Source organism: Rhizobium herbae (genome assembly GCF_019511375.1).
Lineage (GTDB): Bacteria > Pseudomonadota > Alphaproteobacteria > Rhizobiales > Rhizobiaceae > Pararhizobium > Pararhizobium herbae_A.
On record NZ_JAEUAO010000006.1, the window covers coordinates 57,672 to 115,342 of the forward strand.

General features: G+C 59.6%; 46 protein-coding genes (2 of these 46 cut by a window edge). 20 read left to right on the plus strand and 26 right to left on the minus strand.

Translation table 11 applies throughout. The features are described from left to right. A protein-coding gene (locus tag JNB71_RS21060) for a glycosyltransferase (protein ID WP_223215941.1) crosses the window boundary here: on the minus strand, positions 1 to 239 show its start. The gene continues 733 nt to the left of window position 1, outside the view; only the first 239 of its 972 coding nucleotides appear in the window; the start codon lies at positions 237 to 239; the stop codon falls past the left edge of the window. A gap of 342 nt (positions 240 to 581) precedes the next feature. On the opposite strand from JNB71_RS21060, the gene JNB71_RS21065 reads away from it, so the two are divergent. The 9 genes from JNB71_RS21065 (at position 582) to JNB71_RS21105 (ending at position 12,191) form a co-directional block, all read left to right on the plus strand. Next, a complete protein-coding gene (locus JNB71_RS21065; RefSeq protein ID WP_223215942.1) occupies positions 582 to 1,865 on the plus strand; it encodes a hypothetical protein in 1,284 nt (427 codons plus the stop codon). Positions 1,866 to 1,917: 52 nt separating this feature from the next. Continuing rightward, positions 1,918 to 2,697, plus strand: coding sequence for a WecB/TagA/CpsF family glycosyltransferase (locus tag JNB71_RS21070; protein WP_223215943.1), 780 nt, complete (start codon positions 1,918 to 1,920; stop codon positions 2,695 to 2,697). Continuing rightward, positions 2,690 to 3,946, plus strand: a complete 1,257-nt coding sequence (gene wecC, locus JNB71_RS21075) for a UDP-N-acetyl-D-mannosamine dehydrogenase (protein WP_220373745.1) — start codon at positions 2,690 to 2,692, stop codon at positions 3,944 to 3,946. The genes JNB71_RS21070 and wecC overlap by 8 nt, the downstream gene beginning before the upstream one ends. Positions 3,947 to 3,996: 50 nt before the next feature. Beyond that, positions 3,997 to 5,205 (plus strand): L-2-hydroxyglutarate oxidase, encoded by a 1,209-nt coding sequence (gene lhgO / locus JNB71_RS21080; RefSeq protein WP_220373946.1) that lies wholly within the window; start codon positions 3,997 to 3,999, stop codon positions 5,203 to 5,205. A gap of 736 nt (positions 5,206 to 5,941) precedes the next feature. Continuing rightward, on the plus strand, positions 5,942 to 7,156 hold the full coding sequence (locus JNB71_RS21085; protein ID WP_220373746.1) for a GTP-binding protein: 1,215 nt from the start codon (positions 5,942 to 5,944) through the stop codon (positions 7,154 to 7,156). 33 nt (positions 7,157 to 7,189) lie between these two features. Then, complete coding sequence (locus JNB71_RS21090) at positions 7,190 to 7,498, plus strand: hypothetical protein (RefSeq protein ID WP_220373747.1); 309 nt, start codon at positions 7,190 to 7,192, stop codon at positions 7,496 to 7,498. 30 nt (positions 7,499 to 7,528) lie between these two features. After that, positions 7,529 to 9,673: a peptidase domain-containing ABC transporter gene (locus tag JNB71_RS21095; RefSeq protein ID WP_220373748.1), complete on the plus strand. Its 2,145-nt coding sequence runs from the start codon at positions 7,529 to 7,531 to the stop codon at positions 9,671 to 9,673. After that, a complete protein-coding gene (locus tag JNB71_RS21100; protein WP_220373749.1) occupies positions 9,670 to 11,079 on the plus strand; it encodes an HlyD family type I secretion periplasmic adaptor subunit in 1,410 nt (469 codons plus the stop codon). The genes JNB71_RS21095 and JNB71_RS21100 overlap by 4 nt, the downstream gene beginning before the upstream one ends. A gap of 278 nt (positions 11,080 to 11,357) precedes the next feature. Continuing rightward, entirely contained in the window at positions 11,358 to 12,191 is an 834-nt protein-coding gene (locus JNB71_RS21105) for a Hint domain-containing protein (RefSeq protein ID WP_223215944.1), read from the plus strand. Positions 12,192 to 12,301: 110 nt separating this feature from the next. Here the strand turns inward: JNB71_RS21105 and JNB71_RS21110 are convergent, their stop codons facing one another. Then, entirely contained in the window at positions 12,302 to 13,633 is a 1,332-nt protein-coding gene (locus tag JNB71_RS21110) for a dicarboxylate/amino acid:cation symporter (protein ID WP_220373750.1), read from the minus strand. A 227-nt stretch (positions 13,634 to 13,860) separates the two neighbouring features. Between JNB71_RS21110 and JNB71_RS21115 the strand changes: the two genes are divergently transcribed. Together JNB71_RS21115 and JNB71_RS21120 are read left to right on the plus strand one after the other, a co-directional pair. Next, positions 13,861 to 15,735: a sensor histidine kinase gene (locus JNB71_RS21115; protein WP_220373751.1), complete on the plus strand. Its 1,875-nt coding sequence runs from the start codon at positions 13,861 to 13,863 to the stop codon at positions 15,733 to 15,735. A gap of 4 nt (positions 15,736 to 15,739) precedes the next feature. Then, positions 15,740 to 17,086, plus strand: a complete 1,347-nt coding sequence (locus tag JNB71_RS21120) for a sigma-54-dependent transcriptional regulator (RefSeq protein WP_220373948.1) — start codon at positions 15,740 to 15,742, stop codon at positions 17,084 to 17,086. A gap of 182 nt (positions 17,087 to 17,268) precedes the next feature. Here JNB71_RS21120 and JNB71_RS21125 read toward each other — a convergent pair whose 3' ends face one another. The 3 genes from JNB71_RS21125 to JNB71_RS24665 all read right to left on the minus strand — a co-directional run bounded on the left by JNB71_RS21125 (position 17,269) and on the right by JNB71_RS24665 (position 18,844). Continuing rightward, the gene (locus tag JNB71_RS21125; RefSeq protein ID WP_220373752.1) at positions 17,269 to 17,778 is read right to left on the minus strand and encodes a ferritin-like domain-containing protein; all 510 of its coding nucleotides are present in this window, start codon (positions 17,776 to 17,778) and stop codon (positions 17,269 to 17,271) included. 387 nt (positions 17,779 to 18,165) lie between these two features. Continuing rightward, positions 18,166 to 18,468: a DUF982 domain-containing protein gene (locus JNB71_RS21130; protein WP_220373753.1), complete on the minus strand. Its 303-nt coding sequence runs from the start codon at positions 18,466 to 18,468 to the stop codon at positions 18,166 to 18,168. A gap of 121 nt (positions 18,469 to 18,589) precedes the next feature. Further along, entirely contained in the window at positions 18,590 to 18,844 is a 255-nt protein-coding gene (locus JNB71_RS24665; protein WP_262927115.1) for a general stress protein, read from the minus strand. A gap of 331 nt (positions 18,845 to 19,175) precedes the next feature. Here JNB71_RS24665 and JNB71_RS21140 point away from each other — a divergent pair, with 331 nt between their 5' ends. Continuing rightward, positions 19,176 to 20,066, plus strand: coding sequence for a hypothetical protein (locus JNB71_RS21140; protein ID WP_220373754.1), 891 nt, complete (start codon positions 19,176 to 19,178; stop codon positions 20,064 to 20,066). A gap of 306 nt (positions 20,067 to 20,372) precedes the next feature. Then, on the plus strand, positions 20,373 to 22,532 hold the full coding sequence (locus JNB71_RS21145) for a TonB-dependent receptor (protein WP_220373755.1): 2,160 nt from the start codon (positions 20,373 to 20,375) through the stop codon (positions 22,530 to 22,532). Positions 22,533 to 22,613: 81 nt separating this feature from the next. On the opposite strand, the gene JNB71_RS21150 is transcribed toward JNB71_RS21145, so the two are convergent. Beyond that, positions 22,614 to 23,435 (minus strand): AraC family transcriptional regulator, encoded by an 822-nt coding sequence (locus tag JNB71_RS21150; RefSeq protein WP_220373756.1) that lies wholly within the window; start codon positions 23,433 to 23,435, stop codon positions 22,614 to 22,616. A gap of 190 nt (positions 23,436 to 23,625) precedes the next feature. Here JNB71_RS21150 and JNB71_RS21155 point away from each other — a divergent pair, with 190 nt between their 5' ends. Together JNB71_RS21155 and JNB71_RS21160 are read left to right on the plus strand one after the other, a co-directional pair. Next, positions 23,626 to 24,024, plus strand: coding sequence for a hypothetical protein (locus JNB71_RS21155; RefSeq protein ID WP_220373757.1), 399 nt, complete (start codon positions 23,626 to 23,628; stop codon positions 24,022 to 24,024). A gap of 29 nt (positions 24,025 to 24,053) precedes the next feature. Then, entirely contained in the window at positions 24,054 to 24,458 is a 405-nt protein-coding gene (locus tag JNB71_RS21160) for a hypothetical protein (protein ID WP_220373758.1), read from the plus strand. Positions 24,459 to 24,768: 310 nt separating this feature from the next. Here the strand turns inward: JNB71_RS21160 and JNB71_RS21165 are convergent, their stop codons facing one another. From JNB71_RS21165 to JNB71_RS21185, 5 genes are all read right to left on the minus strand, one after another. Further along, complete coding sequence (locus JNB71_RS21165) at positions 24,769 to 26,490, minus strand: SulP family inorganic anion transporter (RefSeq protein ID WP_220373759.1); 1,722 nt, start codon at positions 26,488 to 26,490, stop codon at positions 24,769 to 24,771. Between the two features lie 149 nt (positions 26,491 to 26,639). Continuing rightward, the gene (locus tag JNB71_RS21170; protein ID WP_223215945.1) at positions 26,640 to 27,344 is read right to left on the minus strand and encodes a VIT1/CCC1 transporter family protein; all 705 of its coding nucleotides are present in this window, start codon (positions 27,342 to 27,344) and stop codon (positions 26,640 to 26,642) included. Beyond that, complete coding sequence (gene cax / locus JNB71_RS21175) at positions 27,341 to 28,426, minus strand: calcium/proton exchanger (RefSeq protein ID WP_220373760.1); 1,086 nt, start codon at positions 28,424 to 28,426, stop codon at positions 27,341 to 27,343. The genes JNB71_RS21170 and cax overlap by 4 nt, the downstream gene beginning before the upstream one ends. Positions 28,427 to 28,650: 224 nt before the next feature. After that, positions 28,651 to 28,983, minus strand: a complete 333-nt coding sequence (locus JNB71_RS21180; protein ID WP_220373761.1) for a potassium channel family protein — start codon at positions 28,981 to 28,983, stop codon at positions 28,651 to 28,653. Between the two features lie 180 nt (positions 28,984 to 29,163). Then, on the minus strand, positions 29,164 to 29,511 hold the full coding sequence (locus JNB71_RS21185; RefSeq protein ID WP_220373762.1) for a hypothetical protein: 348 nt from the start codon (positions 29,509 to 29,511) through the stop codon (positions 29,164 to 29,166). Positions 29,512 to 29,900: 389 nt separating this feature from the next. Between JNB71_RS21185 and JNB71_RS21190 the strand changes: the two genes are divergently transcribed. The 3 genes from JNB71_RS21190 (at position 29,901) to JNB71_RS21200 (ending at position 33,683) form a co-directional block, all read left to right on the plus strand. Continuing rightward, positions 29,901 to 30,416, plus strand: coding sequence for a CYTH domain-containing protein (locus JNB71_RS21190; protein WP_220373763.1), 516 nt, complete (start codon positions 29,901 to 29,903; stop codon positions 30,414 to 30,416). Positions 30,417 to 30,604: 188 nt separating this feature from the next. Further along, complete coding sequence (locus tag JNB71_RS21195; protein ID WP_223215946.1) at positions 30,605 to 32,308, plus strand: SulP family inorganic anion transporter; 1,704 nt, start codon at positions 30,605 to 30,607, stop codon at positions 32,306 to 32,308. A gap of 286 nt (positions 32,309 to 32,594) precedes the next feature. Beyond that, positions 32,595 to 33,683 carry an AI-2E family transporter gene (locus JNB71_RS21200; RefSeq protein ID WP_220373765.1) on the plus strand — a complete coding sequence of 363 codons (1,089 nt, stop codon included), beginning with the start codon at positions 32,595 to 32,597 and terminating at the stop codon, positions 33,681 to 33,683. Between the two features lie 263 nt (positions 33,684 to 33,946). Here JNB71_RS21200 and JNB71_RS21205 read toward each other — a convergent pair whose 3' ends face one another. From JNB71_RS21205 to JNB71_RS21215, 3 genes are all read right to left on the minus strand, one after another. After that, positions 33,947 to 34,897: a DUF2950 domain-containing protein gene (locus JNB71_RS21205; RefSeq protein WP_220373766.1), complete on the minus strand. Its 951-nt coding sequence runs from the start codon at positions 34,895 to 34,897 to the stop codon at positions 33,947 to 33,949. Positions 34,898 to 34,918: 21 nt separating this feature from the next. Next, positions 34,919 to 36,241, minus strand: coding sequence for a DUF3300 domain-containing protein (locus tag JNB71_RS21210; protein WP_431029570.1), 1,323 nt, complete (start codon positions 36,239 to 36,241; stop codon positions 34,919 to 34,921). Positions 36,242 to 36,379: 138 nt separating this feature from the next. Continuing rightward, a complete protein-coding gene (locus JNB71_RS21215; protein ID WP_220373768.1) occupies positions 36,380 to 36,850 on the minus strand; it encodes a histidine kinase in 471 nt (156 codons plus the stop codon). A gap of 914 nt (positions 36,851 to 37,764) precedes the next feature. On the opposite strand from JNB71_RS21215, the gene JNB71_RS21220 reads away from it, so the two are divergent. Continuing rightward, a complete protein-coding gene (locus JNB71_RS21220) occupies positions 37,765 to 38,703 on the plus strand; it encodes a polyphosphate kinase 2 family protein (RefSeq protein WP_220373769.1) in 939 nt (312 codons plus the stop codon). Between the two features lie 287 nt (positions 38,704 to 38,990). Here the strand turns inward: JNB71_RS21220 and JNB71_RS21225 are convergent, their stop codons facing one another. The 7 genes from JNB71_RS21225 to eutB all read right to left on the minus strand — a co-directional run bounded on the left by JNB71_RS21225 (position 38,991) and on the right by eutB (position 51,876). Continuing rightward, positions 38,991 to 40,310 carry a glucoamylase family protein gene (locus JNB71_RS21225; protein WP_220373770.1) on the minus strand — a complete coding sequence of 440 codons (1,320 nt, stop codon included), beginning with the start codon at positions 40,308 to 40,310 and terminating at the stop codon, positions 38,991 to 38,993. A 4-nt stretch (positions 40,311 to 40,314) separates the two neighbouring features. Further along, positions 40,315 to 44,124 (minus strand): GH36-type glycosyl hydrolase domain-containing protein, encoded by a 3,810-nt coding sequence (locus JNB71_RS21230; RefSeq protein ID WP_223215955.1) that lies wholly within the window; start codon positions 44,122 to 44,124, stop codon positions 40,315 to 40,317. Positions 44,125 to 44,313: 189 nt separating this feature from the next. Then, a complete protein-coding gene (locus JNB71_RS21235) occupies positions 44,314 to 46,776 on the minus strand; it encodes a phosphoketolase family protein (protein ID WP_220373772.1) in 2,463 nt (820 codons plus the stop codon). Between the two features lie 79 nt (positions 46,777 to 46,855). Beyond that, the gene (gene adhP / locus JNB71_RS21240; protein WP_220373773.1) at positions 46,856 to 47,881 is read right to left on the minus strand and encodes an alcohol dehydrogenase AdhP; all 1,026 of its coding nucleotides are present in this window, start codon (positions 47,879 to 47,881) and stop codon (positions 46,856 to 46,858) included. A 67-nt stretch (positions 47,882 to 47,948) separates the two neighbouring features. Next, positions 47,949 to 48,632: a CBS domain-containing protein gene (locus JNB71_RS21245; protein ID WP_220373950.1), complete on the minus strand. Its 684-nt coding sequence runs from the start codon at positions 48,630 to 48,632 to the stop codon at positions 47,949 to 47,951. 714 nt (positions 48,633 to 49,346) lie between these two features. Beyond that, positions 49,347 to 49,511, minus strand: coding sequence for a DUF2950 family protein (locus tag JNB71_RS24860; RefSeq protein ID WP_220373774.1), 165 nt, complete (start codon positions 49,509 to 49,511; stop codon positions 49,347 to 49,349). Positions 49,512 to 49,524: 13 nt separating this feature from the next. Further along, entirely contained in the window at positions 49,525 to 51,876 is a 2,352-nt protein-coding gene (gene eutB, locus JNB71_RS21255; RefSeq protein ID WP_220373775.1) for an ethanolamine ammonia-lyase subunit EutB, read from the minus strand. 474 nt (positions 51,877 to 52,350) lie between these two features. Here eutB and JNB71_RS21260 point away from each other — a divergent pair, with 474 nt between their 5' ends. Then, positions 52,351 to 52,872 carry a GNAT family N-acetyltransferase gene (locus JNB71_RS21260; RefSeq protein WP_220373776.1) on the plus strand — a complete coding sequence of 174 codons (522 nt, stop codon included), beginning with the start codon at positions 52,351 to 52,353 and terminating at the stop codon, positions 52,870 to 52,872. 61 nt (positions 52,873 to 52,933) lie between these two features. Here JNB71_RS21260 and ccoS read toward each other — a convergent pair whose 3' ends face one another. From ccoS to ccoP, 5 genes are all read right to left on the minus strand, one after another. Then, positions 52,934 to 53,089, minus strand: a complete 156-nt coding sequence (ccoS, locus tag JNB71_RS21265) for a cbb3-type cytochrome oxidase assembly protein CcoS (RefSeq protein ID WP_220373777.1) — start codon at positions 53,087 to 53,089, stop codon at positions 52,934 to 52,936. Further along, the gene (locus tag JNB71_RS21270) at positions 53,089 to 55,368 is read right to left on the minus strand and encodes a cation-translocating P-type ATPase (protein WP_220373778.1); all 2,280 of its coding nucleotides are present in this window, start codon (positions 55,366 to 55,368) and stop codon (positions 53,089 to 53,091) included. Before JNB71_RS21270 ends, ccoS begins: the two co-directional genes overlap by 1 nt. After that, positions 55,365 to 55,862, minus strand: coding sequence for a FixH family protein (locus tag JNB71_RS21275; protein WP_220373779.1), 498 nt, complete (start codon positions 55,860 to 55,862; stop codon positions 55,365 to 55,367). The genes JNB71_RS21270 and JNB71_RS21275 overlap by 4 nt, the downstream gene beginning before the upstream one ends. Next, positions 55,859 to 57,421, minus strand: a complete 1,563-nt coding sequence (gene ccoG, locus JNB71_RS21280) for a cytochrome c oxidase accessory protein CcoG (protein ID WP_220373780.1) — start codon at positions 57,419 to 57,421, stop codon at positions 55,859 to 55,861. The genes JNB71_RS21275 and ccoG overlap by 4 nt, the downstream gene beginning before the upstream one ends. Before the next feature lie 132 nt (positions 57,422 to 57,553). Then, positions 57,554 to 57,671, minus strand: partial view of a cytochrome-c oxidase, cbb3-type subunit III gene (ccoP, locus tag JNB71_RS21285; RefSeq protein ID WP_220373781.1) — the final stretch only. 746 nt of this gene lie beyond the right edge of the window; 118 of the gene's 864 nt are visible here — the last part of the coding sequence; its start codon lies beyond the right edge, outside the window; the stop codon is at positions 57,554 to 57,556.

A 57,671-nucleotide genomic window follows, 5' to 3' on the forward strand; every position in this document is an offset into this window, starting at 1 on the left:
CTGGCGCCGATCGGGTGGGCAAGGGCGAGATCGACGGAGTGATCGTGCGAGTCGTTGTCGACGACAATCACTTCATATTGCTCGACGCCTTCGAGCCCCGCATTCAGACTATCCAGCAAACCGGATAACACAGAAGCGCTGTTGTAGGTGACCGTGACGACAGCAAGTCTGCGCGCAACCAGGGCCGCGGCTGCGGTGCTGCCTGTCTTAGGTTCTTGTTGTCTCGTTGAAGCGTCCATCTTGCGCTCTCGCATCCACCGGCACCCTGCATCGCACTTCCGCAATCCTTGTAGAAAAAGCGCCCGGGCCGGAAGACGGTCGAGAGGCGTAGCTGAAGACCCGTTCGGATTGAATGCTAATCCGGAATGCTAAACGGCATCCAAACCGGGTAAGCCGATCGATGTATTCCAATACCATTGGCGGCATGCCGATGCCGGTTCGGTAAGCCTTTGAGTGCGCTGGAATATCTGCGGGGATTTTCTAGCATGTCGTCGACGCGTCGATTTTTCGCGTCTTTGGATGCGCCCGCTTTCGCCTTGGTGAACGGCCATCTCCTCTAAACGCGAGTGCGAGGGGTTTTCATGCCAATTAATTTTCAGCATTCATTGACTGCGAGAACACAAAGCGCTCCATCGGAAAACAGCAGTCACAGCAGCCCTGCACCCGAACGGCGCCGCATCGGCACGCTCGACAGGCTGGAAGCCATTGAATTGACGTCGCGTGAGGGGCAGGCCCAGATCGTTCAATTGCTGGGCATCGCATTGCGAGGCCTGCCGCGCATGCATAACGACGGAGCATTCGGCCACACGTTGCGCGCGGTCAAAGACGGATCGCACTCGTCGGAACGGCTCGAAGGCGACAGTCTTCGCTATACGGCTATCGTTGCCCTCGGCCTGTCTTACGCGGACGAGGGAATTCAAAAGCAGATACTGAACGGCAGCACGGCATCCGAACTGGCCCATGCATCCGCCGCACGCGCCGAAACATCTTCCGACACTGGCGCTGTGGCGTTGGCCGCCTGGGCTGCCGCGGAGGCAGGGCGATTTCATGCAGCCCCACTCTTTCGCAGGCTTCGTCTGCTCCTTGCCTCCGATGCCCCCATAGCGACGGTTCACTGTGCATGGACACTGACGGCCGCGCTGGCGGCAGAACGATTCGGCGACACGCAGGATCTGACCGCGTTTGCCGCAAAACGGCTGATGTCGGGATTATCCCCGGCGGGGCTGTTTCCTCACATGCTCCCCGCGTCGGTAAGCGGACGCTTGCGGGGCCATATCGGTTGCTTTGCCGATCAGGTCTACCCGATACAGGCACTGTCTCGTCTTCATGTGGCTCGCGGCGATGTCTCGGCACTGTCGGCGGCCCAGGCGTGCGCGGAAAGGATTTGCGCCTTGCAGGGTGCCGCCGGGCAATGGTGGTGGCACTATGATACGCGCGACGGAAGCGTGGTCGAAGGCTACCCCGTCTATAGCGTCCACCAGCACGCGATGGCGCCGATGGCATTGCTCGACCTCAGGGAGGCCGGAGGTTTCGACCACTCCGGGGCGATTGCCAAAGGTCTGCGGTGGCTCGATAGGCATCCTGAGGTCGCGGTACCGCTCGTTGTTCCCGAAAAGGGCGTGATCTGGCGTAAAGTGGCGCGCCGCGAACCTCGCAAGGCGGTGCGGGCAATTTCTGCGGTCACGACCGCATTGGTACCCGGCCTGCACATGCCGGCCCTTGATGTGCTTTTCCCACCCAATCAAGTGGATTTTGAATGCCGACCCTATGAATTGGGCTGGCTGCTATACGCGTGGCTCTCGGGCGAAGTGGTCTCCAGGCTGGCCCCCGGCTCGGCACAGGCCACGCCTGCCAAGGAGAACTGAGATGCAGGCGCAACGTCAGCTTTTGTTCGGCATGTACATGGACGCCATGCGTATGGACGAGGTGATCGAGCACTGCCGTACGGCGCTCATCACCAGGCGGCCGATCCTTCTTGGAGTTCTCAACGCAGCCAAGGTCGTGGAGTTGCGCAGAAACGCTGCGCTGCGTGAATCGCTGATGGAGTGCGATCTTTTGCTGGCGGATGGCCAATCCATCGTTTGGGCAAGCAAGTTGCTTGGCCGGCCGCTGCCCGAACGTGTCGCAGGGATCGACATATTCAGTCGACTTCTGCTCCTTGCCCACAAGGAAGGACGTTCCGTCGCATTTTTGGGGGCAAAGCCAGACATTCTCGCGGAGATGCTAAGAGTCGTGGCACGGCGCTTTCCCGGTCTGAAAATCGCCTACAGCCATCACGGATATTATGAGGCCGCTGAAGCGGGGCAGATCGCAGCCGGCATCAGGGAGTCCGGCGCCGATATGCTCTTCCTTGGAATGACGTCGCCGAAGAAGGAGATATTTCTAGGCTCCTACGGCGCCTCCCTCGGCGTTCCGGTGATGCACGGCGTGGGTGGTTCCTTCGATATCATGGCGGGCCTGACAAAAAGGGCGCCGATTGCCTGGCAGAAGTGCGGCATGGAATGGGCATACAGGCTGCTACAGGAACCCCGGCGGCTCTGGTGGCGCTATCTCAAGACCAATACGAGCTTCGCCCAGCTCACCGCCCGTGAAATGTTCCATCCCGATCATCCCTTCCGGGCTGGGGCAGACCATCGTGTAACATCCGGCAGTCCGATGCTCCCGGACGCCCAACTTCGGAGCATTGCCGATGACTGACGTGTTCAAGGGCCGCTTGGCCATATTGGGAATGGGATATATCGGCCTACCCACCGCCGTTGCCATCGCAACGCGCGGCATCGATGTGATAGGGGTCGACGTCAATCCGGCGGCCGTCGCGGCGGTGAGACGCGGCGAAGTTCCCTTCGTCGAGCCGGATCTCGCCGTGGGCGTCAGCGGCGCTGTTGCGATGGGTCGATTGACCGCCACAACCGAAACACCGGAAGCAGACGCTTTCATCATCGCGGTGCCAACGCCGTTCAACGAGGACCGAACCGCCGACTTGTCCTATGTCAAAGCCGCCGCCGAGCAGATCGCTCCCATGCTGCGATCGGGAAACATCGTGGTGCTGGAGTCCACGTCCCCGCCCGGTACCACCCAAAAGGTGTGCGATTGGATCGGCGCCCTTCGACCGGATCTCAAAATGCCGCGTGACGGCGAAACCGGTGCAGACATATATGTCGCCCATTGCCCGGAGCGTGTTCTTCCCGGCCGCATCATGATCGAGATCATCACCAATGACCGCGTCGTCGGTGGTTTAACGCCGAGATGCGCCGAAAAGGCGGCGTCCATCTATCGCCTGTTCGCTCAAGGCGAAATCCTGCTGACCGATGCGGCAAGCGCCGAAATGGCCAAGCTGGTTGAAAACGCCTATCGCGATGTCAACCTGGCTTTCGCCAATGAGATTTCCCTGATCAGCGAATCTCTTCATATCGACGTCTGGGAAGTGATCCGCTTGGCCAACCGGCATCCGCGCGTCAACATTCTCAACCCGGGACCAGGCGTCGGCGGCCATTGCATTCCGGTTGATCCGTGGTTCATCGTTTCCGCCGCGCCGCAACTCTCGCGCCTGATCCGCACGGCGCGCGAGGTCAACGACCATCGACCGCACCATGTCGCCGCCCAGGTCGTCGAGAAGGCGAAACGGTTCCGTTCACCGACGGTGGCGTGCCTGGGGCTGACCTTCAAGGCAAATGTCGACGATGTTCGGGAAAGCCCAGCGATTGAAGTCGTAGGGCTCATCGCCAAAGCGCTGCCGGAGGTGGATATCTTCGTCTCGGACCCGTATGTCAGCGTCATGCCGAGGCAGCTGTCGGAATACGGCAATCTCCGTCTGGAGGGTGCCCATCAGGCAGTCGAGCGCGCCGACATTGTCGTCCTTCTTGTCGAACATGAGCCGTTCAAGGCGATGAGGCATACACGCCTTGGCGGCAAAGTTATCTACGACACGCGTGGTGCGTGGCACTGACAAATGCTAATCTTTCCAGTCTGATGATGGCTGAAAGGGGCGTCGGGCGGATGGCGGACTTCGACATCGTGGTTATCGGCGGCGGCATTGTCGGACTGTCAACGGCAATGCAGCTGTCGCGGCGCTTTCCTGGCAAAGCCATAGCGGTTCTTGAAAAGGAGCCGATCCTTGCCGGCCATCAGACGGGACGCAACAGTGGCGTCATCCACGCTGGCGTCTACTACGAGCCCGGCAGTCTCAAAGCGCAGTTTTGCAGGCAGGGCAGCGCGGCAACGATGCGCTTCTGCGAAGAGTACGGCATACCCTTCGAACAGCGCGGCAAGCTGCTTGTGGCGACCAGCGCCGACGAGCTGCCGCGTATGGAGAAGCTCCATGAGCGCGCACGCGCCAACGGACTGGAGGTTCACCGTGTTGGAAAAGACGAGTTAACCGAGCGCGAGCCACATGTAACCGGCCTTGGGGCGCTGTTCATCCCCGCATCCGGCATCGTCGACTATGGCAAGGTCACACGCCGCATAGGGACAATCCTGACCGAGGCCGGCGGCACGATCATGACCAACTCTGAGGTCCGCGATCTCAGTGAACAAGCCGATTGCGTTGAGCTTGTTCTGAACGACGGCGCTCTGCTTCGCGCTCGCCATGTTGTTGCCTGTGCCGGCGTCAATGCCGATCGGCTGGCGCGATTGTGCGGCCTCGCCGCCGATCTTGCCATCATCCCTTTTCGCGGCGAATACTTCCGCCTGGGCCCCAGCAGGAACCGTATCGTTCAACACCTGATCTATCCGATTCCGGACCCGTCGCTGCCTTTTCTCGGCGTGCATCTGACGCCGATGATCGGCGGATTCGTAACGGTCGGCCCGAACGCGGTTCTGGCCTTTGCCCGTGACGGCTATCGATTGGGCGATATCAATTCCAGGGATCTCTGGGAAATGGCCCGCTTCCGTGGTTTCCGCCGGATGATCGTCGACAATATACGCTCCGGGCTGGCGGAGATTGCCAATTCGCTCAGCCGCCGGCGCTATCTCGCCTTATGCCAGCGCTACTGCCCGGAACTGGAGTTGACCGATCTGCATCCGCATCCAGCCGGCATCCGCGCCCAGGCCGTCAACCGCGACGGCCGTCTGTTGCATGATTTTTTGATCGAACGAACGGCACGCACTGTCCATGTGCTCAATGCGCCGTCACCCGCCGCCACGTCGGCATTGCCGATCGGCAGCCATATCGCGGACATTGCGGGCGCGCATTTCAACTACGCGTAATCTCCGGACCGGAACTGGCAGGAGGACGCCGCTCGTTGCGGGTCAAGATGCGCACTGTCGTTCGGCAGCGGTACCTCAGCCAAAGTGATAACTGGATCGGCGCGCGCTTTAGACTACGCTAATGCTTCATCACCAACCGTCCGCGACCGCGACGCGGATGTTCACCAGGGGGGAGCCAGCCATTAACGCCAACGACGATTACCTGAATTCCGGGCTCGCTGAAGATCACCGTGCGTTCGGCTATCAGAGCGACCCCGGTGACCGTAAGCCCAGGCTCCCCGGCTCACGCCGGCGGGTGATCGCAGTTTGCCTCGCCTTTGCCGGGGTTGGCGCCGCCGGCCTTCTCTGGATGAGCCATTCTGTAGGACCCCGCGGTGACTGAACCCGGCAAGTGACGGGAAATCCTGGACGTCGGGACGGCGCCGCATGGTCTACCCGTTGCCGATTGCTGTTTCGACTGCTGGTCACAGTAGAGCCGTTCGTGCAGCCGAGCGTCATGACCGCGGATCTTGTTGTTCGGTTAACCACCCTAATCACATCGGTGGATCGAGCGCGATGCCGGATACCACCGATTGGGGTCGTTCGCCGGCACGAGAAAATTGGCAAGATGGTTGGGTCAATACCGGGGTCAATCAGTTCCAAAATGACGATCGGGGCCGCCGCAGGTTGAGGAAATTGCGTTGCGTACTTTGCCTTCAAACAGCATCTGGCAACATAGAGAAGGAATGGGATTCGGATGAAAGGTGATGACCGGCTCCCTGTAATCGTGTTGTCGGGTTTTCTTGGCGCGGGCAAGACGACGATACTGAACCATGTCCTGCGCAATCGCGACGGACTGCGCGTCGCCGTCCTTGTGAACGACATGAGCGAGATCAACATCGATGCGGATCTCGTTCGTGAGGGCGGAGCCGATCTGTCGCGCACGAACGAGACGCTGGTCGAACTCAGCAACGGATGCATATGCTGCACACTCCGCGACGACCTGCTCGGCGAAGTTCGCAGGCTTTCTGCTCAGAAGCGCTTCGATTACCTCCTTGTGGAAGCGACCGGTATTGCAGAACCCCTGCCGATTGCGGCGACGTTTTCCTTCCGGGACGAAGCGGGTGCGGCGCTCTGTGATGTTGCCAGACTCGACGCCATGGTGTCGGTCGTGGACGCGGTAAACCTGCTTGCCGACTATTCCAGCTTGGATTTTCTGAGCGATCGCGGCGAAACACGGGACGCGAACGACAAACGTACCCTGGTCGATCTTCTTGTCGAGCAAATCGAATTTGCCGACATCGTGGTCATCAACAAGATCTCGGAAGTGACGGCCGAGACGCGGATCAGCCTGCGCAGGGTCATTGCAGCGCTCAACCCTGATGCACGCGTCATCGAGACGGACTTCGGCAATCTGCCGCTTTCTTCAATTCTTGACACCGGCCTCTTCAGCGAGGCGAAATCCTCACGGCATCCGCTCTGGCACAAGGAACTCTTCGGTTGGGGGGGCCATGTCCCCGAAACGGAGGAATACGGCATCACCAGTTTTGTCTACCGCGCGCGCCGTCCTTTCGATCCCGCAAAACTTCAGGATTTCCTTGCGAAGAAATGGCCGGGTCTCATCCGCGCGAAGGGCCATTTCTGGCTGGCGACCCGCCCCGACTGGATCGGTCTGCTATCGATTGCAGGTAGCCAGTGCCGCACGGAGGCGCGCGGCCGGTGGTGGGTGACGGTGCCACGGGCATACTGGCCCCGTCACCCCCAATTCATCACGCAGATCAACCGGCATTGGAGCGCCGTCTGGGGTGACCGCAGGCAGGAACTGGTCTTCATTGGCGCGGCCCTCGACGAAGACACCATCTGCGCAGCACTCGACAACTGCCTGATCGGACAAGAAGGTGGCTTCGATCCGGGGCTTGCACATCACCTGCATGACCCGTTTCCGCCGTGGGAGCACGCGCATGCTGCCTAACAGATCTCAAACATCAACCAAGGGGAGAACGCAATGACCAATGAACTCTATGCTGACGGCATCGGCGAAATCACCGTCACCGGGACGATTGTCCGGATCGACCTGATGTCCCTGTCCGCCACGGAACGCGACGCAAACAACAATCCCAAACCAGTGTTTCGCCAACGCATCATCATGCCGGTCGACGCCTTCGCGAATGCCGTGGACCTGATGCAAAAAGCGCTTGGTGGCCTGGTGGAAGCCGGCGCGGTACGCAGGATTGGCGACATCCAGCAACTTCCTGCAGTCGACACCGCATCAAAGCCGCAGACGTCTGCGAACGCATCACCGAATTTCAACTGACGGAAACACAGCTATCCCCGGGGCTGGGCCATGAGCACATTTGCGCACACCAACCTGCAATGCCTGGTTCTGGTCGGGCGCCATCATGGCATCGATCTTTCCCCAGAAAGGTTGCTGCATGACTATGCCATAGGAGACCAGCCCGTCCCCACCCGGAAACTCCTTCGGATCGCGAAGGACGCCGGACTACGCGCCCGCAGCCTGCGCCTTACATGGCGGACGCTGTTCAAATTGGGCAACGCCTTTCCGGTGCTGGCCGAACTCGAAAACGGAAACTGGGTGGTCATTGCCGGCGTCGCCGGCAGCGATGGCCATGAGATGATCCGCGTTCTTGACCCGCTGGCGGAACGCCCGGAATTCCTTCTGCTCGACGAGCAGCAATTTTCCAGACAGTGGCGCGGGTCGGCCGTGCTCGTGAAGCGGAACTACCGCCTTTCAGATGATGACCAGCCCTTCGGTTTTCGTTGGTTCCTGCCGGAAATCGTCCGCCAGCGCAGTCTTTTCCGCGACGTCGGATTGGCGGCTTTCATCCTCTACGGACTTGGCCTTGCCACACCGATCTTCTTTCAGCTGATCATCGACAAGGTGCTCGTCCATCAGAGTTATGCGACACTGACGGTCCTTACCATCGGCGTTGCCGTCGCGCTGATCTTCGATGCCGCCTTTACCTTCCTGCGGCGGTACCTGCTGCTTTACGCCACCAACAGGATCGACATCCGGGTTGCAACGCGCACATTCGGTCACCTTCTCAAACTGCCGATCGCTCTTTTCGAGCAGGCGTCGGCGGGCGTTCTCGTAAAGCATATGCAGCAGACGGGCCGTATCCGCGAGTTCCTGACGGGCCGGCTTTTCCTGACGCTGCTCGATGGGCTTTCCCTGCTCGTCTTCGTGCCGATCCTGGTTCTTTACAGCGTGAAGCTCACTTTCGTGGTGCTGGGATTTGCGGCGCTCGTCGGTCTCGTCGTCATGGTGCTGGTTGGTCCCTTCCAGCGGCGGCTTCAAGCCCTGTATCGTGCCGAGGGCGAACGCCAAGCGCTGCTCGTGGAAACGGTGCACGGCATGCGCACCGTCAAGTCCCTCGCGCTCGAGCCACGCCAGCGGCGGGTGTGGGACGATTGTTCGGCGCAATCGATTTCCGTGCGTTTCCGTGTCGAGAAGATTTCGACCATCGCGCAGTCGATCATCGGCCTTCTTGAAAAGCTGATGAGCGTGGCCATTATCGGTCTGGGAGCCCTCGACGTGTTCAGCGGCGCCATGACGATCGGCGCGCTCGTTGCGTTCAACATGCTGGCCGGCAGGGTTTCGGGGCCGCTCGTCCAGATCGTGACCATGGTGCACGAATATCAGGAAGTGGCCCTTTCCGTTCGCATGCTGGGTGAGATTATGAACCAGCGCCCCGAGCAGTTCGGCCGGGGACGCGGGATAAGACCAGATCTGCATGGTCGTATCGAGTTCGACAAGGTTACCTTCCGCTACGGACCGGATGGTGCGCCTGCGCTCGACGATGTTTCCTTCACGGTTCCCGCCGGCGCCGTGTTCGGCATTGTCGGCAAGAGCGGATCGGGCAAGACAACCATCACCCGGTTGATCCAGGGGCTCTACCAGAACCAGCAGGGGATCGTTCGCATCGATGGCTATGACAGTCGCGAAGTCGACCTTGTCCATCTTCGCACCAGCATCGGCGTGGTCCTTCAGGACAACTTCCTGTTCCGGGGCACGGTTCGCGACAACATCGCTGCGGCAAAGCCTGATGCGAGCATCGAAGAAGTTGTGGCGGCAGCGCGCACTGCCGGCGCCGAGGAATTCATCGAGCGGCTGCCGCGCGGCTTCGAATCCATGCTGGACGAGAACGCGGCCAATCTCTCCGGCGGCCAGAAGCAGCGCCTCGCGATTGCCCGCGCGTTGATCACCAATCCCAAGCTTCTCATCCTCGACGAGGCGACCAGCGCGCTGGATCCGGACAGCGAAGCGATCCTGAGGCAAAACCTGAGCAAGATCGCCAAGGGACGCACCGTGATCATCGTTTCCCATCGCCTGACCACGCTGGTCGACGCCGACGCTATCCTCGTCGTGGAACGCGGCAAGATCGCAGATATCGGCCGTCACGATCAGCTTGTCTCGCGTTGCATGACGTACCGCCATCTGTGGTCGCAACAAACGAGGCAGGTCGCATGAACAAGCGCGCGAAGAAGTCCCAGGAGAACCTCCCCGTTCCCGTAGCGCAGCCCAAGACAGGGCTGGTAGTGCAACGCGCATTGCCGCCCGTTATCGCCGAATTTCAGTCCGACGCAGTCGAACTGGAGGAACGCGTACCGCCAAGAATTGCGCGAATGACGCTTTATGGGGTGACGGCCCTGATCGGCACGGCGATTTTCTGGGCCTGCGTTTCCAAGATCGACGAAGTTGTCGTCGCGCCCGGCAAGCTGATCACGACCCAGCCGACCATCGTCGTCCAGCCGCTGGAAACCTCGATCATCCGCTCGATCGATGTGGCGATCGGCCAGGAGGTTCGTGCCGGGCAGACTCTCGCCAGGCTCGATGCGACCTTCAGCCAGTCGGACGTCGACCAACAACGGACCAAATTCGCGGCACTCGACGCACAGGTTCGGCGAATCGAGGCAGAGCTTGCCGGTACCGACTATGCCAAGCAGGCAGGCAGTTCCGCTGACGAAATGCTGCAGGTACGGCTCTTCGAACAACGCCGCGCCTTCTACGTCGCGCAGCTTCAGAATTTCGATCAGCAGATCGCCGGTCAGGCGGCGGCGATCTCATCCGGCAGGGATCAGGAAGCCGTGCTTGCCACCCGGCGTGAAAACTTGATCCGGATCGAAAGTGCGCGCGAGACGCTCTACCGCAACGACACCGGCTCGCTGGTCGCCTTTCTTGGTTCGCGCGATGCCCGTCTCGACGTCGATTCAGACATCTCGGCCCTGCATGGCAAGTCGGCCGAGGCCAAACATTCCCTCGCTAAACTGACGGCCGATCGGCAGGCGTTCATCGAGGACTTCCGTCGCGCGTCGATGGAACAACTCGTCGAGTTGCGCAACCAGCGTGATACGATCGGCGAAGAGCTGAAAAAGATGGAGCTGCGCCGCAATATGATCACGCTGACCGCGCCTGCCGACGCGGTCGTCCTCAATCTCGCAGAACGTTCCATAGGGTCTGTCGTGCGCGAAGCGGAGCCGATCGTCACACTGGTTCCGCTCAACGTGCCCCTTGAGGCAGAGGTCTCGATCAGTTCGCGCGATATCGGCCGCGTGGCGGTCGACAAGGAGGCGCGGGTCAAGTTCGACGCCTTTCCGTTCCAGAAGTTCGGTACCGCCTCGGGCACGATCAGGACCATCAGCCGCGACGCATTTACGCCGTCGGAGGAGGACGCGGCCGCTGGTCAACGGCCGGAGCCGTTTTTCAAGGCGCGTGTTCTGCTGACCGACACGAAGCTTCGCGCCTCCGGCGAGCCGGTCAGGCTTCTGCCGGGCATGACGGTGTCCACGGAGATCAAGGTTGGCCGCCGGACAGTGATCTCCTACTTCCTCTATCCCGTGCTGCGCGGGCTCGACGCCGCCATCCGCGAACCGTGACGACCGTGGAATCTGCTGGCCACACATTGACCATGGCTGCAGGAGACCACCAGGCCCGTCAGGACGCGCAAATCCGCACGCAACCCCGCCCCTGACCGATGCGCTGGCGTAGCGCCGGTGTCGCCGACGATTATCGGGGCATCGCACGGCAAGGTAGTACAACCCTCAGCCGAAAGGACGAAGTGACAAACGAATGAACCGATATTCATAATCCGCAATTCAAGGCAGCATGGCGTACGAAATCTGCTCAAACCAGCCATTCGAGAACGGAGAGAACTATGTCGTCAAACGAAGAGAGGCACCCCCAGCTCAACCGGGCACGGCGCCATTTCCTGGGCCTGGCAGCTGCATCAGGCGCCCGAATTGCCGCGGTGGGTAGCTTGGCGGCGACGGTGTTTTCATCTTCGGGCGCGCAGGCCAAGGGAAGGAAGTGGTGGAAGAAAGACACCAAGCCGGGCGGAAGCCCGATGTGCTTCCTGCGGGGCACAGCCATCATGACTGCCACAGGCGAAGTCTGCATTGAAGATCTTCAAATCGGCGATCGCGTGAAAACGGTGCGCGGCGAAGCCCTCGCCGTCAAATGGATCGGGCGGCATGTCTACAAGAAGACCGGCCCATCCTGGAACGAAGGGGTCATCCCGATCCGCATCTCGCAGCATGCCCTGGACCAACAGACGCCTCACCGCGATCTTTATCTGTCGCCGGGCCACGCCCTTTTCATGGGCGGCGTGCTTGTCAGGACAAAGGATCTCGTCAACGGGCTATCCATTGCTCCCGCTCTTACCGAGCGGGACATGTTTGAATATTTCCACATCGTGCTCGATACTCACGAAGTGATCCTGGCCGAGGGTGTAGCGGCCGAGACGTTCCTTGTGGAGACACACAACTACGAGGAGTTCACGAACTTCGTTGAATATGCACGCCTCTATCCTGCCGATAAAGGCCAAGTCATGAGGCCTTTCGCACCGATCGTGGGCCGCGATTCCGGCCGAGAACACCTGAAGGCGCTGTTGCCCCAAGGGGTACGTCGTGCCTTTCAGACAGGTGAACTCGTCGAGAACATATACGAGAGACTTGCGGCACGCGCCGTACAACTGATGCGCCACAGTTGACGACGTGACCCCGGGCTATTGGCTGGCGCGCCCGGTGAGCAGGATCAAATGAAACGGCTCGCCGATGGCGAGCCGTTTCATTTCCACGACGCGGAACAGATGACGGTTGATTATTCGGCAGGTTGAAGTCCGGTTACCGACAAGCCGTCAACGACCTTTCCATCGAGCGCTCGGGCAAGCTGGTCGGTGTCAAGCTCATTCTCCCAGCGTGCAACGACGATGGTTGCGACCGCGTTGCCGACGAGATTGGTCAGGGCCCGGCATTCGGACATGAAGCGGTCGATGCCAAGGATGAGCGCCATGCCGGCAACCGGGACCGAGGGCACGACAGAAAGCGTGGCGGCGAGCGTGATGAAGCCTGCGCCGGTGATGCCTGCCGCTCCCTTGGAGCTCAACATCGCAACAAGCAGCAGCAGGATCTGGTCACCCCAGGAAAGATGGATGTCCGTGGCCTGAGCGATGAAAAGTGCGGCCAGCGTCATGTAGATATTCGTGCCGTCGAGGTTGAAGGAATAGCCGGTCGGAATGACGAGGCCAACGACCGAGCGCTTGCAGCCGGCCTTTTCCATCTTGCTCATCAGTCCCGGCAGGGCAGCTTCCGACGAGGAGGTGCCAAGAACCAGAAGCAGTTCTTCCTTGATATAGCGCAGCAGCGCCAGGATCGAGAAGCCGTTGTAGCGAGCCACAGCGCCGAGGACAACGAGCACGAAGAGCAACGAGGTGACATAGAAGGTACCGATCAGCATGGCGAGGTTGGCGATCGAGCCGACGCCATATTTGCCGATTGTAAACGCCATGGCACCAAAGGCACCGATCGGAGCAGCCTTCATCAGGATGGCGACGAGCTTGAAGATGGGCGCCGTCAACGCGTTGAGGAAATTGATGACCGGCTCACCCTTCTCTCCGACCATTGCGAGCGCAATGCCGAACAGCACGGAGAAGAACAGAACCTGCAGGATGTCTCCATCTGCAAAGGCACCGACAATCGTGCTCGGGATGATGTTGGTCAGGAACCCAGTAATGCTTTGCTCATGCGCCTTCTCGGTGTAAGTGGCGACAGCCGTCGGATCGAGCGAGGCTGGATCGATGTGCATGCCGGCACCGGGCTGGACCACGTTGGCGACGGCAAGGCCAATGACCAGGGCGAGCGTCGAAAAGGTCAGGAAATACATCATCGCCTTGCCCGCCACGCGGCCGACCTTCTGCAGGTCGCTCATGCCGGCAATGCCCGTTGCAACGGTCAGGAAAATGACCGGCGCGATAATCATCTTGACCAGTTTGATGAAGGCGTCGCCCAAGGGCTTCAGCTGCGTGCCGAGCTCCGGGTAGAAGTGGCCAAGCAGGATACCCGCAGCGATTGCCGCGAGAACCTGGACGTAGAGATGCTTGTAGAAAGGCGTCTTGACCTGGGGCCGCTCGGCGGCGTCGAATGCTGCAATCATGATTTCCTCCTTCTGGCCCGCCCGGAACGATGGTTCCGGCCTCCCGGGCCATGAGCTTCAATCCAACGGTCGGGCCGCTGTTGAGGAAATGCTTCGCAAGCACCGTGCCAGTTTTTGAGATTTCGGTAACCAATTGAAAAACGGTCAGGAAAATAATCTGTAGTTACAAATGGCGAATTATTTCGTGTGGTAATCCGCACGAAGCTGGTTGATCGCTGTGCGAAAATATGCACAACTTCGCCATGACTGTCCTGGGACTTCAATGGTGGGCGCCCTCCGCCGCGTTGCAAGCACGCATCCGTCGCGCGTGGCTTATCTATGCCGGCCTGGCTTTGCTGGTGATCACTGCCGGACTATGGGGAAGCGGCGAAATCGGGCGGCAGCGGGCGCAAGTCGCGCTGGAAACGCAGGCTCGCAACGATGCCACCTTGAACGCGGCGCTGCTGCGCACGGTTCTGGAAAAATACCGAGCGCTTCCCTTTGTGCTTTCGCAAGATAGTGAACTTGCCACGGCGCTGGCGGGAAATGACGCCGGTGCGCTCGATCGGCTCGATCGCAAGCTGGAAATGCTTGCCACACGCACGAAGGCTGCTGTCATCTATGTCATCGGGAAGGATGGTACAGCAGTCGCGGCGAGCAATTGGCGCGAACCGACAAGCTTCGTCGGCAATGACTATCGCTTCCGGGAGTATTTCCAGCGGGCGCTGGCCAGGGGGCAGGCCGAGCACTTTGCGCTCGGCAGCGTCAGCAAGAAGCCGGGCCTCTATGTTTCGCAGCGTATCGACGGCAGTAGCGGCCCGCTTGGCGTTGTCGTGGTCAAGGTCGAGTTCGATGACGTCGAGGCAGACTGGAACGCCTCCGGAAAGCCATCCTATGTGGTTGACGAGCGCGGCATCGTCCTTGTTACCAGCATTCCTTCCTGGCGCTTCATGACCATCGGCGAAATCCCACCCGATCGCCTGGCCAGCATACGTGAAAGCCTGCAGTTCGGTGACGCCCCGTTGCGGCCACTGCCGTTCCATGTCGTCGGGACTCTTGGGGCCGGACTTGATCTGGCCCGGATCGTCATGCCGGGTGATGCCGGCGAGACGGCGTTTCTGAACGTACAGGTGCCCGTGCCCACCACGGCATGGCAATTGCAGCATCTGGTGTCACTGACGGCGCCGATGGATGCCAGTGTGCGCGAAGCGCGCCTGCTGGCGCTGCTCGTCCTGTTGCCGTTTCTGGCAGCAGGCGCTTTCCTGCTGCGCCGCCGCCATTCCCTCGCCTTGCGGATCTTCCGCGAACAGCACGCGCGAGAGGAACTGGAACGCCGCGTGACCGAGCGAACGCTGGATCTGAGCCAGGCGCGCGACCGGCTGCAGGCGGAAATCACCGACCACAGAAACACCGAACAGAAGCTGCAGGAGGTGCAGCATGATCTGGTGCAGGCCAATCGACTGGCCATTCTCGGCCAGGTCGCGGCGGGCGTCGCCCACGAAATCAACCAGCCGGTCGCCACCATCCGGGCCTATGCCGACAATGCGCGAGTGTTCCTCGACCGCGGGCAAACGGCGCCGGCTGGCGAGAACCTGGCAAATATTGCCGCGCTGACGGAGCGGATCGGTTCGATCACCGACGAGTTGAAGGCATTCGCCCGCAAGGGCCGTAGCGCCCCCGAACCCACCGCGGTGGTCGATATCATCGAAGGTGCGGTGATGTTGCTGCGCAGCCGGTTTGCCGCATGCACGGAAACGCTGGACATCCGCCTGCCGGCGGTCGGCACCATGGTGTGGGGAAACCGCATCCGGCTGGAGCAAGTGCTGATCAACCTGCTGCAGAATGCACTGGAGGCGGTGGCGCCGAAAGGCGAGCAGGGTCGCGTCGAGATTCGCGTCGAGAGTGCCGAGGACACCGTAATGCTGACTGTCGCGGACAACGGACCGGGCATATCGCCGAAGATTCGCGAGGGTCTGTTCACACCATTCAACACTTCCAAGGAAAGCGGCCTCGGACTGGGGCTGGTCATATCCAAAGACATCGTTGCCGATTACGGCGGCCGGATGGAGGTATCCAGCGATGGCAGCGGAACCCGATTTACCGTTTGTCTGAAGAGAGCATGAGATGATGGAGCCATTGACGCCAGTCGCGCTCGTCGATGACGACAAGGATCTTCGCCGGGCCACCGCTCAGACGCTTGAGTTGGCAGGCTTTAGCGTGTCGGCGTTCGCCAGCGCCAGGGCGGCACTTGCCGAGCTGACACCGGACTTCGCTGGTGCCGTTGTGACCGATATTCGCATGCCGGAAATCGATGGGCTGCAACTGTTTGACATGCTGAAAGAGAGGGACGCCGACCTGCCGGTTATCCTCGTCACAGGACATGGCGACATCCCAATGGCTGTTCAGGCGATTCAGAATGGCGCCTATGATTTCATCGCCAAACCGTTCGCGGCCGACCGGCTGATCCAGAGCGTACACCGGGCAAGCGAGAAACGACGGCTGGTGATGGAAAACCGGGCATTGCGCCGGGCGGCCGAGGATGCGCAGGACAGTCTGCCGCTGATCGGCCAGACGCCGGCGATGGAGAACCTGCGCAATATCCTGCGCCACATCGCCGATACCGATGTCGATGTGCTGGTCGCCGGCGAGACCGGCAGCGGCAAGGAGGTTGTCGCCCAGCTTCTCCATCAATGGAGCCGAAGGCGAAAGGGCAATTTCGTGGCACTCAATTGTGGCGCCCTGCCTGAGACCGTGATTGAGAGCGAACTGTTCGGCCATGAAGCGGGCGCCTTCACCGGCGCCCAGAAGCGTCGCATGGGACGCATCGAACATGCCAGCGGCGGCACGCTCTTTCTGGACGAGATCGAAAGCATGCCGGTGGCCACACAGGTGAAGATGCTTCGTGTTCTCGAAATGCGTGAAATCACGCCGCTCGGCACGAACGAAGTGCGCCCGGTCGATCTCAGGGTCGTTGCTGCCGCCAAGATCGATCTCGGCGATCCCGAGGCACGCGGTGATTTTCGTGAGGATCTCTATTATCGGCTGAACGTCGTGACAATTTCCATTCCTCCGCTTCGCGAGCGCCGCGACGATATTCCCCTGCTGTTTACGCATTTTGCTGCCCGCGCAGCGGCCCGCTTTCATCGGGAGGTACCTGCCCTTTCCCAAAGCGTGCGCCACCACCTCGCGTCCCACACCTGGCCGGGAAATGTTCGCGAGCTTTCCCATTTCGCCGAAAGGGTGGTGCTCGGCCTTGAAGGTGGTGGCCAGAGGGCGATCTCCTTGGCGTCGGCCTCAGCCACGCTTCCGGAAAAGCTTGAGCAGTACGAGGCGGAAATCATTCGCGAAGCGCTGGCAGCCAATGACGGGGATGTGCGCCGAACGATTGAAGCGCTCGGCATTCCACGAAAGACGTTCTACGACAAACTGCAGCGCCATGGCATCAATCGAACGGGTTATACGGCACGCAAGTGACGCTTGCTGACGCTTTCCCGTCATTTCCAGCATTCCGTACCAACCGAGTGACCGCGAAACAGCCACTTCCATCAGGGCGATGCGTTCGCAGCCCAGATGACCCACGGTCCTCCGTCAACCCGGCCGCCCTTATCCCAAATGCCCAGCCCAGTCGCCGTCATCTGGCGGACTGCGGCCGCGATCTAACGCTTCGCTTCCAGATTGTTCTCATCCCGACGCAAGTATTCTTGCACGACGGAATCCATGTTTTCCTCCAGCCAGGAGGCCATGGCGATCTCGTCATCAAGGATGCGTTGGCAAACCGCTTTCGTCTCGCCGTCGCCGACATAGTCAGCCGCGGCAATCAGAATGCGGTAGCTGGCAATTTCCATGTGCTCGAACGTGTAGCCGGCAAGCGAGCCCTTCACCACTTCGTCGCTGACGAAAACGCCGCTTAGGCCTTGTGCCATGGCCGTCAGTTTGGCTGCCATAACCTTTACCGTCGAGCGGCCGTCGCCCAACCGATCCAGGCACGCCCGCAGAGAGGCGGCATGCTGTTTCGTTTCCTCAATGTGTTGCCCGATCCGGTCCTTGAGCGCCGGATAATTTTGCAGGCGCCGGTGCTGGGCTGTGAGCATGGTCTCCGCTTGTTCTTCCATCGCATGAGCATCACGAAGCCATGCGATCAGATTGTCATGTGCACTGGTGGTCATGGCATTGACTCCTCTTTATTCGCCTCGTGAAACTGGAAAGCCCTCTAAATGTTCCAACGCGCTGTATGGACACCTCCCACGCTGGCTATGCTCGCCGGTGGCTCCGATCGTCGTATGCATCTAGGGATGGTGATCACCGTTGCCAGCAGCGCGATCGTCAGACCGTTGTCCTTGAAGAACTTCATCGCCAGCTCCACCGTGAGGCATAAACGGCATGCAGCGAACGGCCGGCTTCCTCGCGCACTATCCTAAAGGCCGACCATGCCGGCGTCACTGCTCGGTGCTGCGCACGAGACTGATTGTTTTTTCAATGGACCCATTCGCGTTCAGCTACACGATGAGGACGCGTCGTTCAGTTGAGGCCTCCATGGCCGCATTTTGGTCGCTTTAAACGCGCGCCCAAGGCAGATTACCGGATCGACGATAGGGTAACGGCGCCGCCGTCACCGCCGGCAGGCCAGTCTCGAGACACGCGGCTATGAACGCCTCGCGCGCCACTTCTGCCGGCGCCAGGCCACTCAAACCTCGTCTGCAGGCAAGAACCGCCCGATCGTAACAGTCGCCGCGCTTCTGCGGCCATTCGTTTTCCAGGAAATCAAGCGCATCATAGACGCTCGCGAATGTTCGATCCATTCCGTCCCGGAGGGTGACTTTTAGCGGATGGCTCCAGGGTATATCGCGTTTGTTCATCTTATCTCCTCCTCTCAGAGCTCTGTTTCGCAGGGCATTTGGCAACTGCACCGTACCGCCGCGGGCACTTGAAATGATCGGAAGGCCAAAAGGCCTCCCGTATTTCAAGGTGTAAATGCCGTTACGACCGGCCGCCACGGTCACCGCCGCCTGAGGACTGTCCGCCTTTCTTGCCCGCTTCGGCTGCCCGCTCCGGATCGTTCTTGAAGTTACCGCCGGAAGCCTCACCACCCTTCGAGGCGATTTCACGCTGCTTGTCATCGTCCATCGAGGCGAAACCCCGCTTTGACGTATTACTGGACTTCTGATCGCGGCCACCTTGCTGACCACGGCTTCCTTGCCCCTGGTCACGGCTTCCCGATTGCTGGTTAGGCATTTTACCATCTCCTGTTTGGACTGTTCATCGTTCAAGACGACGCCATATCCAACTTTGCTAATGAAGGGTGGTTCCGAGAAAAATCCTCGCCTGGCGCGATTGTCGGAAAGCGTACAGACGAGTTTGCGCCACGGTCACTGCCTGTCGCTACCTGGTCGAAACGGAAATCTGCCGGAACCAAAATCGTCAGTCCTAGTTGATGGCGGTAACCGCCTGAAAAGCGGCCATTAAAAGGGAGAAGCAACATGGGACGCGGAATTCTGCTCTGGCTGCTGGGGGTTCCGATCCCCATTATCATCCTTCTCGCCCTCTTCTTCCGATAGGTGGCGCGATGACCATTCCCTCCTCGACAGTGCCAGCCTCCGACGAATCGTCGGTCTCCGCGGTCAGCTGGGGCGCCATTATCGCCGGCGCGGCGGCGGCAGCGGCGGTGACGTTGTTGTTAACACTGCTCGGCACCGGTTTCGGGCTGACAATGGTGTCGCCCTGGTCCTCCGAGGGCATGTCTCTGACAACCTTCGCGGTTTCGACTGCCATCTGGCTCGTTGTCGTGCAGTGGATATCGTCGGCGCTGGGCGGCTATATCGCCGGGCGCCTGCGGACGAAATGGAGCGGCGTTCACGCCGACGAAGTTTTCTTCCGCGATACGGCGCATGGCGTTCTCGCCTGGGCTCTCGCCACCCTGATTGTCGCGGGATCGCTCGGATCGGCCGTTTCATCGATGATCGGCACAGGCGTCCAGGCAACCGCAACGGTGACCGCCGGGGCAACGGCTGCCGGTGCCGCCGCCGCAACGTCGGAAGAAGCAGGCAATGTCACATCCTATTTTGTCGACAGCCTGCTGCGTCCTGCCAACCCGGCCGCCACGCCGGCGGGTACGCCGCAGGATGATGCCGCCGGCCAGGTGTCGCGCATCCTTCTCAACAGCGCCGCGAGCGGCGAAATGCCGGAAGCCGACCGCACCTATCTCGCCCAGCTTGTGGCGTCGCGTACAGGCCTTTCCGAAGCGGATGCCAAGGCTCGCGTCGATACCGTTTTAAAACGCGTCGACGACGCCAAGGTTGCGGCTCAGCAAGCGGCCGACACAGCCCGCAAGGCAAGTGCCACCGCCGCCTTGCTCGGCGCGGTTTCGCTTCTTATTGGCGGCTTCGTCGCCGGCGTCGGCGCAGCCCTCGGCGGGCGTCAGCGCGATGACATCGACGGAGCCTATATCAGGCGATGAACGCATCCGAGCTGACCGAGCCACGAGGATCGCTCGGCACGCAGACTCGATCAACTTTGTGCCGGCGCATGTTTCGTTTGCGCCGACCTCGGGATCGTCCGGAACTCGAACCGCGTTCGGATCCCGCGAACTAGACTAAGGCATCTCCGCCCCGCAGCGACAGGGCTGAGAGTCCGCAGTTTGGCCGGATTGACATACAGATTGGCGGGTCAGCGAAATCTTGTTTCGCTGACTCCAGTTTATTCAGGCGTTAATGCGGATCATTCGCGATTTGTCGACCGCAGTTTACTCAAAGCGGGGTGACAAATGACTGATTTGAATAATTATAAGGTGTCGGCGAGCCCAATATATTTGCTCGCGACGTTCCTTGTTTCGGGATGGGGCTGTGTCGCAGAGGCGCAAACGACATCGGGACAGACAAAGCCCATTCAAACGAATGCCGAGGCCGACGTTACGGTCCTCGATCCAATAGTAGTTACGGCTAGAAAAACTTACGAGGACCTTAAAAATGTCCCTGAAAGCATCACCGTAGTTCCCCCGGAAAGTTTGCTGGCTGCACCATTCGATCCCGGCGCAGCCATTGCCCGCAACTCGCCGAATGTGCAGTGGATCAACAGAGCCACAGGTTCGCAGTTTTTCTCTATTCGCGGCGTGAGTTCGCTCGGAACGCCCGTCAATTTTTCCGATGGCACGGTCGCCTTCAATATCGACGGTGTGCCGAACAGTTTAATGAGCGCCTCCAACGTTCTCCTCGATGTCAATCGGATCGAGGTTATGCGGGGCCCGCAGGGCACACTATGGGGCAGCAATGCCCTCGGGGGCGCCATCAATGTCGTTACCAATCAGCCGGACGGGGCGCGCGATATCCATGTGACCAGCGAGATCGGCACAAACGGCTATCGCATGGGTGAGATGGTTCTGGGCGGCAATATCATCCCAGATGCGCTTGATGGACGCATGGCCGTACGTTTCGGTCACCAGAACGGTGACGTCCGCAGCTTGTTCACCGATGACCTTGGCGAGCGCGATATCGCGGCATTTCGTGGCGGACTGCGCTTCACCGGGATCGACGATACGACTGTAACGCTTACTGGCAGCTACCTCCGGGACGAAGGCAACGCACCATTCTACCTCCTGCGCAATACGTCACGATTTCCAATCAGCGGAACCTTGACCGAACCGAAGTCGGTTACGACCCAGGGCGGCACCACGCTGACCGTGGAACACGAATTTGACGCTTTCAGATTCACCTCCGTCAGCGCCTATCAGCACAACGAACTGGACAGTAAGACCGACAACGCCGACAAGCTGCTCTACGACCAGCTTGGATTTCCGGCTTTCAGTTCTCGCGGCCACCTCGACGATAAGGAGAACATCTTCAGCCAGGAGCTTCGGCTGAATTCGCTTGAAGGCGATCCGATCCGGTGGGTCATGGGCGCCAGCGTCGCTCGCACCGAGGGGAGCCGTACATGCGTCAGCGCGCAATGCGCGCCCGCGCCTTACTTCGACGCCATTGCAATGGACACCGACCTCAACAGCACCAACCTTGGCCTGTTCGGTGACATGTCAATCCCGTTCGCGGAGCGATGGGAGTTTTCGATCGGCGGTCGATTGAACCATGATGACATCGAACTCAAGCGCAGGAACTCGCGGGATATTGCCGATCTGACAGGCTCAAACTCGACCTCGCAAACCTATCCGACGGGCCGAATGGCGCTGGCTTACAAGTGGACGGATGAGGTCCAGACCTATGTCTCGCTGGCGCGCGGCCACGCCACGCGTGTTTATCCGTTGTTCGGTTACCCGGTGAATGGCGTCGTGGCCGATCCATATCCGGCGGCGACCGGCTGGACATATGAGGCAGGCATAAAGGCAAGCCTGTTCGACGACCGCCTTGAGCTCGATGCCAGCGTCTATCACAACGACATCAAGAATGGCGTCATGACCTACCTTGATCCTGCGCTCGGGGCGTTCCGCACGACCTATCAGGATTATGAGACCAGTGGCTTCGAGCTCCAGGGCCGTATGCTCATCTCAGATGGGCTGGCCCTGATGGGCGGCCTCGGCTACACTCACAGCGAGTTGGGAGCCAATGGTGCCAACACCAACACCGTCGCGGGGAACGGGGTACCCAACACGCCGAAATGGACCGTCACGACAGGGCTGCAATACGATACCTCAGCCAGCGTCCTGAATCTGCCGGGTTTGTTGTCCTTTGGCATGCAGTATCAGTTCACCGGGAGCCGTCCCGCCGATGTCGACGAGTCATTCGATCTGAAGCCTTACCATATTGTCGACGCCCGAATCGGGTGGAAGAACGATGCTGGCGACCTGGAGTTCTATGCCTTCGGGCGGAATCTCCTCGACCAACGTGCCGAAACGTTCGGTTCGCTCTATTTGGGCGTCGAAACCGTCGCGGTCGGACCGGGCCGCATCGTCGGGCTCGGGATCACCAAGAGCTTTTGATCGTGAACACGTCGAGCGTCGGGGCGGCTGCCCTGCCGGAGCATTCGCTATGCTGCGATCGTGGATGAGACCCAGCAGTTCCTATCGCTCGCCATGATCGTGAGGTGCAGGCCTAAGCCGCTCGAGCAGATAACGGCTTGGCGGCTTGCCGACCATCTTTCGGAACATGGTCACGAAACTGCTGGCGCTTTCATAGCCGAGATCCATCGCGACGGCCTGGACCGTCTGGCCGGTGCTCAGATGCCGTAAGGCGAGGACAACATGCAACTGCCGCCGCCAGCGGCCGAAACTCATGCCCACCTGTTCCGCCAGCATACGGTTCAGGCTGCGCTCGCTGACCGCGATGCGGGAGGCCCACTCCGCGACGGTCGCATGATCCGCCGGCGCCGCGATCAACAGGTCGGCGAGCTTCTTCAGGCGCGAATCGCTGGGGATCGGGAGGCGGAGGCCTTCGACCGGCGCCGCAGCCAGCTCATCGAAGATAACGGACACGATGCGGCCGTCCGGACCGTCGACGTCATAGCGCTCCGGTAGCTCGTTGGCCCGCATCAGCAGATGACGGAACAGGCTCGACACCGTGATCGTGCAGCATTCGTTCGGCAGGTTCGGAGCCTCAGGAGGTTCGATGAAGAGGGAGATACACTCCACCTCGCCTGAGCCGAAAACGGTATGGGGCAGCCCGCCCGGAATCCACAAGGCGCATTGCGGCGGCACGATCCAGACAGCGTCTTCAACCTCGCAGTTGATGACGCCACGGACCGTGAAAAGCAGTTGCGCTTTCTGATGCGAGTGCCGCGGCGATTGCTCCAGGGTCTCAAGACTGGCGACGGCGTTGGCCGCGACGAGAGCGCGAGGAATCTCATCAACATAGGAAAGCCAATCGCTGCGGACATCTACATACATCAAAGGCCTCGGCGTCTTTCCATTTCGGCCGAATTAAAACATACAATGGCAGGATTGCGCAATGACGCCATTAGCCGACTGACTTATTGCTTTCAGGCAGAAGGGACACGCGGCGATCATGATCACGCTCCTCTTCGAGAGGGGCAGCGCTCAACTGCCCTATCGAGCAAATTTGGATAGGAGTGTTGACGTGATCGAAAAGAAACCAGTTAAGCTCGCACTCGCGTGGCTTGTCCCAGCGGTCGGTGCCGCGATCTTCGTCACGATCCAGTGCTTCTCTTATCTGAACGATTACGTCAGAAGCGGGGGGACGATGCAGGCCATTACGTTCGGCCCCGCCGCGTTGTGGGGAGTATCTATTTTTTACGGCGCCTGGGTCGTCCCGCCGTTGCTGGCGCTTGCCGGAAGGCGCGCAACCGACTGGGCCATGCTCGCCCTCGGCGGTCTCCTCTTCACCATGAGCACGCTCGCCGGCGTATCGGATGGCTTGCGCGACGGCGGCCATCTCGTGGCCTTGGAGCTGTTGGCAGTAACGCTTCCGGGCGCGGTCGCGCTGATCATGTCCTGGCGGCACATCCGCTCGAATTGAAAGCATCCATCCCGGCAAGGAGACGATACATGCCTTTGGACAGCACGAACTTCCCGCTCGTCTGGATGAGTTATGACGAAGGTCCCGATCACGACCACGACGAGGACTTCGAGGCGTTCGAGGCGAATCTGAAGCGCGGCGCGCCGTTCGTGCTCTTGACCGATTCCGCTCCGACCGAAGACCACGAGCACAGCCAGGAAGAAAAGAAGCGCACCTCGCTGTGGATGAAGAAGCACAAGGCCGAACTGCGGACGCTCGTGCTGGCGATGATCGTGATTGAGCCGAGCGCCGCCAAGCGTCTGGCATTCAAGCCTTTCGGCGTGGCCTTTGCCAAATTCTGGGGCTATCCGATGAGGCTCGCCTCGTCTCGCGAGGAGGCCATGGAGATCGCCGGGAAACTGCTGTCGGAGCGCGGCCGGTCTGCCATAGCCTGACAAACGACTGAGCGGACGATGCGAAGACGATCTTCGTTTCACGCTGGCCATGAAAGGCTATTGCTCGGTGACGGCTGCATTCAGGACCGGGTGGAACCTGACGCACGCCGGCGAAAGCATTCGCAGCGTGGTGCTATATTGAGGCCAATCGGGCAACGACTTCGTCAATCCCGCCGCGCGGGGAATATCGCCAATCGCCGGCCCGGTTCTCGACGTTGGGAAAGCCTAGCAGTCGTTGTTCCCAAGCGCGGCCAAGGCGGCGGTTACTCGGTTGGATGCACAAACCACGGCGACTTCTGTCGCTCCGGCTTCAGCCGTCATGCCTACTCGACCGCACCGGACGTTCGTCCGCGTCCGCGTTTCTCCCATCGGCTGCGAGGGCTTCGAGATACCTGCTGATGCCAATGCGGGCGTTGGTGAACATACGGTCTGTGCCGAGATGATCCGCGAGCCCGGACGATCGGATGTACTCGAGGACGTCGGGGTTAAGGCCGGCGAGCCAGACCGTCACACCCGCTTCGGCAAAGCGGCGTTCGCCCTCCATCATCACGAGTAGCGCAGAATACTCGATGTCGAAGACCCGACTGAGGTCGAGCATCAGAACCCGGGGCTTGTACTGGGCTACGAGTTCCCGGACTCGATCTCCCACCTGCTCCGCATTGGCGAAGAACAGCCGACCTTCGGGACGCAAGATAAGGAGGCCATCAAACGTTTCGTCGTCCGGGTGGTCGGGAGACAGCGGCCGCAGCACGTCCTCGCCCCGCTTTCGGCCGATCACGTGGACCCGCGGGTTTGCCGCCTGGCTGGCAAGCCCCAGCAGCGACAGGATTATGGCAGCGACGATACCCTGAAGCGTGCCGAATACGAGTACGCCCAGGAAGGCCGCGAGCGCCCACCCGAACTCCATGGTGCGGACCTTGCGGATCGCCGCGAACTCGAGAGGCTGGATCAGGCCGATCGAGTAGACGATCACAATGGCGGCGAGCACCGCGTGCGGCAAGAGGCCAAGCGCCGGCGCCAGAACCAGCATGGTCGCAGCCGAGGCAGCCGCGGTAACCAGCGACGCCTTCTGCGTGCGGCCGCCGACCGCGCGGACGACAGCCGTCTGCGAGGTCCCGCCGCCCGCCGGCATCGCTCCGAAGAGGGCGCCGGACAGGTTTGCCGCGCCGGTAGCTAGAAGTTCGCCGTTGGACCGGATCGGCGGCTCTGACGGGAGGGCGAAAGCGCGGCCAGCGGCGATCGTTTCGGTGAAACTCATCAGAGCGATGCCGATCGCCCCGGGCAGCAACTGCATGACGAGGCCGAGGTCCGGCAGCGTGATCGACGGAAGTGCCTGCGGGATATGGCCGACCGTAGCGACCCCTTCGGCGGAGAGTCCGGCGAGCCAGGACACAGCAATGCCGGCGCCGACCACCGCCAACGGGGCCGGCGAATGGGGCCAAAGCCGCTCCATCGTCAGCAGCAGGACGAGGGCCACTCCCCCGATCGCCATGGTGAGCACCGACGATTCAGGAAGATGCTGCGCAACGCTCAGCACATCGCGAAAGAAACCATCCTTGGTGATGTGGATGCCGAATAGTTTGGGTACCTGATCGAGAACGATCACCAGCCCGATCCCGGCCTTGAAGCCAGTCAGCACCGGCGCTGAGATAAAGTTCGCGACAAAGCCGAGACGCAGGACCGAAGCGGCGACCAGCAGAACGCCCGTCAGCGCGGTAAGCGTCGCGGTCGCGACGACGAGCCCGGCGGGGTTTCCGTCCGGAACGACCAGCGCGAGTTGCGCCGCGACGAGGATCGCCAGGGTCGTCGTCGAGCTAACGCTGAGTACGCGCGATGTGCCCAGAATGGCATAGACGATCATCGGGATGAAAGCGGTATAGAGTCCCACGCTAACCGAGAGTCCCGCCACGGTCGCATATGCCATCGCCTTCGGAATGACAACGGCCGCCGCCGTCAGGCCCGCGATGACATCTGGGCGCAATCGCGTCTCGGTCTGGCCACTGGAGCGCGAGGCGTGTGCGGGCTGTGTCATCAAATCCCCTCCCTTGTTCTGCGCGCACGCGCGGGGGTTTGCGACAGGCGGCATGATGCCGTCAGCACCGTGAGAGCGCGAGCATCCTTCGCGTTGCCGCCAAGAAGTCCGCGCTCCAGAAGCGCCGCCGGACGGGCGCCGCGAGCGGCTCATCCGCCCAGGGCAATCGCTACAGCGACCAGCACCATGCCGATCGCCACCATCAGAAATCCCGTACGCCATGGACTTCCCACTTGCCTGCCAAAGGTGAAACCGGTGAGGAACAGCATCACGACGGCGACGATGTTTGAAAGCCTGAGGGCGAGCGTCACGTCGGAGAGCAGGAAGGGCGCGACGACCGGGAAGACACTCAGAAAGACGAGCAGGAAGACGCCGAGGGCGGCGAGATAGTCCTCCCGACCGAACCGGGCTTCGAGGGTTTCGGGCGGCAGACTGGAGAGATGAACGCCGATGCGATCCAAGTCGGATGCAGTCAGCGCCGGCAGGACGGCAGGAGGGAGATGGTCCGCGACGATCGCGCGCGCCGCCGCAGGGCTTTCAGCATCGCGGATTGCCCGGATGGTGGCGACCGCCAGCCGGTTTTCCCCGCGCACGGCCATCAAGTACAGGATGGCATCAATCATGGCCCAGGCGAGGTTGCAGCCCAGCGCTCCGAGCAGCATGGCCTGCACGTCGGCGCGGCCGACCCCGGTTGCTGCGAGGGACAACGTGAAGGTCAGGACCATGATCAGGCCGAACAAAACTTCGCTGGCGCGCTCCACCGGGTCGAGCACGCGTCGGGATGTGGCGGTCCGCACCGTCGCGGTTTCGCGCCTCTTCGCGGCCGCCGGAGGTGAATCATCCTTTATGGTCATGGCGATGGCGGGAGCAGGAAGAGGGTTAGCGCGAAGATCGCATAGACCATAAGGATCATTACGCCGACGAACCAGGCGGAGCGACCGCCGTTCGTCATCAGCACAGCCGCCATGGTCGCGATCAGCATCATCACGATGGCGCCAGGCCAGAACTGTAGGCTCATCGGTTCCGGCCCGATGACATAGCTCAGGAGCACAAGCAGCGGCGCCACGAAGAGTGCAATTTGCGCGGCGCTGCCGAGCGCAATGCCGACGCTGAGGTCGAGGCGGTCCTTCGCGGCGGCCGAGAAGGCCGTCGTCATCTCGGCGGCGGCGCCGACGATAGCGACGACAACGAAACCAACGAAGGCTGGCGACATTCCCAGGGTTCCGGCCGCGATCTGCACCGAGGACACGAAGACCTCGCTAACCAGCGCGACGAGGACCGTCACCAGCGCGAGGGTGAACAAGGCGAATTTGATCGGCCAGGGCTCCGCATCTGTCTCTCCATGGCTGGCGCTTGCGAAGACCTCCTTGTGGGTCTTCAGGGAAAACACCAACGAGAGCCCATAGCCAAGGATCAGCAGGCCCGCGAGCCCGAGGCTGAGGGGCTGAGTGACGGCTTCGCGTCCGTCCATCTGCGCAACGGATGAGGGCACGAGCAGAGCCACAGTCGCGAGGAAGAGCAGGCCGGACTGGACGCGGGCGGTTATGCGGTTGAATTCCTGCTCGTGGTACTTCAGACCACCGATCAGGAAGGACGCGCCGAGCATGAAAAGCGTGTTGGTGACAATAGCGCCGGCGATCGAGGCCTTCACCAAAAGGTACTGACCTGCCTGAAGGGCCGCAAGCGCGATGACGAGCTCGGTGAGGTTTCCGAGCGTGGCGTTCAGGAGGCCACCGACCGCATCACCGGTCCGCTCCGCCACCGATTCAGTCGCCCGGCTCAGCAGCGCTGCCAGGGGAACGATTGCCAGTACCGAGAGCAGGAACAGCAACGTATGGCGGTCGGGCCAGAGGCGCTCGCCCGCGAGAACGATGGGAACGAACACCAGCAGCCAGAGCAACGGCGAGGTTCGCATCTCGGTCAGGGCACGATCCATTGCACGCCACTCCGTTCCCCAGCCGGCCGGGACGCAAAAGGGGCTCGAACCGGCAAACTAGAAGTCTGCTTTGAAGCGGTCGAAGCCCTGAGATTCTAGGAGGCCATCTCCTCGTTAAGGAATTTTTTAGTGGCGTTCCAAGGCCCTGACTTGCCGACGAGGAAAAACCCTATCACAAAACAGCGGGTCCGTCTTGATCTGGCTCAAGTTGCGCCGGCCATCTGTCAGTCTTGGTCGGGCGGCCTGGCTCGCAGGGTGGCCTGTGCCAGGGCTGTCACTGCCGCCACGAATATCCCGATCCCCGAAAAGATGTAGCCTATCGTGAAGATCTTGCCGATCGCGGTCTGCGGCGTGATGTCGCCGTAGCCCACGGTGGCGATCGTTACGACCGAAAAGTAGACCGCATCGAGCCACGACCATCCCTCCACGGTCCGATAGAACACCGTCCCGATCGCGATCAGCGTGACGACGACTTGAGTGCCGCCTTGCACCTCAGGTTGACCGAACGCGTGGCGCATGCCTCGAAACAGGCGGCGCAGATTGTCGAAGGGACGCAAGATGAGCTCCTGGGTGTTTGCCACGAGGAAAGGGCCCGACTCCTGGCAGTGAAGACCAGGACTGCAGAGAGATCAAGCCCTTTCCTGGCCATAGCAGACAACAGGCATCAAGAGCGACAGGCGAAGATCGCATTGTAAGCCACGCCCGGGCGCTCGCGCTGCCCCGAGCAGGTCCACCATCTATGTGCACCCCCTGCTATAGAAGAACCTCTCCACCGCTTCGAGGGCCTGCTGGGAATACTCGGCCGGGTTCAGGTCGCCAATCAGATCGGGAAGAGCAGTATCCGCGTTTGCCTGGTCGATATACTCCTGCAGCAGAGCGCAGCCCTTGTCGTCACGAACGAGGCGCAAGGCGATGGCCTCGAGAAAGCCCGTGCAGTACCCTTGCTGCGATGGATCCTTTGCATTTCGGCACATGGCTTGAAGTTTGGCGAAGGAAGGCTCTTCGGCGCGTGCAGAAAAGATCTGACCTGAAAAGAGCGAAACAACGGAAAAAAGAGCTGTCGCTGAAAGCATGCGCCTGCGCATGATGATCCCCCCGGGTAGCATGGTTGACTTCGTATTGCAAAGCCGCCCTTTCCCAGGTTTCTGCCTCGAGCCGACAGAATTTGGGAGTTTAGTTGAGCGATTGCCTAAAACAAAAGTTGGTACTAATATTTATTTCGCAGTTTCGATGTAGCCACCACCAACCGAACTTCAGATTTGCCCGTCCACATCGGCAGCACGTTCCCGTCGCTTTGGACGCCCTGATCGTTTACAATTCCGCTTTTCTTGCAGGGGTGAGGTGTACCGACAGTGGGGGCAGCTTCCGACCAACATAGCCAAATTTCAAGGGCTTGGACAGCGCGTCTTAAAGAGGATTCCGTCAACTGCTGTCGGACTTCGTCGTCGGTGCGTGCAACTGTTAGAGGGACGAAATGGCCGCGGAGATAGAGCGAAAATACCTCGTGTCAAACGACAGTTGGCGCAGGCACGCCTCCCAAGGGACCGCACTCTGCCAGGCCTATCTCACCGCGAACAAGAAGCGGACGGTGCGCATCAGGACCATCGATATGGCGCGCGCCGTGCTTACGGTCAAATTTCGAACGAGTTCCTTGAGGCGAGAGGAATTCGAATACGATATCCCCTATGTCGATGCCTTGGAAATGCTCGCCTACGCCACCGCCGTGGTTGAGAAAACCCGCTACAGGGTGCGCTCCGACGGCTATGATTGGGATATCGACGTCTACAACGGCGCCAACGAAGGGCTCGTTCTCGCAGAAATCGAACTTGGCAACGAGGCCGACCAACCTCCCCGACCGCCGTGGCTCGGTCCGGAAGTGACCGGAATTTCGGCATATTCCAATCGAACGCTGGCGGTCTCCCCGCATCCCAATGAACTGTTCCTGTCCGCACAGGCCAGGCTAGGCGATCTGGCAGGGCGCGTGTTGTAGCCAATGCCAAATCAAGTCCGCAGAATTCGGCCGACGCCGCTTCGCAATGTTGATCTCTCTGCATGTGCGCTCAACAACCCCGCGGGTCTGGAACAAGTGGACGCCCGGCGTGACGGAGTGGAAATGAACGCCCTTGGCAGCCCCTGCAGAACGTGCCGATCCTTCTAACCCGGGAGATGCTCGACGACATGCCAACCCTTTCCATCATAGCCAGCTTGAGGGGGTATCGGGCCGAGTGGCTTCGGTATGACCTGACGTCAGGGCTGGCTATTGCGGCGGTGGGGTTGCCTAGCGCGATTGCCTATCCGGCATTAGCCGGGTTGCCGCCGGAAGTCGGCATATATGCAAGCATCATGTCGGTTCTCGGTTACGCGCTTCTTGGCTCCTCGCGGCAACTCATCGTGGGTCCGGACGCTGGCACGGTAACGGTGCTTGCTGCAGTCCTGGTTTCTTTCGGTCTCACCTCGACTGCCGAAAACGTGATGGCTTCGGCAGCCATAGCCGCGATCGTCGGCCTCCTCTGCTTTCTTGCAAGTTTCCTTCGGCTCGGCTTCATCGCGGACCTCCTCTCGCGTCCGATCCTGACAGGCTTCATGACAGGCATCTCGCTGTCGATCCTCGTCGGCCAGATCGGCCGACTAACCGGCGTGAAGATCGAGAGCGACGGGTTGATTGGGCCGCTTGTCGAAATCGCTTATAAATTGGACCTGATCCACTGGCCTTCCCTTGCTCTGGGTGTTGGACTTTTCGTCCTTCTGCGACTTTTAAGCGCATGGCGCCCGTCCATTCCCGGACCGCTTGTTGCCGTGGCACTCGCAATCGCCCTGTCATACGCGTTTGATTTCAAGACGCTGGGGATAGCCGTGGTTGGCGAGGTTCCGTCCCGGCTTCCGTGGCCCACCATACCGATGCCGCGCGGTATCGCCGTTGATGACCTCCTTCTCGGCGCGGCGGCAGTGCTGATCATGAGCTTCGGTGCTGGGATCGTGACCGCGCGCAGCTTTGGCGCCAAGAACAGATATCCGGTTGACGCAAATCGCGAACTCCTCGGGTTCGGTGCGGCCAATCTGGCTTCTGGATTGTGCGGCGGTTTCGCTGTAACCGCCTCGGATTCCCGTACCGCAATCAACGATCTCATGGGCGGAAAGACCCAATTGGCGGCCGTTTTCTCAGCTGTCGCCTTGGCACTCACAGTGCTTTTCCTGACCGATGCGCTGGCCATCCTGCCCACACCCGCACTGGGCGCGGTCCTGGCATCGGCAGCTATAGGCTTGATCGATCTGCGAACCCTGAGGGACTTATGGCACATCAGCCGGATCGAGTTTTCTTTTGCGCTTATCAGCATGGCTGGAGCGCTTGGTTTCGGGGTATTGAAGGGAGTGATCATCGCCGTGGTTGCGACGCTTCTCTATCTCGTGATGCAGGGAATGAGGCCGCGCGACGCATTGCTGGGTCGCATTCCAGGACGCGACGGGTTCTACAAGCTTCATCGCTATCCGCAGGCGATGCCGGTTCCGGGGTTGGTGATTTACCTTCTCCAGGGAAGTCTGCTGTTCCTCAATGCTGATTACGTCCAGAGCCGGATTGAGGACATCTTTGCAAAGATCGGACCGGATACCAAGGGGTTTATCTTCGACGCAGGGGCGGCCGCCCAGATCGACAGCACCGCGGCCGCCATGCTCGATGAGATACGGGCATTGGCGGAGAATCGGGGCCTGAAATTCGCAATCGTGGAACTCCATAGTGAACCGCTGGACGTGCTGGAACGTTCCGGCGTCCTTGCCAAAATAGGCTCCGCCATGATTTTCGAAGATATGGAGGAGGCGGTGACGGCGCTGTCGGCAAGCATTGACACACACAGCCCTTCGTCAGTCGGAGCAGAATCCCGGTGACGCTGGCGATGGCACCGGGGATGCTAGACATTGCCTGCGCGTGAGCGAACGACAGATAACACCGCGTTTGTTGCTGGCTCAGTGCCCTCGAGGGCTTGAACGGAATCCTGCTGTTCGCTGGACCACGGCATTTCTATTCAAGGTTTCTAAATATACTGTGGCGGCATGCCAGGCATCAAAACATGACCCGCTTGTGACGCCAAGAACTTTCCGCCAGTTACAGCTCCGCTTCCCGCGTCCGCTGCCTGGAGGGATCACCTTAATTTCTTGATCCGGAGGGGCCCTCATGCAGGAAATGCGCAGCAGGAGTGGTGGGCAACAGCAGGTCATTGAAACAGCGCTGGCATTGTTGCTTGTTTCCGCGCTGCTGGCGGCAACCTTCTGGGTATTGGCGCCGTTTGTAGGTGTCGTAACCTATGCCGTGATTCTTGCCACGGCGACGGCGGCGCCGTACGATCGGATGGTTGTTCTTCTCGGCGGAAGGCGTCGTTTGGCTGCCTTCAGCTTCGGCGCTATCGCTGCGGCTATCACGATCGTCCCGCTGATTTACCTGTGCACCGCCGTTATCAGCCATGTCGATGTCGCCGAGGCATGGCTGAGAGAGGCCAGTGCTCGCAGGATCCCCGATCTGCCCGGGTGGATTTCAAGTCTCCCGCTGCTCGGACAAAAGCTGACGCTCATATGGCAGGAGTTTCAGGGTGGCGGACTGGCCTTGTTGCAACGATTCGAACCCCAACTCGCAGCAGCGGGCCGCTGGCTTCTCAATCTCAGCGCAGGTCTTATGATTGCGGTCCTCGAAATATTCGCAGGGATCATTGTGGCCGCGATGATTCACGCCTCGCGCACGCAGGTCGTCGGCTTCGTGTCCGCCATTGCCGAACGCATAGTTGGCCCGAGAGGACTGGTCCTGCTCAATGCCGGGGGGAAAGCCATCAGGGGCGTTGCGATCGGCGTGATCGGAACAGCTCTGCTGGAAGGGGTGCTTTCCTGGATCGGCTTTGCAGTGGCAGGTGTTCCCGGTGCGATCGTCCTGGCGGCCGTAACGTTTTTCTTGGCCATTATCCAGATCGGACCGCTTCTGGTCTGGCTGCCGGTGGCAATCTGGCTCGGATCCCAAGGCCAGACAGGGTGGACAATCTTTATTGTCGTATGGGGCATTTTCGTTCTTATGGCAGCGGACAATGTGGTCAAACCGATGCTGATAGCGCGAAGCGGCGAGCTGCCTCTGCTGGTACTCTTCGTCGGAGTGATCGGTGGGCTGGCGGCCTGGGGCTTTACCGGCATGTTTATCGGTGCGACGACGCTGGCCGTCCTTTGGACCGTGCTGCAGACGTGGATCAGAACCAATGGTGGTGAAGTGCATCCGATCGGCTGAACCATCGTTGCATTCATTTGGAACGCCGCGTCGGCCGATCTCAAGCGACGCGCGTCAGACATGACGCGCAAAGGAGGCCGTAGCACTTTGAAACTTTAATTATTTTTCTGACATCGATTAGGATTTAAGAACGTATGCAGCAGGGGCCAATGCACAAGCAATTGCGCGTAGCCAACGCCAACCGCTTAGCGTTGGCGAAAACAACTCCTTTGCAGCGTTTTTCCTGCCGCCGCACCCGGCGACAGCTCTCAACTCAAGCCGAGTTAATCCGTTGACACAGTCCACTTGTCATCCGGGTCGAAGCGGTCGATGAAGGGCACGATCGCCTCGGTGCTCGGACCAAGGTCCCGTTCGTAGACGATGCCCTGCTGATTGACGACGAACGTCTTGACACCGGTCTCGGCATATTTAACCGGCCAGGCAATAAGTGCGAATCCGGCGATCATGTTGCCATTGATGACATAGTCGTATCTGCCCCCGGCAATGTTGTCGCCCTGCGAGGACAATATGCGGAATCGGTAACCGAAATAGCCCTCCCCGGCCTTAGCCTTCTCCAAGGCGGCCTCGCTGATCGCGTCGCCGACCGGGCTTTCGCCGTCGCCTTGGTCCGCTGGCCAGTAGAGTCCGTCGGTCTGAGCCGGGCTGCTGATTAGCTTTTGCGCAAACTCAAAGACGCCATCCGCGTCCCGATCCGTGGCGGCATATTCCTTCTGGGCCTCGACATAAGCGCGTGCCGTCTCAATCGCCTCGATCTCATTCTCACCGACACGGCGATTGACGATCTCTTCCAGCCCTACAAAGGTGTCGAACGCCCATTTGCCGTCCTCTCCCTTCGTCAGCGGAAACGGCAGAGGCCAGAGGCGGTCGCCGATCTCGATGATCTTGCTGCCTTCGAGATCGCGGACGACAACGTTGCGGGACGCCCCCTCGCGGATGAGCGCGAATGTTTCCATCGCCCCCTCGCTGGCCTTGAGCTTCACGGCGTCAAGACCCAAAAGCCGGGCCAGGCCATCGAAGTCATTGGCGGCAAGCGCCGACTTGAAGGCCTCCACCGCCTTCGAGGGATCGTCGAACGCGGGAGAGTCTTCCGCTGCGGCATAGGCATCGATGCTCGCCGGATCCGGTGCCTGCGCCAGAGCGTCAGGAAGCGGTGTAACGGCAAATATGAACGACACCACCAATCCCATGAGAAGAGTGTGAATAAGCTTGGTCATCATCGTGCTCCCGTCGCCCCCTCAACGCCTGCCGCCACGCCCACCACCACCACGCCCGCCGCCACCGCGGGCCATTGGCCGGCCGCCGCCGCCGCGGCTTACATGGCTGCGGCCGCCGCCGCGATGGCCGCCGCCCATACTCTGGCCACCACGCCTAGACGATGCCACTTCCCGCCGCCCGGAGTTGACATTGCCGAGGCCGGACGGTTTTTTAGGGCGGTTCTGCGCCTTGGATGCCATCTTCTGCTTGCCGGCTGGTCGATTGACGTTGGGCTTTTTGCCCTTGGAACGGTTGACATTGGACTTCGACACATTGGGTTTCGCCTTCGCCGCCGTTCTCCCATCGCCGGCGCGCGCGGCCGGCCGAGGCTGGGCCTTCAGTCCTTCGAGCGTACTCTTGCGTACGTCCTTGATCTGGCCGCCAGCGGCGCGCGCCTGGGGCCGATCGCGGTTGACGGCGGCAGCGCGGTTGCGGATATTATTATCGCCCTTCGCCTTGATATTATTCTTGATGTTCGTGCGGTCGAACTTCTGCAATTGGTCACGGTCCAGATTGAGCTTGCTCCGGTCGACATTTTTCCAATCGATGTCGTTCCACTTCATCTTGCCGTCGAAGTCGACGTTGTTGAAGCACTTGTTGCAATCTACATCGATGTCGCCGTCCCAATCGCCACCCCAGACACCCCAGTCATCCCAGTCGACGATGGCGCCGAAGATCGCGCCGCTGACGGCGCCGGCGAAGAAGGCCGCTCCGGGGTAGTAATAGGAGGGATAGGGCTCATCGTAATATCCGATCGGCGCCGGCACATAGTCCGGTTCGTAGAGCATCTCCGGCGGATATTGAGGGACATAGATCGTTTCAGGGTTCACCGGCTGGATGATGATGTTGTCACCCTCTTCGACCACCTTCATCTTGTCGTCCGACTTGATGATGTCCTTGGCGAGCGCCTCGTCGCGCAATTGCTGGATTGCGATCAGCACGTCCTTTTGCTGATTGGCGATCGCTTGACCGAAGCTCTGCGTCCAATCGAGATCCTCGCTCATCATCTTGACGATTTCCGGGTAGTTCAACAGCGAGATCACGCTGCCGTCCCAGCTTTCCTTGGGCTTGAGATCGGCCTTTTTTGAGCGCGCCTCGAGAAACCGCGCCGCCTCGACGATCTGCAAGGGATAGAGCGAGGCGGCCGAGACCAGCGCCACCAGTTCGTCTGGATAAAGCGCGATGCGGGCAACCAGAACCTCCAACTCCTCCTCGGTGAGCGGTTCGGGGGTGGCACTCTCTTGCGTGGGCGGGACGGAAGCTTGCTTTTCCTGAGCTAGCGCCACGCCGCTTGTGGCAAGCATCGCTAGAATGATCACCGCAGCGCGGCAGACCAAAACGATCCGCTCTATAACCATTTTCTTTCCCCCAAGGTGAACCAATTCGGCACTGGCAGGCTCTCGAACGGATGGCGACGATCGCCCTCCGTTGCCCTTAAGCACTCAAACGTCGTCAGGAGCCCAGTTCAGGAAGAAACCCACGTCACCTGGCACGCCACCAGGGAAGTTGATGATCATCGCTTTCAGCTTGTAGCCTTGAGGCTTACCGAATGTCTGGTATCGTTCGAAGAACTCCTTAGCCTTGCCCTGAAGGGTCTTGGGCCAGTCCTTGTCGCCGCTGTTGATAGCTCGACCGCTGTCGGTGCACAGGTCTGAAGGAAAACTGTAGACCATGGCTTCGAACTTGCCGTCCTTCACGGCATTTGCAACAAGCCGGCGGACAACCGCGATTTCCTCTTCGCTCACCTGCTTTTCCAGGAAGTCCTCAGCAAAATCAGCATGTTTCTTCTCATCCTGCGCCTTGAGCTTTCGCTCCTTCTCCATTTGCTCCATCTCCCGCTGGAGAACCTGCATTCGCAAGTCTTTGGCACTTGGAGGCGCTACATTCGGATCTACGTCTTTTTTGTCGTGCATCTTGTGGCTCCACTATCAAGTCAAGAAGACCAAGAAGTATGAGATCGCGCTGGGGTTTGGGTCGTTTCGGCATCACACGAGGGGACCGCCACCGACGGCGATATTCATCCCTCGGATTCGGCGCATCTTGCTCGTAATCAGATCGTGATTAGATTCCGCATCAGGCGAGCCCTCCCACGCTCTCGAAATGCTTTCACCTTTGTTTTACGAACACGACCAAGGGTCGTGGCGATGCCGAACTTGCATGGTAGTTGGCGCGCAAGACCCTTGGAAAAACTGGCGGTGGCCGACGTGAGCCCGCACAATGGATAAGAGACCTTCTTATGACGGACGATTGCATCGCATCTCTTCTCATGATCATACGAAAGCGGATTGAAGCATGCTCCCAAGGCGATTGTATTGCAAGAACAAACGCCCGGCTCGACGACAGGCGGGCCAGACTAAGCTACAGCCATTAAAACACGCGGACTGTGAGACTGATTGCGGGCAGCGTCGCGCCGATACTACCTTTGACTGAAGCCATGTCAGGTTCGTGGATTTTGCCGCGAAACATGTTAGAATAAAATAGCTTCTCGGAAGACCGGAGAAATGGCGTTTTGGAGACGACGTACGATGCGTCTCGCGAGCGGCATTGTAGTTTCGCAGCCACGCTAAACACGAGAACTCGGTGTCACTTCAGACGTGCATCTATCTTGGAACCCCAGCCCTTTCGCTCCATCTGCGTGAAATTGGTGCGCGGTGTTGATCGAGCAAGCCAGTGCGCCGCGCCCGATCGGCTGGAGACAACGGGAATCCGCACGTTTTTTCGCGACACTAACGCTTCGAGATTATTGAGCGCGGTATATTTAGAAGAGCAGAAATAACGCCGCACGAACCGAAAAATACAAGCCTTCGCTCAACAAAGGGGAAACCACATGAAATTCGACGTGGACTTTGACAAGAAGCGCAAATTTCCGGTCGGCGAAAGCGGTCAGGTGAAGTTCCGGTTTCGCGATATTGCGGTTGAACCTGGAAGTTCCGTGTCGCTCAAGAAGGACTTCGACCCGAAGTTTACGGGCGGCTATGATGACAAGTCCGGGGCGCTGGAGCAGGTGGCTTCGAACGTCCAGCGATTGTCGGAAATGCAGCAAATACTTTACGCTCAGGATACCTATGCCATCCTTATCATCTTTCAAGCGATGGATGCCGCGGGGAAGGATGGGGCGATACGGCACGTGATGTCAGGCATCAACCCGCAAGGCTGCCACGTCACAAGCTTCAAGTCGCCATCGGCGGAAGATCTCGATCACGATTATCTCTGGCGGGCCTCCAAGGCTTTGCCTGGACGTGGGATGATCGGCATATTCAACCGGTCTTATTACGAGGAAGTCCTGGCTGTCAGGGTGCATCCCGAATTCCTTGCCAAACAAAAGCTGCCTCCAGAAACCCGGAAAGGGAATATCTGGCAGGGCCGCTTCAAGGAAATCAACAACTTTGAGAAGTATCTCTGGCATAACGGGACGATCGTTTTGAAGTTCTTTCTCAACATTTCAAAAGACGAGCAAAAGAAGCGGTTTCTCTCTCGGATCGACGAGCCCGACAAGAATTGGAAATTTTCCACGGCGGATTACGAGGAGCGAAAATACTGGGACGATTATCAGAAAGCCTTCGAGGATATGCTGGAGAACACAAGCACTGAGTGGGCTCCGTGGTTCGTTATTCCGGCTGACAACAAATGGTTTGCCCGTCTTGCCATATCCGTGGTGGTATCTTCCGCCCTCGAACGTCTTGATCTCAGCATGCCGGTCGTCGATGATAAACAGAAACGGCGACTGGAAGAAATCCGGGAGCAGCTTTTGGCAGAGCAGGACTGACCACTTTAATGGCGACCTCGCGATCCCGGCATCCATGCGGCGGTCGCTGTTGTCGGCAGAGCGCGCCACACTACCTCCAAGTCCTACAGCGTCCTTTGCGCCTCATGTTTGACGCGCGACGCTGTAGCCTTGTGCCGACAAGAGCAGTTGTTGGCGTGGGAGACGCCGCGAGCGTTCGAATGCCGAAACGCCGGTCACTTCAGGCCTCAGGTTGGATTTCGAGGTCGGTAGAGGACTGATGGTGTGCGGGTTTCGTCGCAATCTACTGGCCCTGAGCCCCGGCTGTTCTACAGCCAACCTCCCGTGAAGCCAGCTCGACGCAGCCCGGTCACGATCGGCTTGCACCGGCGCACGATATTCCAGAGCAGGCCGGTCCGGTAGTTTTCGATCATCAGCACGACCGGGCCCTGGTCTATGCCGAAGTGATAGGGGCTGACCCACCATCCCGTATCGCTGTCGTCCAGCACGCATGTTTGGTTGAATGACGGCTTGAACCCGTAAAGACGCGTCATTCCCAAATGCATTTTCGCAAAGGCCCTGACCGTCGGAATGACGATCTCCGGCGCAAAAGGCAAAGAAGCCACGACGACCCATGGCGACACAGTGCCGTCGTCGGGTCCGAAGGGCGCGCCGCGGGCGATATAGTCGAAGTATTCCCTTTCCACGCCACCGACCGTCTTCTTGATCCAGCCTGGTCCGTCGCTTGCGGTGAACCCCCAGCAGTGTTCACCATAGCCGGCAAAGTTCATTGGATTGCGAATGGCATATTCCTGCTGCACGTAGGTCGCATGCCGGCTGTTTTGGAAGTAGTCGCTGTCGTGATCGCGCATGAATTGGTCGCGGATACCGTGGAAATCGATCCACATATGCGAGAGTTGGTGAGTGAAGAGCGGTCCCGAGTAGAGCAGTTCGCGCCCGTAGATGTTTCTCCAGTCGTAGCTTTCGGTATAGGCGGAATAAGCCTCGGGAGGCAGTGGATGGGTCGGCGACCCCAGCCCGAGAATGTAAAGTAGCAGGCCCTCGTCGTATCCGCGCCAGCGATATGGGATGAACCCGCTTTCTGGGCGCCATCCGTGGGTCAGAGTAAGTCCGTGATCGCAAGCCCAGTTCCAGTCCGCCCGTTCGTAGAGCGCAGTGGCAAGCTGGCGTATTTCGACCTCATCGGCAGTCTCGCCGTCGAAATAGGTAGCAACGGCCAATGCTCCGGCGAACAGGAAGGCTGAATCGATGGTGGACAATTCGCACTGCCAGACCCGGCGTCCCGTCTCTATATCGAGGAAATGATAGAAGAAGCCCTTGTACCCCGACGCGTCAGGTTCCGGCCCCTGGGGGCATCCCAGCAGGAATTCCAGCCGCTTTCGGGCGATCTTGGCTGCAAACTTGCGGATTACGATGCCGCGCTCCACGACAACCGGAATGGTTGCCAGCGCCATCCCGCATGCGGCGATACTCGCCGGAGCATCGGGCTCAGTCTTATCGCGAACAAGGCCGTTGTCGGGATTGGTGCAATGAAGATAGTACAGCACCGTCGTGAACTGCAGCCGGCCGAGGTCTTCTTCGGTCGGCATCCGATGCGGCTCAGGGTCTGTCGAGAGCATTTGGGACATATGTCTATCCAAGGATTACGCGCACGTCGTGAAAGCGGCCGTCACTGGTGAGTTGCACCTTGCGGTCGGTAAGCGGTTGGTCATCCAGGAAAACCGAACTTACTCCTCCGCAGACCCCGGCCTTGTTGTCCACGTGGATGCGGTATGTGGCCGACCCATGCCTGTAGTTCACCTGATACTCCGGCCAATAGGTCGGAACGCATGGGTCAATCGAGAGAAGCTGGTCTTGTCTGCGAAAACCAAGGATGGCCTCTAGCGCCACACGATACAACCAGGCGGCCGATCCCGTGTACCACGTCCAACCCCCGCGTCCGGTATGTGGCGGCGCGCCGTAGACATCGGCGCTGACAACGTAAGGCTCGACCATGTAATGCTGCGCGTCCTGCATCGTCGAAGCATGATTGATCGGATTGATCAAACTCCAGAGCTCCAAGGCCCGATCGCCGTCGCCTTGAAGCGCAGTAGCCAGCACAACCCAGGCAGCCGCATGGGTATACTGACCGCCATTTTCCCGGATGCCAGGAACATAGCCCTTGATGTAGCCGGGCTGCAGCGACCCCTTGTCGAATGGCGGGTCGAACAACTGGATCAATTTGTCCTGCTGGCGCACAAGCCTTTGATAGACCGCGCTCATCGCCTTGGACGCGCGCTCCTTATCGCCCGCGCCGGAGATCACGGCCCAAGCCTGAGGAAGGGCATCGATCTGGCATTCGTCGTTCGAGGACGATCCAAGAGGCGCGCCATCGTCAAAATAGGCTCGGCGATACCAGGCGCCGTCCCAGGCATGTGTTTCCAATGCAGCACGCAGACCTTCGGCTCGTTCGAGGCACGATGTTGCGCATCTGTGGTCTCCACGCAAAGACGCGATCGTCGCGAATGATTTCAGTACAGTGAGAAAGAACCAGCCGTTCCAGACACTTTCGCCTCTACCTTGAGCCCCGACCTTGTTCATACCATCGTTCCAGTCGCCCGTTCCCATGAGCGGCAGGCCGTGCCGCCCGAGCCGGAAGCCATGTTCCAGCGCACGGATACAGTGTTCGTAGATGGTACCGGTCTGCTTGCCGAGGTCCGGCTTGCCGAAATCCTCTTCCTGGCCCTCTTTCAGGATCGGTGATGTGATGAAGGGCACGTGCTCATCGAGCAGGCCGGTATCGCCGGTGGTCGAAACATAATGGTGAACCACGAAAGGCAGGAAATAGAGGTCGTCGGTCATGCGTGTGCGCACCCCGACACCCGATGGAGGATGCCACCAATGCTGTACGTCTCCCTCGGTGAACTGGCGCGCGGCGGCTCGCAGAATATGCGAGCGTGCTTCACTCGGTGCACTGTGGACCAATGCCATCACATCCTGCAGCTGGTCCCTGAAGCCGAAGGCGCCACCGGACTGATAGAAGCCAGAGCGCGCCCAGACGCGACAAGACAGGACCTGATACATGAGCCAGCGGTTCATCATCAGATCGAAGGCGATGTCGGGCGTCTTGACCTCGATTGCACCCAGGATGTCATCCCACTGGCGAGAGACGATGGCGAGGCTGTCTCGCGCGCGTGTTGGCTCGGCATATTTCCGCACGAGCGCGCGAAGCTCGTCGAGGCTATCGGCCTGCCCAAGAACGAAAACGACCTCTGCGCTTTCGCCTGGTGCCAGTCGAATTTCCACCATCAGTGCCGCGCAAGGATCACCCAACGAGCCAAGACCCCCTGCCAGGTCGGATTTTGCCATTCCCGCGGGCTGCGATACGGAACCATAGGTCCCCAGAAACTCGGAGCGATCACCGGTTGCCGAGCGCGCAATCTGGTTTGCCGCTGCAAATGCCAGTTTTCCGGCAAATTCATCCGCCCAGGCGCGCTTCGCAACGACCGCTCCCGATTGAAGATCACGTTCGCAGACGACCTGCATCGTCGCGTCTTCACGCTGTATCCCGAGCACCCATTCGGCAAAATACGTCGCCGTCAGATGGCGTGCTTGCGCTCCGTCGTTGCGAAGCGCAAGGCGCATGATCTTGACCGGATCCGCCGAGGAAACATGCACCGTCAATTCCTGATGCAAGGATCGGCTGTCGCTTTCGTATCGGCTGTAGCCCTGCCCATGGCGAACGGTTACGACCGCGCCTCGCCCCAGTGGCAGGGGGGTGGGCGTCCAAAGCTCTCCAGTTTCCTCATCCCGCAGGTAGACGATCTCTCCGGGCGGATCCGAGACTGGATCATTGGACCAGGGCGTCAGCCTGTTTAGCTGGCTGTTGCCGGCCCAGGTATAGCCCAGGCCGCCATCGCTCGTCAGGGAGCCGAATTCAGGATTGGCGATGACGTTACACCAAGGCGTCGGCGATGCCGCGCCATCCACCACGATGACATATTCGCGTCCGTCCCTGCTAAACCCCCCGAAACCGTTCCAATACAGCAAATCCGTGTCGGTCTCGGCGGGCCGCTTCGTGGCCGTCTCGCGAATTGCCTTTCGAGAGGAGGAGGATGCGCCCTCTTGTCGTCTGTTAAGTTGGCTCGCCAACGAGCCTCGACTGTTCGAAAGAACGCTGCATGCCGCAAAGGTGATCGCATCGATGTCATCGTTTGGAACTCCGACCGCCGATAACAGATGGATACCGCCCGGCTTACCGACCAACGCGGCTTGCTGGCCCAGCTTCTTTGCCAATCGCTTGGCATCGTTGCCGTCGCGTTCATCGAGCAGGACGAGGTCGAAACGCAAGCCTTGGCGGGAGATGAACGTGTGCGCTCGTATCACGTCGCGAACGAGCGACTTGTCACCGATGTCTGCGATGCGCGCCAGCACGATCGGAAGGTCGCCGGAAATCCCGTGGCGCCACAGCGCTTCTCTGCTGGGAGGTTTCTTGCCGAGTGCGGATGCGTCTCGATAGCGCGGATCAATAAACACTATACTTCCGGCCAATCGGTTGAACAGTGCAACTTCCTGTGGGGTCAGGTTCGAATCCTCAAGTTCCTTGCGATAGCATTCCGCGGCGTCGGAAAAGGCTTTGTCGGCCCCCTCGAGACTTGAGTATCGCCTCGCGATCGCCTGTGCCATCACTTCACTGTCAGCCGCACCTGTTGCAAATGCGACCCGTTCCATTGCGCCGGGATCAAGATGGATGGCGGTTCGCAGGCAGAAAACCGGGTCGAGAACGGGGCCAGCCGTGCCGGAGAGGCCCGCTGCACCGCCCAGTGCCAAAGGGTTGGCAATCGTGCGGCCCCGGCCGAGGAACTTGAGCCGATCGGTTTCGTACTCGACCGGCTGGCCACCTGGCGCGCTCGACGCTGAAACATGAACTGCCCAGACAGGCTGCTCTTCAGCACTGCGCGGTCGGCGTCTCGCAAGCAAGGCACCAGTCCCATGATCAAACTGCGTTTCAACAAAAAGGTTGGCAAAGGCCGGGTGGGCCCTGTCCGCGCGGCGGTTGTTCAGACAGACTTCTGCATAGCTGGTCAGCTCTAGGCTTCTCGCGGTGGTGCCATGATTGGAGATCTTGAGTATCCGCACTTCCGCGTCCATATCGGGCGCGACACATGCTGCCCAGGAGACTTCTATGTCGTCGGCCAGACAGCGGAATTCGGCACGATCTCCGTAAAAGACGTTCTCGTAGACATTGTCAGGTTGATAGAGGGGTTGCTTGCCGATGGACCAAATCTTGTTCTGCGTCCGATCTTCGATGTAACAGAACTGTCCCCAGCAATCGCGCGTAGAATCCTGCCGCCAGCGTGTAATGTCCAGCTCTCGCCACGACGCATAGCCGGCCCCAGCCGCCGTAAGCATGACGTTATAGCGACCATTGGAGAGCAAGGCTATGGCAGGGCTGGGAGCCATTCCGTCCGCAACGCCACCGTGTTGCCCATGCGCGCCATAATCACTGACCGAACCCACCATCACGCGCTTCTCTTTCGACGATGCGCGGGCCCTCCACTATGGCGACTGCTTACAACCTGGCTTAGCCTCAATCGCCGAAATGCAATATTGGACCGCGCGAATTCCTTCCAACTCCTGTTCTGCTCTTTTTCAGATATTGTCCCCTTCCGTAGAGGTTTTCCGGGCCACTCCCGGGGCAGCTTTCAGCCCCCACTTCCACCCGATTATCTCAGGCATGTCATCGCCGTACTTCTCGATGTACTTGCGATGTTCGATCAACTTCGAACGAATAGCCTGCTTGAAGTAGGCGGCGCGGGCGCCGAGTTGCGGTAACCGGTCAATGACATCCTCGACAAGGTGGAACCGGTCGAGCTCGTTAAGAACCACCATGTCGAAGGGCGTGGTCGTCGTGCCTTCTTCCTTATAGCCGCGAACATGAAGGTTCCCGTGGTTCGTCCGGCGATATGTGAGCCGATGGATCAGCCATGGATAACCGTGGAAGGCAAAGATGATCGGCTTATCCTTGGTGAACAGAGCGTCGAAATCGCGGTCTGTCAGTCCGTGGGGATGCTCTTTCGCAGGCTGGAGCTTCATCAGGTTGACGATGTTGATGACCCGTACCTTGAGTTCTGGCAGGTGTTCGCGGATCAACTGAACCGCAGCCAGCGTCTCCAGGGTCGGTACATCACCACAACACGCCATGACGACGTCAGGTTCGCCACCCTTGTCATTGCTGGCCCATTCCCAGATGCCGAGACCTTCGCTGCAGTGTTTGACGGCCTCGTCCATCGTCAGCCATTGCGGCGCGGGCTGCTTGCCTGCGACGACCACGTTCACGTAATTGCGGCTGCGCAGGCAGTGATCCGTCACTGACAGCAGGGTGTTGGCATCCGGCGGCAAGTATACCCGGATCACGTCCGCCTTCTTGTTGACGACATGATCGATGAAGCCCGGATCCTGATGACTGAAGCCATTGTGATCCTGGCGCCAGACGTGCGAGCTGAGGAAGTAGTTCAGCGAGGCTACGGGTCTCCGCCAGGGGATTTCATTGCATATTTTCAACCATTTGGCATGCTGGTTAAACATCGAGTCGATGATGTGGATGAAGGCTTCGTAGCAGGAGAAGAAGCCATGGCGGCCCGTCAGGAGGTAGCCTTCCAGCCATCCCTGACATTGATGTTCACTGAGAACCTCCATGATGCGGCCGTCCGGCGAGAGATGGTCGTCATCCGGATAGATTTCCGCCATGTAGCAGCGATCGGTCACCTCCAGTACATCTTGCCAGCGGTTGGAGTTGTTCTCGTCCGGGCTGAACAGCCGGAAGTTCTTGCTCTCCAGATTCGACTTCATCACATCGCGCAGGAATTTGCCCATCACGCGCGCAGACTCCGCCGTTGTCGCTCCAGGGCTGGGGACCGAAACAGCATATTGCTCGAAATCCGGCAGCTTCAATTCACGCAACAGAAGGCCGCCATTGGCGTGCGGATTGTCGCTCATTCGGCGGCGGCCTGCAGGAGCCAATGCGGCCAGTTCGGATCTGAACCTGCCTGCCTCGTCGAACAACTCCTCGGGCCGGTAGCTTTTCATCCATTGCTCAAGAATGCGGATGTGTTCCAGCTTGTCCATCTCGCCCATCGGCACCTGATGCGAACGCCAGTAGTCTTCGCATTTCTTGCCGTCGATTGTCTTGGGGCAGGTCCACCCCTTTGGCGTTCGAAAGACAATCATTGGCCATGCGGGGCGTTTCATATTGCCGTTCGTGCGCGCATCGCTCCAGATTTTCCGGATTTCGCCTATGACAGCGTCGAGCGTGCCGGCAAGTTTCTGATGTACATCCTTCGGATCATCCCCTTCTACGAAATAGGGCTCGTAGCCCATGCCCTCGAAAAACTTCCGTAATTCGTCCTCCGGAATGCGGGCTAGGAAGCATGGATTGGCGATTTTGTATCCATTGAGATGGAGGATCGGTAGCACGCAGCCGTCGCGGGCCGGATTCAGGAATTTGTTGCCGTGCCAGCCGGTCGCGAGCGGCCCGGTCTCAGCCTCGCCGTCGCCGACGACACAGGCGACGATAAGGTCGGGGTTGTCGAAGGCCGCCCCATAGGCGTGGCTCAAGGCATATCCGAGCTCGCCGCCCTCATGGAGACTGCCCGGTGTTTCTGGCGCAACATGGCTCGGGATGCCGCCAGGAAAGCTGAACTGCTTGAAGAGCCTTTTCATGCCCTCCGTGTCCGGGCTGATGTTTGGATAGAACTCGCTGTAGGTGCCCTCCAGATAAGCGTGAGCAACCAGCGAAGGCCCACCGTGGCCGGGACCGATCACGTAGACCATATTGAGATCGTCGCGCTTGATAACCCGATTTAGGTGAGCATAAAGCATGTTCAGGCCAGGCGACGTTCCCCAGTGCCCCAGCAGACGCGGCTTAATATGCTCGCGTTTCAGGGGTTCCAGCAGCAGTGGATTGTCGAGCAGGTATATCTGGCCAACAGAAAGATAGTTGGAAGCCCGCCAGTAAGCATCGATCAGCCGCAATTCCTCCTCTGACAGCGGACTTGCTGATCGTTTCTCCTCTGCCGAACGTTGTTGGATCTTTGCCGTTTCAAGCGAAGCCATCGCAGCCTCCTACTGAAGTCGGTGTTACATCAACTGGTCCAAGGCCGCAGATTAGCGCAAAGTGGCGCTTGGCCGTAACTTATTGCAGTCTCATTACAATTCGGCCGTCAATCTTCCCTTCGTCCATCCGCCGGAAAATATCATTGACGTTTTCCAGCTCGTCCCAGCGGAAATGGGGAACAACCTTGCCTTCTGCCGCAAATTGCAGGGATTCCTCGAGGTCCTGACGCGTTCCCACGATCGAGCCACGTACGGTGATGCGTTTCAACACGGTCTCGAAGACTGGCAGGGAAATCTTTCCGGGAGGAAGGCCGACGAGAGCCATCGTTCCCTTCGACCGCATGAACCCGAAGGCTTGTTCCATCGCAATCGGCGAAACCGCCGTGACAAGTGCTCCATGTACCCCGCCCGTGGCCCTCTGGACCTGCTCGATCGCATCCTGGTCCTTGCCGTTGACGGTGATGTCGGCGCCAAGTTTCTTGGCCAACGCCAGCTTGTCCTCGAATATGTCCGCGGCGACCACGTGCATACCCATCGCCTTGGCGTACTGGACAGCCATGTGACCTAGGCCGCCCACCCCGGAAATGGCTACCCACTCGCCAGGGCGAACCTCGGTTTCTTTCAAACCTTTGTAAACAGTGACGCCGGCGCATAGCACCGGGGCCGCCGGTCCGAAATCCAGGCTGCCGGGCAAGCCGGCCACGAAATCAGGATCAGCAAGACCGAACTGAGCGAAGGTCCCGTTTACGGAATAGCCGGTGTTCGACTGTGATGCGCACAGCGTTTCCCAACCGGTTCGGCAATAGGGGCAGTAACCACAAGCGCTGTGCAGCCAGGGCACGCCGACGCGGTCCCCTTCCTTTACCCTCTTTACGCCTGCGCCCACCCCGGCGACGAACCCGACCCCTTCATGCCCAGGCACGAAAGGCGGATTGGGCTTCACCGGCCAGTCCCCGCTTGCCGCATGAAGGTCGGTGTGGCAGACGCCGCTCGCCTCATACTTCACGAGAATCTGTCCGTCTTTCGGACTTGGAACCGCCATTTCCTCTATGACGAGTGGCGCCCGGAAGGCTCGCACAACAGCCGCTTTCATTCTCTGTGCCATGAGTTGGCTTCCTCCCTTGTGCAATGTCATGCACCGCCTGAGCAACGACCCCGACTCGTGGAGATGCTCAGTTACCTGTCCCGCCCTCCGGACAAGATTGCGAAAAGTGCTCGACAACGCTTCTGACGCCGCGAACGCTTTCTGCGACGACCCGAGCGGCTCGCCTGCATTCCGCGGTCTCGACGTTGCCCCAGAGATGCACCGTACCATCGGCAACGGTCACCTCCACGCCGAGACCTTCCAGACCGGTGTTCTCCCCAAGCCGCGTCACGATGCTGCGCTGAATGCCCTCATCGCCTGACGCCGTTTCATCCAGGTTGGCCACTAGAATCGCGCGGAGCAGGTCAGCCCGGCCGACGATGCCGATCAGCTCACCAGCTCTCACGACGGGAACGCGCTTTATGCCGTGGTCCTGCATGAGTTGTGCAACGCGCGTGAGTGACGTTTCCTCATCGATCGTCACGGGGTCACGCGTCATTGTGTCGCTGACCTTCCATGAAGTGCGTTTCACATAGGCGTCAGCCCTCGCTTCCGCAGGGATTGCGGTGTCGGTGGGCGCGAACGCTCCGCCGCCGAGTTCCGTTCGGCGGATCAGGTCGCCTTCACTGATGATACCGAGGAGGTGCCCGTCGTCGTCAACGACCGGGACGCCGCTGACGTGATTGTCCAGCATGATCTTACAAGCATGCCTGACACTGTTGTCGGGTGAGACTTTGACGATCTTCGTCGTCATTACATCTTTGGCGAGCATATCGACTGCAACTCCCTCGCGGATTTCAGCGCCGACCTCTGCCATGGGACATTAAACCTGTTGTGACAATTCGACAACCGACTTGCGACCGCGAATAGCCAGATTTGTCCGAGGGCGAATTCCTTTACGGCGAGTAATTCTGGCGGCGTCCCAGTGGGTGTTTCCCTCTTGCAATACAAACGCACTGGGAGCAGTCTTTGAGGAGCTTTCGTATGATCCTGGGAAATGCAATGCAGAACTCCGCCACTAGACAAGCAGATCGTGGCGAGCAATGCGCAGACACGTGGCGCCTCGATAGGGGCGTTTCAATCAACGGGAGTCTTGGATCAATGGTCTATCTATCTGCTCTGCGAATAACGCACTATATTTCAACAAGGATTTTCTTTTTTATATGTGTAGCAATTGCCTTTTTGCTTACTTTTATCATCCTGCCCGTTTCGGAAACTTACGCGAACGAGCCATTGGAGGATTTTCCTTTTCTGATAATTTGTGAATACAAGGGCACGCATCACGCTTTCTATTTTTCGAAACTGGATTCAGACGGCGTCGCTACCTACATCAACCCAAGCAGGCTTGCGGGAACTATAACTGTAGCCGGGACTGCCAAAACATTGGGCGAACCAATCGGGGGAACTTGTTTGGGCAAAACACTTGAGCAACTACGGGCGTCGGGGCAAGCCAGCGATCTGAGACGCTAGTTGCGCCGAAGTGGCATTATTGATCCTGGCTCCTGGAAAAGGATGCCTCATGGGACGTATTGTTCACGGCAGCGCCCGCACGCCGCCGCCTCTTCGGGCCGAGGTCCCGTTCGTAGACGATGACCTGCTGAATGACGACGAATGCTTCGACACAAGTCTCCGCGTATCTGACCGGCCACACGCGGCACTGGTTCCTATGTCCGGTACCGCCGGCTGCCGTTCACCTCTTTGCCGACGATTTCCCTGATAATCGTCAAAGTCTCCCTGGCCGCTTCCTTCGGCGGCAAGGCCGTATCTGCGACATTGCTCACAAGTTTGGTCATGTCGTGATCGATCTTCTTTTCAGACCATCCCCTGCCTTTGGCAACAGTGATATAGACCGAGTAGGCGTGGTGCATGGTTCCTGGCCGTTCGCCTATGACGTGGAGAATCCCCCGGAAACTATTGGGTTCAGCCTTCTCGAAGAGCACTTCGCCGATCCGATAGCCGGCCCGCACCCTTCCGCTGGTGACGAGGATGTTCTTGTCGCTCACAGAGACGCCTGCCTCGGCAAGCAATCTGCGCATTTCTTCCAGGAAGGGCGCAAGATGTCCGTCGTCCATGATGGCCTTGGCGTTCAAGCCATCGGATATGACGATCTGGCCCTGGGGCGGATCGTCCCCCCACGAATCCCTTATTCTTTCGAGTTCGGCAATCGCTTCAGGGCTCAGTATTTCACCCGTGCCTGGATGGGCGATATAGTCGTTGCGGTCCTGCGATAAGGTTCGGACCGGCACGACATCAGGAATGGCAGCGACAAACTCGGACGTAAGCTCGGCCCAGAGAGACTGCTTGGCATCGTCGTATAAGCCCTTGACCTTGGCCGCGAGCTCTGGATTCAGATCCCATATATTCTCGCCGTGTCCGGTAGCCAGGTCGACCCCCCTCCCTTCGACTTCCTGCATTTTCTGCCGGCCTTCCGCATAGACGGCGTCCCTGGACCGCGTGTCACCCTTGGCAAGACGGTACTGGTAGTACACCCACAGCGGATCGCCATAGTTCACGGTATATTTGTTGCCCTCATCAACGATCCCGATCCGCTTGTAGAAATCCCACATTGCATCGTTGACCTTGAAGCCGAATTTTTCCCTCAGCCGGACGTGATCCTGGAACGACGTGGTGAGATAGCTCAACATCGGATCGCTTTTGGTGGGCAGCGCTATCAGGTAAACAGGATTGGCCGGCATGATCCGGTCCTGGCACCAATCCAGATCTTCCAGGCTGACCGTCATATGCAGGGTGGTACAGATATCCAGACCGATGGTCAGCCCATGGAGTTTGCCCATGGCAATATCCTCCAGGCAGCACCTGACCAGCTGTTCGCGGCTCCCGAAGACCTCCGGCCCAATGAATCCGGCAACATCGTTGATATGAAGCCATGCGCCCCTGGGCTGCACCTTTGCGAGTTCTATTCCCACAGCCCTGCTGAAGCCATACTTTCGGGACTCGAGGACCATCATATCGACGCCGTTTGCTGCGCCGTTTGTAAATTCGGAGCCCTGCCCGGTTTCGAAGTAGAGCCCGTATCTTTCTCCCTTCTTGGCGCGCGCATACTTCAGGATCTTCTCAATCGTAATATCAAAGATCTTGTTGCAGTCATCTGTTCCAGCAAGGCTCTGGAACATCGTGGCAACCGTTCCCGGATGACCTTCGCTCACGTCTGCCTGGACATCGATATGGGCTAGCACACACCAGGGAATCGTTTCGTTCAACTTGAAGGTATCGACGACGTCCTTGAGCGCCTGTTCAACTGCAGCGACGCTCTTGACCGTGCTGTCCACCGGGTTGGTTCCGATAACGATATCGCCCGTTGCATAAGAAAATGCATCGAAAACCTGCCAAACCACGTCCTCGGGATGATCTGTAGGAGAATTGGGCTGGATTCGAGCACCCATGTATCCCTTTGCCCCCATCTTGGTACCCGGCAGAACATTGAAGATCTTCTGACCCAAAGCGATGAGCTCTTCGTTGCTCATCAGCTTTGGGATGCAGCCGATCGTGTCGCTGGTCAGGCCGTTCATGATGCCTTTGATCGCGGCCTCTGGCTCAGCCAGCAGAAACTCCTTCAACTGGCCCATGGTCCAGTCCTTGACCTTTGCATACTGGGCCTGGTCCGTGGTCTGCCAGATCAACCGTTGGAGGTCGTCCTCAAAAAGCGGGTGCTGGTAGAGATCTCCGATCTTCGTGTTTGCCAGAAGCGTGCGCGCATTGTTCCGCGTTGCGTCATCCACGGCCGCTGCTCCAATGGCTCGATCTCCCTCCTTGAAGTCATTCGCAGCGCCGACCACCTGCTGGTAAAGTGTTCGATCAAAATCCCCCTTGACTCGGCGTATATACGTAAAGATGTCCTCGCCCGGCCCGACCTCATCGACCGCTATCGTGCTTTGCTCAGCCGCCCAGGCAGCATCGCTATAACTTGCAAGAGTGCCGGCGGCGGCCCCAACCATGACGAGAAGCTCCCGTCTAGAGAGCCCTTCCTGTCCCTTTGACAACAAGCCCTTATTCATGGCGTTTCCCTTTTTTTAAAGGAGACCCGTCGTGCCACCTGCCTGTCGGCAGAGACGCGATTTGAAACCCCGCGCCACTATCTGGCTTGGGGTCATTCACAATCCTCTGACAAGTCGATTGGTCGTGCCGTTACAAAGACTAAGGGTGCCAAATCCAGGTCACATTGCAGCCTCGCATCGCGGCCGCGAATTGAACAATGAAGCGGTCGCCGAAGACGTCCCGGAATTGGCAAGCGTCATGATATCCTTACGCGCGAGCGCTGTCACTTTGTTTGAAAATCTTCCCTGCTCGCATCAACTCAGCACACGCACCGATACCTTGTGCCACGATGCGCTTCGTTCTCAGGAAAGAGCACTCGCTGAAGTGGCCGCGGGCTCAGCGATCAAAGCTTGCCCCGATGCCCGTAACTGCTCAAAATGGGATACGACTTTTGAGAACCTTACGTGGCGCTGCGAAACGATCGGACCGATTTCATGACGGAAGCCGCTCAGTATTCGGTGATAGAGGTGTTGCCGGACGGACGTCGCATCGAAATTCGCGCGCTGAGCCCCAGCGACCGGGGCGAATTTGCTGAAGCCGTTGGCCGCAGTTCCGCGGAATCTCTCCGCCGACGCTTCTTTGCGCCAAGGCACAGCTTTACGGAGCGGGAAATCGCTTTTTTCGTTGACGTAGATTTTGTCGATCACGTGGCCTTGGTCGCAGTAACAGAACAAGGCGGGCGCCCCGTCATCGTGGGCGCCGGACGCTACATCGTGGTAGGGCCAGAGCAGGCCGAAGTCGCTTTCACCGTTGCCGACCAATGTCAGGGCCAGGGTGTGGGCGGGGCACTGATGCGCCATGTCACCGCGATTGCTCGCGAAGCGGGGATCAAGGAACTGATCGCCGAGGTCCTGCCGGAAAATACCCCGATGCTGGCAGTGTTCAAGAAAAGCGGCTTGCGCATGACGACGAAGAAAGAGCGCGGGGTCGTGCATGTGACGCTCCATCTGATTTGAACGATACGGAGTACATGCCTGCTGTCCCTTTGCAGATGATCGGGTTTTCCTCGCTTTGTTTTTACGGCTCGCCTTTGGGATCAGCATCGATCAGGACGCGTTCGGCGGCCCCGTCGAGATCATCGTACTGCCCGGTGCGCAGGGCCCAGAGAAAGGCGCCGAGACCAAGAGCGCCCAGAAACAAGGCGATGGGAAGGAGGTAGACCAACGTTGCCATTACACTATGCTCTCCCGGGCTGGTGGAGTAGACCTGCCAAAGGCCGGCCATAAAACTGAAGGACCTCTCTTCCTGGCACGAAGCCGCAGCGCGTTGCCAATGACGATAAGGGATGAGCCGGACATGGCGATGGCCGCAATCAGCGGCGTAACAAAGCCGAGAATGGCGATCGGAACGGCTATCAGATTGTAGATGACTGCCAGGGCGAAATTCTGCCTTATCAACCGGTCAGCGTTGCGAGCGATCTCTACGGACAACGGCACCGCCATCAGGCTATCACGCAGAAAGACGAAATCGGCCGCGTTGCGACCGATGTCGGCTCCCGTCGCGGGCGCCATGGAGACATGTGCCGTAGAAAGTGCAGGCGCGTCGTTCAAGCCGTCGCCAACCATCAGCACCTTCTTGCCGGCGGCACAGAGCTTGGCGAGACGGTCGACCTTTCCGCTCGGCAGGACCGACGCATTGAACATGCCGATGGACAACAGCCCGGCGACCTGCGCGACCGCCGGCGCCTTGTCGCCAGAGAGAATCTCCAGCGACAGGCCAGTCCCGGCCAGTTCACGAACGGCCGCCTTAGCATCGTCACGAAGGCTATCGACAAAGTCGAACGAGGCGCGCAAGGCACCATCGATGCTAAATGCGGTTCCGGCCCGTGAATCCTGGATTTCGCTATCCTCCAAGGCCCAGGACATCCTGCCGAGCCTGCAGCGCCTGCCGTCAAGCGTCGCCTCAATACCAAGGCCCGGCTGCTCGACGACATTCTCATACGGCACCCGCTTGCGTGACCGCACGGAAAAAGCCGTATCGATTGCGACGGAAGCTGGATGACGGGAAAAAGCGGCGAGGCTTGCGGCCATCGTCAGGTCGTGTTCCTCCAAAAATGTCACATCCCGCAGCCCCGGTCGCCCCATAGTGAGCGTCCCGGTTTTGTCAAAGACGACTGTATCGATTTCGGCCAGCCGCTCCATGGCGGAACCGTCCTTCACCAGGATGCCGTTTTCGAAAAGTCGGCGCGCCGCGACCACCTGAACGATCGGAACTGCAAGACCGAGTGCACAGGGGCATGTAATGATCAGCACGGCAATCGCGACCGTGATCGACAGGTGCCAGTCTCCCGTCGCGGCCATCCAGCCGAGAAAGCTGAGGAGTGCAGTTACATGCACGACAGGCGAATAGAGCGACGACACCCGGTCGGCGATGCGCCGGTAGGCGCCTTTGCCCTGCTCGGCAGCCTCCATCAACCGCACCATCTCGGCGAGAAATGAATTCTTGGCCGCAGCGGTGACCTCTATGATTAGCGGCCCTGTGAGGTTCTGTACGCCGGCCAAGACAGCGCTGCCGGGCTCGATGCCCTGCGAGCCGCTCTCTCCCGTCACAAGCGAGCAATCGAGGTTTGAACGGCCCTCGACGACGATCGCGTTTACGGGGATACGCTCGCCGGCCGCAATGAACAGCCGCATGCCGGGCTCGATCTCTGCCAAGGCCGTGTAACTGCGCCGGCCATCCGGCGCAATGACGATGGCCCCGCGTGGAGACAGGCGAACAAGCCCGCTGACCGCGGCTCGCGCACGATCGCGCATGAGATGATCGAGCGTCCGGCCGATCAGGAGAAAGAACAGCAGCGAAACCGAGGCGTCAAAATAGGCATGGTGCCCGTGGGTGATCGTCTCGTACAGGCTCATCGAATAGGCGAGCGTAACACCGAGCGAAATCGGCACATCCATGTTCATGCGCCCGTGCCGCAGCGCATTCCACGCAGAGCGGAAATAGATCCTTCCGGCAAAGGCCATGACGGGAACCGCGATGAGGGCTGACAGCCAATGAAACAGGTCGCGCGTCGGGCCATCGGCTCCTGCCCAGACAGAGACCGACAGAAGCATGATATTGCCCGTCGCAAAGCCGGCGACAGCGACGGCGGTGATCAATTCAGAGAGAGTTCCGTCCTTCTCGGACGTAAACTCGTCGGCAAGGTGAACCGGATAGCCGAGGCGCGCCAGCGTTGGGACGATGCCCGGAACGGCACTGCCACGCCAGGTCACCGAGACCCTCTTTGTCGACAGATTGACGCGGACGCTTTCGATATTCGTTAGCTGGGAAAGACTGGTTTCAATGGCCTGGATGCAGGCGGCGCAATGGACGGAGGGCACAGCCAATTCAATCTGGCTCAGCCCGTTCCCAAGCTGCCGGCGCGCCAGCAATATCTCGTCATCGGAAGGACCCGCGCTTTTTGCCCGTTCCATGTCAAGCATCATGTCGATGGCAGGCGCGCAGCAACTCATTGGATCACTCCGCCGCTGATGGTAACGCGTCTGACCTCGGCATAGGGCCGTGCCAGACCGATGTCGCTTTCGGTAGTCACGATCCAGACACCGTCGCGCAGGCCGTGGCGTCCGGAAAAAGTCTTGCCGTCCCGCGACACAAGATCAATCGACCAGTCGGCCGCTTCATAAACGGGATGGCTGAAAGAAGCGCGGACGGATGCGATCCTCATCGCCTTGCCTTGTGCATCCACCAGCGCGTAGGTGATCTCGTCCTGGCTGGTCGTCAGCGTACCCTTGTAACCAAGAGCCAGTTGCTCACGGCTTTCCTTGAGCCTCCGGTTGAAGTCCTGGCCGGCGACGTAGGAGTTTTTGACCACGAGGCCGGACCATGAAGACCGCGCGAGGCTTGCCATGGCAACGTTGACGGCGATGATGATGGCAAAGAAGGCAATCATGATGACCAGCATGTGCATTCCGGTGAACGTCCGCGGCACATCGTTCGTGATTTTCATTGCCCTGTCTCCGGTGCGTTGAAGGTTGCCGTGTAGTCCGCACGTTCACCGCCGGCACTGTCTTCGACGATGAACTTGAATTCCTGAAGAGGGCCGGCCGCCTGCCCTGCGGCTTGTCGGACGAATACCTTGATCGTCTTCAACCGGTCGGGCTCAAGTTCGATATCGAATGCCCCTCCTTCCAGTTTGCCACTCCCCAGCATCGACATGGACGCTGCAGGAAGAGACCCCGTCAGGGAGAGCCGGACGTTGCGCTGCCGGGGCACCATGTTGAGGAGTTTCAGTGTGTAACCGTTTCGGATGGAGCCGTCGGACAGCACGACGAACTGAGGATTTCGGTCGTGCAGAACGTTCAGTTCCAGCCGGTTACGGGTCAGCAGCGCATAGACCATGAACAGGCCGATTGCGCTCCAGACGCCCAGATAGATCAGGGTTCGCGGCCGGAAGAGCTTGCGCAGGCTGATGTGTGCCACCGTGTTGGAAAGCCGGCCGTCCGGATCGCGAACAAGAGCCGGATTGACGGGGCGGGTGCCCCCAGCGGTGGCAAGCGCCATATTGGCGTTATAATCGTTCAGGGTTGTGTAGGAGATCAGCCCGCGTTCCTTGCCCAGTTTGTCCATCACGCCGTCGCAGGCGTCGATGCATAAGGCGCAGGTGATGCATTCGAGCTGCTGCCCATCGCGAATGTCGATGCCCATCGGGCACACGGCAACGCAGGCGTTGCAGTCAACGCAGTCGCCGATGCTTTCGCCGGCCAAAGCCATCCTTTTGGCGTGGCGCGATCGCGGCTCGCCACGCCAGTCATTATAAGTGACTGTCAGCGACGTTTCATCGAGCATGGCGGCCTGAATGCGCGGCCAGGGGCACATGTAGGTGCAGACCTGCTCCCGCATCAGCCCGCCGAACATATAGGTGGTCGCGGTCAGGATGGCGACGGTCATGTAGGCGGGGGCAGCCGCCTCGCCTGTGACGAAATCGGCGACGAGTTTCGGCGCGTCGGCGAAATAGAATATCCACGCGCCGCCCGTCGCGACTGCGATGCAAAGCCAGATGGTATGCTTGGTCACCCGGGTCGCAATTTTCGTAAACGACCAGGGTGCGGCATCAAGCTTGATCCGCGCATTGCGATCCCCCTCGATCGCACGCTCCACAACGAGGAACAGATCAACCCAGACGGTTTGCGGACAGGTGTACCCACACCAGGCGCGTCCAACCGTGGAGGTGACGAGAAACAGCCCGATCCCAGCCATGACCAAGAGACCTGCCACGAAGAAAAACTCCTGCGGCCAGATCTCGATGAAGAAGAAGTAGAAGCGGCGGTTCGCCAGATCGATCAGCACAGCCTGGTCCGGCGCGAAAGGACCACGGTCCCATCGCAGCCACGGGGTCAAATAGTAGATGCCGAGCGTGATCGCCATGACGATCCATTTGAATCGGCGAAAGTCACCCGAAGCTCGCTTTGGAAATATCTTGCGGCGCGGCGCATAGAGGGGCTGGCGAGTCCTGGCTGAATTGACGGCATCTGCTTCCAGCCGAATGATTTCGCTTTGATCCTGCATCTGGGCACCAGTTTAAAAAGGTTGCGTCATCGACACGCATCGCGCGCACCCATGCATCAATTGACGTGCCCACCATGCGGAAACGATGTCCGACGCGCCTTGATCGAAATCAAAACGCGTCGGACATGTTCGTCACTCGCTACCCCCGAGCGAGTGGACGAATACGGCAAGCTCTTTTACCGCCGTTTCGCCGAGGCGATCGCCCCAGGCCGGCATGACGCCCATCTTCGGAGACTTCACTTGGGCTGCG

Bases quoted from the DNA above. Each gene is read 5' to 3' on its own strand.
- JNB71_RS21065 (WP_223215942.1), top strand. From the start codon at position 582: ATGCCAATTAATTTTCAGCATTCATTGACTGCGAGAACACAAAGCGCT.
- JNB71_RS21070 (WP_223215943.1), top strand. From the start codon at position 1,918: ATGGACGAGGTGATCGAGCACTGCCGTACGGCGCTCATCACCAGGCGG.
- wecC (WP_220373745.1), top strand. From the start codon at position 2,690: ATGACTGACGTGTTCAAGGGCCGCTTGGCCATATTGGGAATGGGATAT.
- lhgO (WP_220373946.1), top strand. From the start codon at position 3,997: ATGGCGGACTTCGACATCGTGGTTATCGGCGGCGGCATTGTCGGACTG.
- JNB71_RS21085 (WP_220373746.1), top strand. From the start codon at position 5,942: ATGAAAGGTGATGACCGGCTCCCTGTAATCGTGTTGTCGGGTTTTCTT.
- JNB71_RS21090 (WP_220373747.1), top strand. From the start codon at position 7,190: ATGACCAATGAACTCTATGCTGACGGCATCGGCGAAATCACCGTCACC.
- JNB71_RS21095 (WP_220373748.1), top strand. From the start codon at position 7,529: ATGAGCACATTTGCGCACACCAACCTGCAATGCCTGGTTCTGGTCGGG.
- JNB71_RS21100 (WP_220373749.1), top strand. From the start codon at position 9,670: ATGAACAAGCGCGCGAAGAAGTCCCAGGAGAACCTCCCCGTTCCCGTA.
- JNB71_RS21105 (WP_223215944.1), top strand. From the start codon at position 11,358: ATGTCGTCAAACGAAGAGAGGCACCCCCAGCTCAACCGGGCACGGCGC.
- JNB71_RS21110 (WP_220373750.1), bottom strand. From the start codon at position 13,633: ATGATTGCAGCATTCGACGCCGCCGAGCGGCCCCAGGTCAAGACGCCT.
- JNB71_RS21115 (WP_220373751.1), top strand. From the start codon at position 13,861: ATGCACAACTTCGCCATGACTGTCCTGGGACTTCAATGGTGGGCGCCC.
- JNB71_RS21120 (WP_220373948.1), top strand. From the start codon at position 15,740: ATGGAGCCATTGACGCCAGTCGCGCTCGTCGATGACGACAAGGATCTT.
- JNB71_RS21125 (WP_220373752.1), bottom strand. From the start codon at position 17,778: ATGACCACCAGTGCACATGACAATCTGATCGCATGGCTTCGTGATGCT.
- JNB71_RS21130 (WP_220373753.1), bottom strand. From the start codon at position 18,468: ATGAACAAACGCGATATACCCTGGAGCCATCCGCTAAAAGTCACCCTC.
- JNB71_RS24665 (WP_262927115.1), bottom strand. From the start codon at position 18,844: ATGCCTAACCAGCAATCGGGAAGCCGTGACCAGGGGCAAGGAAGCCGT.
- JNB71_RS21140 (WP_220373754.1), top strand. From the start codon at position 19,176: ATGACCATTCCCTCCTCGACAGTGCCAGCCTCCGACGAATCGTCGGTC.
- JNB71_RS21145 (WP_220373755.1), top strand. From the start codon at position 20,373: ATGACTGATTTGAATAATTATAAGGTGTCGGCGAGCCCAATATATTTG.
- JNB71_RS21150 (WP_220373756.1), bottom strand. From the start codon at position 23,435: ATGTATGTAGATGTCCGCAGCGATTGGCTTTCCTATGTTGATGAGATT.
- JNB71_RS21160 (WP_220373758.1), top strand. From the start codon at position 24,054: ATGCCTTTGGACAGCACGAACTTCCCGCTCGTCTGGATGAGTTATGAC.
- JNB71_RS21165 (WP_220373759.1), bottom strand. From the start codon at position 26,490: ATGACACAGCCCGCACACGCCTCGCGCTCCAGTGGCCAGACCGAGACG.
- JNB71_RS21170 (WP_223215945.1), bottom strand. From the start codon at position 27,344: ATGACCATAAAGGATGATTCACCTCCGGCGGCCGCGAAGAGGCGCGAA.
- cax (WP_220373760.1), bottom strand. From the start codon at position 28,426: ATGGATCGTGCCCTGACCGAGATGCGAACCTCGCCGTTGCTCTGGCTG.
- JNB71_RS21185 (WP_220373762.1), bottom strand. From the start codon at position 29,511: ATGCGCAGGCGCATGCTTTCAGCGACAGCTCTTTTTTCCGTTGTTTCG.
- JNB71_RS21190 (WP_220373763.1), top strand. From the start codon at position 29,901: ATGGCCGCGGAGATAGAGCGAAAATACCTCGTGTCAAACGACAGTTGG.
- JNB71_RS21195 (WP_223215946.1), top strand. From the start codon at position 30,605: ATGCCAACCCTTTCCATCATAGCCAGCTTGAGGGGGTATCGGGCCGAG.
- JNB71_RS21200 (WP_220373765.1), top strand. From the start codon at position 32,595: ATGCAGGAAATGCGCAGCAGGAGTGGTGGGCAACAGCAGGTCATTGAA.
- JNB71_RS21205 (WP_220373766.1), bottom strand. From the start codon at position 34,897: ATGACCAAGCTTATTCACACTCTTCTCATGGGATTGGTGGTGTCGTTC.
- JNB71_RS21210 (WP_431029570.1), bottom strand. From the start codon at position 36,241: ATGCTTGCCACAAGCGGCGTGGCGCTAGCTCAGGAAAAGCAAGCTTCC.
- JNB71_RS21215 (WP_220373768.1), bottom strand. From the start codon at position 36,850: ATGCACGACAAAAAAGACGTAGATCCGAATGTAGCGCCTCCAAGTGCC.
- JNB71_RS21220 (WP_220373769.1), top strand. From the start codon at position 37,765: ATGAAATTCGACGTGGACTTTGACAAGAAGCGCAAATTTCCGGTCGGC.
- JNB71_RS21225 (WP_220373770.1), bottom strand. From the start codon at position 40,310: ATGTCCCAAATGCTCTCGACAGACCCTGAGCCGCATCGGATGCCGACC.
- JNB71_RS21230 (WP_223215955.1), bottom strand. From the start codon at position 44,124: ATGGCTCCCAGCCCTGCCATAGCCTTGCTCTCCAATGGTCGCTATAAC.
- JNB71_RS21235 (WP_220373772.1), bottom strand. From the start codon at position 46,776: ATGGCTTCGCTTGAAACGGCAAAGATCCAACAACGTTCGGCAGAGGAG.
- adhP (WP_220373773.1), bottom strand. From the start codon at position 47,881: ATGGCACAGAGAATGAAAGCGGCTGTTGTGCGAGCCTTCCGGGCGCCA.
- JNB71_RS21245 (WP_220373950.1), bottom strand. From the start codon at position 48,632: ATGCTCGCCAAAGATGTAATGACGACGAAGATCGTCAAAGTCTCACCC.
- eutB (WP_220373775.1), bottom strand. From the start codon at position 51,876: ATGAATAAGGGCTTGTTGTCAAAGGGACAGGAAGGGCTCTCTAGACGG.
- JNB71_RS21260 (WP_220373776.1), top strand. From the start codon at position 52,351: ATGACGGAAGCCGCTCAGTATTCGGTGATAGAGGTGTTGCCGGACGGA.
- ccoS (WP_220373777.1), bottom strand. From the start codon at position 53,089: ATGGCAACGTTGGTCTACCTCCTTCCCATCGCCTTGTTTCTGGGCGCT.
- JNB71_RS21270 (WP_220373778.1), bottom strand. From the start codon at position 55,368: ATGAGTTGCTGCGCGCCTGCCATCGACATGATGCTTGACATGGAACGG.
- JNB71_RS21275 (WP_220373779.1), bottom strand. From the start codon at position 55,862: ATGAAAATCACGAACGATGTGCCGCGGACGTTCACCGGAATGCACATG.
- ccoG (WP_220373780.1), bottom strand. From the start codon at position 57,421: ATGCAGGATCAAAGCGAAATCATTCGGCTGGAAGCAGATGCCGTCAAT.